This is a genomic window from Brenneria roseae subsp. roseae, from assembly GCF_003115845.1.
GTDB lineage: Bacteria > Pseudomonadota > Gammaproteobacteria > Enterobacterales > Enterobacteriaceae > Brenneria > Brenneria roseae.
Genome location: NZ_KZ819034.1, coordinates 1 through 57,671 on the forward strand (window position 1 = coordinate 1; position 57,671 = coordinate 57,671).

52 protein-coding genes and 1 pseudogene (1 of these 53 running past the window's edge) are annotated in these 57,671 nt (G+C 48.3%); 41 read left to right on the forward strand and 12 right to left on the reverse strand.

The features are described from left to right. The first annotated feature begins 562 nt into the window (after window positions 1-562). Both DDT52_RS16125 and DDT52_RS16130 read left to right on the forward strand, forming a co-directional pair. Window positions 563-4,309, forward strand: coding sequence for a hypothetical protein (locus DDT52_RS16125; RefSeq protein ID WP_048635966.1), 3,747 nt, complete (start codon window positions 563-565; stop codon window positions 4,307-4,309). Between the two features lie 42 nt (window positions 4,310-4,351). Beyond that, window positions 4,352-8,101 carry a hypothetical protein gene (locus tag DDT52_RS16130; RefSeq protein ID WP_048635967.1) on the forward strand — a complete coding sequence of 1,250 codons (3,750 nt, stop codon included), beginning with the start codon at window positions 4,352-4,354 and terminating at the stop codon, window positions 8,099-8,101. A 105-nt stretch (window positions 8,102-8,206) separates the two neighbouring features. Here DDT52_RS16130 and DDT52_RS16135 read toward each other — a convergent pair whose 3' ends face one another. Then, on the reverse strand, window positions 8,207-9,349 hold the full coding sequence (locus DDT52_RS16135; RefSeq protein WP_048635968.1) for a Fic family protein: 1,143 nt from the start codon (window positions 9,347-9,349) through the stop codon (window positions 8,207-8,209). Window positions 9,350-9,969: 620 nt separating this feature from the next. On the opposite strand from DDT52_RS16135, the gene DDT52_RS16145 reads away from it, so the two are divergent. Then, the gene (locus DDT52_RS16145) at window positions 9,970-11,229 is read left to right on the forward strand and encodes a tyrosine-type recombinase/integrase (RefSeq protein ID WP_136157262.1); all 1,260 of its coding nucleotides are present in this window, start codon (window positions 9,970-9,972) and stop codon (window positions 11,227-11,229) included. A gap of 470 nt (window positions 11,230-11,699) precedes the next feature. Here DDT52_RS16145 and DDT52_RS16150 read toward each other — a convergent pair whose 3' ends face one another. Next, window positions 11,700-12,638 (reverse strand): LysR family transcriptional regulator, encoded by a 939-nt coding sequence (locus DDT52_RS16150; protein WP_210732726.1) that lies wholly within the window; start codon window positions 12,636-12,638, stop codon window positions 11,700-11,702. Window positions 12,639-12,732: 94 nt separating this feature from the next. Here DDT52_RS16150 and DDT52_RS16155 point away from each other — a divergent pair, with 94 nt between their 5' ends. The 5 genes from DDT52_RS16155 (at window position 12,733) to DDT52_RS16175 (ending at window position 17,512) form a co-directional block, all read left to right on the forward strand. After that, window positions 12,733-13,569, forward strand: a complete 837-nt coding sequence (locus DDT52_RS16155; RefSeq protein WP_136157263.1) for an SDR family oxidoreductase — start codon at window positions 12,733-12,735, stop codon at window positions 13,567-13,569. Between the two features lie 129 nt (window positions 13,570-13,698). Continuing rightward, window positions 13,699-14,226 (forward strand): nuclear transport factor 2 family protein, encoded by a 528-nt coding sequence (locus tag DDT52_RS16160; RefSeq protein WP_168709795.1) that lies wholly within the window; start codon window positions 13,699-13,701, stop codon window positions 14,224-14,226. Between the two features lie 179 nt (window positions 14,227-14,405). Continuing rightward, window positions 14,406-15,245: an SDR family oxidoreductase gene (locus DDT52_RS16165; protein WP_136157265.1), complete on the forward strand. Its 840-nt coding sequence runs from the start codon at window positions 14,406-14,408 to the stop codon at window positions 15,243-15,245. 106 nt (window positions 15,246-15,351) lie between these two features. After that, entirely contained in the window at window positions 15,352-16,548 is a 1,197-nt protein-coding gene (locus DDT52_RS16170; RefSeq protein WP_210732727.1) for an alcohol dehydrogenase catalytic domain-containing protein, read from the forward strand. Window positions 16,549-16,681: 133 nt separating this feature from the next. Beyond that, window positions 16,682-17,512, forward strand: a complete 831-nt coding sequence (locus DDT52_RS16175; protein ID WP_136157266.1) for an SDR family oxidoreductase — start codon at window positions 16,682-16,684, stop codon at window positions 17,510-17,512. Between the two features lie 128 nt (window positions 17,513-17,640). Here the strand turns inward: DDT52_RS16175 and DDT52_RS16180 are convergent, their stop codons facing one another. Beyond that, window positions 17,641-18,546: a LysR family transcriptional regulator gene (locus DDT52_RS16180; RefSeq protein ID WP_136157267.1), complete on the reverse strand. Its 906-nt coding sequence runs from the start codon at window positions 18,544-18,546 to the stop codon at window positions 17,641-17,643. Window positions 18,547-18,688: 142 nt separating this feature from the next. On the opposite strand from DDT52_RS16180, the gene DDT52_RS16185 reads away from it, so the two are divergent. The 4 genes from DDT52_RS16185 (at window position 18,689) to DDT52_RS16200 (ending at window position 22,927) form a co-directional block, all read left to right on the forward strand. After that, complete coding sequence (locus DDT52_RS16185; protein WP_136157268.1) at window positions 18,689-19,441, forward strand: SDR family oxidoreductase; 753 nt, start codon at window positions 18,689-18,691, stop codon at window positions 19,439-19,441. A gap of 30 nt (window positions 19,442-19,471) precedes the next feature. Next, the gene (locus DDT52_RS16190) at window positions 19,472-20,155 is read left to right on the forward strand and encodes a cysteine hydrolase family protein (protein ID WP_210732728.1); all 684 of its coding nucleotides are present in this window, start codon (window positions 19,472-19,474) and stop codon (window positions 20,153-20,155) included. Window positions 20,156-20,569: 414 nt separating this feature from the next. Continuing rightward, window positions 20,570-21,451 carry an isocitrate lyase/PEP mutase family protein gene (locus tag DDT52_RS16195; protein ID WP_136157269.1) on the forward strand — a complete coding sequence of 294 codons (882 nt, stop codon included), beginning with the start codon at window positions 20,570-20,572 and terminating at the stop codon, window positions 21,449-21,451. 114 nt (window positions 21,452-21,565) lie between these two features. Continuing rightward, window positions 21,566-22,927, forward strand: a complete 1,362-nt coding sequence (locus DDT52_RS16200) for an MFS transporter (protein WP_247595561.1) — start codon at window positions 21,566-21,568, stop codon at window positions 22,925-22,927. 265 nt (window positions 22,928-23,192) lie between these two features. On the opposite strand, the gene DDT52_RS16205 is transcribed toward DDT52_RS16200, so the two are convergent. Together DDT52_RS16205 and DDT52_RS16210 are read right to left on the reverse strand one after the other, a co-directional pair. Beyond that, a complete protein-coding gene (locus tag DDT52_RS16205) occupies window positions 23,193-23,576 on the reverse strand; it encodes a YebF family protein (protein WP_168709796.1) in 384 nt (127 codons plus the stop codon). A gap of 205 nt (window positions 23,577-23,781) precedes the next feature. Next, on the reverse strand, window positions 23,782-25,692 hold the full coding sequence (locus DDT52_RS16210) for a sigma-54-dependent Fis family transcriptional regulator (protein WP_136157271.1): 1,911 nt from the start codon (window positions 25,690-25,692) through the stop codon (window positions 23,782-23,784). A gap of 248 nt (window positions 25,693-25,940) precedes the next feature. Here DDT52_RS16210 and DDT52_RS16215 point away from each other — a divergent pair, with 248 nt between their 5' ends. The 17 genes and pseudogenes from DDT52_RS16215 (at window position 25,941) to DDT52_RS16295 (ending at window position 40,955) form a co-directional block, all read left to right on the forward strand. Next, entirely contained in the window at window positions 25,941-27,155 is a 1,215-nt protein-coding gene (locus DDT52_RS16215) for a CaiB/BaiF CoA transferase family protein (RefSeq protein ID WP_136157272.1), read from the forward strand. 12 nt (window positions 27,156-27,167) lie between these two features. Then, a complete protein-coding gene (locus DDT52_RS16220; protein ID WP_136157273.1) occupies window positions 27,168-28,085 on the forward strand; it encodes a hydroxymethylglutaryl-CoA lyase in 918 nt (305 codons plus the stop codon). Window positions 28,086-28,107: 22 nt separating this feature from the next. Beyond that, a complete protein-coding gene (locus DDT52_RS16225; protein WP_247595563.1) occupies window positions 28,108-29,454 on the forward strand; it encodes an MFS transporter in 1,347 nt (448 codons plus the stop codon). 714 nt (window positions 29,455-30,168) lie between these two features. Then, window positions 30,169-31,101 (forward strand): hypothetical protein, encoded by a 933-nt coding sequence (locus tag DDT52_RS16230; RefSeq protein WP_136157274.1) that lies wholly within the window; start codon window positions 30,169-30,171, stop codon window positions 31,099-31,101. A gap of 137 nt (window positions 31,102-31,238) precedes the next feature. Further along, window positions 31,239-31,424, forward strand: a complete 186-nt coding sequence (locus tag DDT52_RS16235) for an AlpA family transcriptional regulator (protein WP_136157275.1) — start codon at window positions 31,239-31,241, stop codon at window positions 31,422-31,424. 22 nt (window positions 31,425-31,446) lie between these two features. Continuing rightward, a complete protein-coding gene (locus tag DDT52_RS16240; RefSeq protein ID WP_136157276.1) occupies window positions 31,447-31,674 on the forward strand; it encodes a hypothetical protein in 228 nt (75 codons plus the stop codon). Then, a complete protein-coding gene (locus tag DDT52_RS16245; RefSeq protein WP_136157277.1) occupies window positions 31,671-32,255 on the forward strand; it encodes a DUF2857 domain-containing protein in 585 nt (194 codons plus the stop codon). The genes DDT52_RS16240 and DDT52_RS16245 overlap by 4 nt, the downstream gene beginning before the upstream one ends. Further along, window positions 32,245-32,454: a TraR/DksA family transcriptional regulator gene (locus tag DDT52_RS16250; protein ID WP_136157278.1), complete on the forward strand. Its 210-nt coding sequence runs from the start codon at window positions 32,245-32,247 to the stop codon at window positions 32,452-32,454. Before DDT52_RS16245 ends, DDT52_RS16250 begins: the two co-directional genes overlap by 11 nt. Before the next feature lie 444 nt (window positions 32,455-32,898). Next, window positions 32,899-33,120 (forward strand): hypothetical protein, encoded by a 222-nt coding sequence (locus DDT52_RS16255; RefSeq protein ID WP_136157279.1) that lies wholly within the window; start codon window positions 32,899-32,901, stop codon window positions 33,118-33,120. A gap of 103 nt (window positions 33,121-33,223) precedes the next feature. Then, complete coding sequence (locus DDT52_RS16260) at window positions 33,224-33,889, forward strand: lytic transglycosylase domain-containing protein (RefSeq protein WP_136157280.1); 666 nt, start codon at window positions 33,224-33,226, stop codon at window positions 33,887-33,889. Beyond that, the gene (locus DDT52_RS16265; protein ID WP_136157281.1) at window positions 33,886-34,167 is read left to right on the forward strand and encodes a TrbC/VirB2 family protein; all 282 of its coding nucleotides are present in this window, start codon (window positions 33,886-33,888) and stop codon (window positions 34,165-34,167) included. Before DDT52_RS16260 ends, DDT52_RS16265 begins: the two co-directional genes overlap by 4 nt. A gap of 9 nt (window positions 34,168-34,176) precedes the next feature. After that, window positions 34,177-36,924: a VirB4 family type IV secretion/conjugal transfer ATPase gene (locus tag DDT52_RS16270; protein WP_136157282.1), complete on the forward strand. Its 2,748-nt coding sequence runs from the start codon at window positions 34,177-34,179 to the stop codon at window positions 36,922-36,924. A 23-nt stretch (window positions 36,925-36,947) separates the two neighbouring features. Then, a complete protein-coding gene (locus DDT52_RS16275; protein ID WP_136157283.1) occupies window positions 36,948-37,667 on the forward strand; it encodes a TrbJ/VirB5 family protein in 720 nt (239 codons plus the stop codon). Window positions 37,668-37,678: 11 nt separating this feature from the next. Then, entirely contained in the window at window positions 37,679-37,954 is a 276-nt protein-coding gene (locus DDT52_RS16280; protein WP_136157284.1) for an EexN family lipoprotein, read from the forward strand. Window positions 37,955-38,028: 74 nt separating this feature from the next. Beyond that, window positions 38,029-39,069, forward strand: a complete 1,041-nt coding sequence (locus DDT52_RS16285; RefSeq protein WP_136157285.1) for a TrbL/VirB6 family protein — start codon at window positions 38,029-38,031, stop codon at window positions 39,067-39,069. Window positions 39,070-39,231: 162 nt separating this feature from the next. Next, a pseudogene (locus DDT52_RS16290) lies at window positions 39,232-39,405 on the forward strand (integrase); the annotation flags it as partial. A gap of 104 nt (window positions 39,406-39,509) precedes the next feature. Then, a complete protein-coding gene (locus tag DDT52_RS16295; RefSeq protein WP_136157286.1) occupies window positions 39,510-40,955 on the forward strand; it encodes a hypothetical protein in 1,446 nt (481 codons plus the stop codon). A 209-nt stretch (window positions 40,956-41,164) separates the two neighbouring features. Here DDT52_RS16295 and DDT52_RS16300 read toward each other — a convergent pair whose 3' ends face one another. Both DDT52_RS16300 and DDT52_RS16305 read right to left on the reverse strand, forming a co-directional pair. Beyond that, the gene (locus DDT52_RS16300; protein WP_136157287.1) at window positions 41,165-41,575 is read right to left on the reverse strand and encodes a hypothetical protein; all 411 of its coding nucleotides are present in this window, start codon (window positions 41,573-41,575) and stop codon (window positions 41,165-41,167) included. Window positions 41,576-41,763: 188 nt separating this feature from the next. Further along, a complete protein-coding gene (locus DDT52_RS16305; protein ID WP_136157288.1) occupies window positions 41,764-42,063 on the reverse strand; it encodes a hypothetical protein in 300 nt (99 codons plus the stop codon). A 119-nt stretch (window positions 42,064-42,182) separates the two neighbouring features. On the opposite strand from DDT52_RS16305, the gene DDT52_RS16310 reads away from it, so the two are divergent. From DDT52_RS16310 to DDT52_RS16335, 6 genes are all read left to right on the forward strand, one after another. Next, window positions 42,183-42,866: a VirB8 family type IV secretion system protein gene (locus DDT52_RS16310; protein ID WP_136157289.1), complete on the forward strand. Its 684-nt coding sequence runs from the start codon at window positions 42,183-42,185 to the stop codon at window positions 42,864-42,866. After that, window positions 42,863-43,756 carry a P-type conjugative transfer protein VirB9 gene (gene virB9 / locus DDT52_RS16315; RefSeq protein ID WP_210732729.1) on the forward strand — a complete coding sequence of 298 codons (894 nt, stop codon included), beginning with the start codon at window positions 42,863-42,865 and terminating at the stop codon, window positions 43,754-43,756. Before DDT52_RS16310 ends, virB9 begins: the two co-directional genes overlap by 4 nt. Then, window positions 43,753-44,970 (forward strand): VirB10/TraB/TrbI family type IV secretion system protein, encoded by a 1,218-nt coding sequence (gene virB10 / locus DDT52_RS16320; protein WP_136157290.1) that lies wholly within the window; start codon window positions 43,753-43,755, stop codon window positions 44,968-44,970. Before virB9 ends, virB10 begins: the two co-directional genes overlap by 4 nt. Window positions 44,971-44,981: 11 nt before the next feature. Continuing rightward, a complete protein-coding gene (virB11, locus tag DDT52_RS16325) occupies window positions 44,982-46,010 on the forward strand; it encodes a P-type DNA transfer ATPase VirB11 (RefSeq protein ID WP_136157291.1) in 1,029 nt (342 codons plus the stop codon). Continuing rightward, window positions 45,997-46,398: a cag pathogenicity island Cag12 family protein gene (locus tag DDT52_RS16330; protein WP_136157292.1), complete on the forward strand. Its 402-nt coding sequence runs from the start codon at window positions 45,997-45,999 to the stop codon at window positions 46,396-46,398. The genes virB11 and DDT52_RS16330 overlap by 14 nt, the downstream gene beginning before the upstream one ends. A 77-nt stretch (window positions 46,399-46,475) precedes the next feature. After that, complete coding sequence (locus DDT52_RS16335; RefSeq protein WP_136157293.1) at window positions 46,476-46,778, forward strand: TrbM/KikA/MpfK family conjugal transfer protein; 303 nt, start codon at window positions 46,476-46,478, stop codon at window positions 46,776-46,778. Between the two features lie 244 nt (window positions 46,779-47,022). Here DDT52_RS16335 and DDT52_RS16340 read toward each other — a convergent pair whose 3' ends face one another. Continuing rightward, window positions 47,023-47,907, reverse strand: coding sequence for a LysR family transcriptional regulator (locus DDT52_RS16340; RefSeq protein WP_136157294.1), 885 nt, complete (start codon window positions 47,905-47,907; stop codon window positions 47,023-47,025). A gap of 148 nt (window positions 47,908-48,055) precedes the next feature. Between DDT52_RS16340 and DDT52_RS16345 the strand changes: the two genes are divergently transcribed. Beyond that, on the forward strand, window positions 48,056-48,805 hold the full coding sequence (locus DDT52_RS16345; RefSeq protein ID WP_136157295.1) for an SDR family NAD(P)-dependent oxidoreductase: 750 nt from the start codon (window positions 48,056-48,058) through the stop codon (window positions 48,803-48,805). A gap of 12 nt (window positions 48,806-48,817) precedes the next feature. Further along, the gene (locus DDT52_RS16350) at window positions 48,818-49,570 is read left to right on the forward strand and encodes an SDR family NAD(P)-dependent oxidoreductase (RefSeq protein ID WP_136157296.1); all 753 of its coding nucleotides are present in this window, start codon (window positions 48,818-48,820) and stop codon (window positions 49,568-49,570) included. 70 nt (window positions 49,571-49,640) lie between these two features. Here DDT52_RS16350 and DDT52_RS20975 read toward each other — a convergent pair whose 3' ends face one another. Both DDT52_RS20975 and DDT52_RS21515 read right to left on the reverse strand, forming a co-directional pair. Next, window positions 49,641-49,781 (reverse strand): hypothetical protein, encoded by a 141-nt coding sequence (locus DDT52_RS20975; protein ID WP_168709797.1) that lies wholly within the window; start codon window positions 49,779-49,781, stop codon window positions 49,641-49,643. Window positions 49,782-49,808: 27 nt separating this feature from the next. Further along, window positions 49,809-50,135, reverse strand: a complete 327-nt coding sequence (locus tag DDT52_RS21515) for a helix-turn-helix domain-containing protein (protein WP_136157297.1) — start codon at window positions 50,133-50,135, stop codon at window positions 49,809-49,811. 1,042 nt (window positions 50,136-51,177) lie between these two features. On the opposite strand from DDT52_RS21515, the gene DDT52_RS16365 reads away from it, so the two are divergent. The 3 genes from DDT52_RS16365 to DDT52_RS16375 all read left to right on the forward strand — a co-directional run bounded on the left by DDT52_RS16365 (window position 51,178) and on the right by DDT52_RS16375 (window position 54,051). Continuing rightward, a complete protein-coding gene (locus DDT52_RS16365; protein WP_136157299.1) occupies window positions 51,178-53,052 on the forward strand; it encodes a type IV secretory system conjugative DNA transfer family protein in 1,875 nt (624 codons plus the stop codon). Between the two features lie 8 nt (window positions 53,053-53,060). Next, window positions 53,061-53,807 (forward strand): MobC family replication-relaxation protein, encoded by a 747-nt coding sequence (gene mobC, locus DDT52_RS16370; RefSeq protein WP_136157300.1) that lies wholly within the window; start codon window positions 53,061-53,063, stop codon window positions 53,805-53,807. Between the two features lie 115 nt (window positions 53,808-53,922). After that, complete coding sequence (locus DDT52_RS16375) at window positions 53,923-54,051, forward strand: type II toxin-antitoxin system CcdA family antitoxin (protein ID WP_247595567.1); 129 nt, start codon at window positions 53,923-53,925, stop codon at window positions 54,049-54,051. Here DDT52_RS16375 and DDT52_RS16380 read toward each other — a convergent pair. Next, window positions 54,039-55,579, reverse strand: a protein-coding gene (locus tag DDT52_RS16380) for an IS3 family transposase (RefSeq protein WP_425591560.1) whose coding sequence is annotated in 2 segments (ribosomal slippage) — window positions 54,039-55,120 and window positions 55,120-55,579 — 1,542 coding nt in all. Because the reading frame shifts where the segments join, the coding sequence is not laid out codon by codon here. The two genes, DDT52_RS16375 and DDT52_RS16380, sit on opposite strands and share 13 nt — an antisense overlap. 199 nt (window positions 55,580-55,778) lie before the next feature. Further along, entirely contained in the window at window positions 55,779-56,723 is a 945-nt protein-coding gene (locus tag DDT52_RS16385) for an ArdC family protein (protein WP_136157301.1), read from the reverse strand. Between the two features lie 486 nt (window positions 56,724-57,209). On the opposite strand from DDT52_RS16385, the gene DDT52_RS16390 reads away from it, so the two are divergent. Then, window positions 57,210-57,671, forward strand: partial view of a hypothetical protein gene (locus tag DDT52_RS16390; protein ID WP_210732730.1) — the 5' portion only. 6 nt of this gene lie beyond the right edge of the window; the window shows 462 of its 468 coding nt (coding positions 1-462); it begins with the start codon at window positions 57,210-57,212; its stop codon lies beyond the right edge, outside the window.

Consider the following 57,671-nt stretch of genomic DNA (forward strand, 5'->3'; position numbering starts at 1 on the left):
GATCGTAGCTTTCCGCCTGAGTATCTGCGCACTTTTCACAATGGTCGGCCAGTACGATGAAATCCGTGGCGGCGCTGAAAGGAACGGTAAGTAACGGGTGAGTTTGATCGAGGGTTGTAGCCATAAGGCAGCCTCCAGTATGTGATGTTTAAACCACCACCGAAGAGACCAATCTTACGGGTGGTGGACTGAACGGAGTTGGTCTTACCGGCCATACTGGAACCGGCGCACCTTGCGGTGCCCCCGCCCAGCCCACCATAATTCGGCATAGCTAAGCATTACGACATAAAAAAAGACGCAAGGCGCGTCATATGTCGCCAGTATGGTATTCGGGAGACCAATCCCGGCACCTGATTTTGCAGGTGCGGGTTAAGGATACTGCGATTAGCGGTTAACAGCAAGTGAGGTTATGGAAGGCAGATCGCAGAAATAACACTCTCTTACCTGCAAAACTAATCGTTCGTCTTTCGCATCAAACAAAAGACTAAAGTTTCTTTTTTTCCATTTTATTCAATAAGTAATCGGGAATATAATCCAGAAAACACATCTTGAGGATCTCAATATGAGGATCACCGCGACCCAAATCGAACAGTGGGCGGACACAAGAGACTCTCAGGGAATATTGCCCATTTTGATCCGGCGATTAATCAGCGCGACCACAACAATAACAGCATTGAGCATGCCCGGCGGTGATTCTGTTTCTGGCAGCGGCTGGGATGGTATTGTCCAGGCTGACAAAGGCAATATCTGGGTTCCTGGTGGTTCCTCTTTCTGGGAAATGGGCTGTTCCTCCGACATCATTACTAAAGCCCGCTCAGATTTCCGGAAAAGAAATCAACAAATTTCACCACAGGAAGCGGCTCAAAGCCGCTTCGTTTTCGTATCGCCACGTCGATGGCCAAAAAAAGATAACTGGCTCAAAGAAGCCCGGGCTGAAAATATCTGGTCCGACGTTTATGCACTTGATGCTGACGATCTGGAGACGTGGCTGGAAAACGCGCCGGCTGTAGCTCTCTGGTTCGGTGAACTAACGGGCCATACTGGCGCAGGCATTGAATCCATTTCCCATTTCTGGGAACGATGGCGCAATCAGTCACAATTTCCGTTAACAAAAGAAACCTTACTGGAGGGTAGAGAAGAAGAAAAAAATACGCTGAACGGCTTTCTGTCAGAGAAAAAACAACAAATTATTATTCGGGCAGACAGTCAGGAAGAGGCTATCGCTTTTGCCTGTGCCAGCTTAATAGAAATGGGGCATGAAAATATAGCAGCCTGTATAACTACTGATGATGGATGGCGCTTTATTGATAAAAATCCCTCAATTCAGCTTTGTCTGGCGATGAACAGTGATATTTCCAGACAAAGCCGATGCCAGCCTGAACGAACTGTTTTTATTCCATTTTCCCAGGGCGATCACAATACGACAGGCAATAAACAAAGCGATACCATTACACTGGAGCGTCTTACCCGAAGCGATTTTGAAGAGAAGCTCATTGCTTTAGGAGAAGAAGAATCCGATGCAAGGCGGTTATCACGAACAACCGGGCGGTCCTGGTCAGTTTATCGACGCCTTAGGGCCAGAAACCCGACAATTTCATCTCCCGTATGGCTGACCACATCGCCAGCAAAAGCGTTAATCACGTTGACCCTGGTGGGGTGCTGGAATGGCAAAAAGGAAGGCGATAAATATTGCGTTGAAACTATTGCGCAAAAAGATTACGAAGAACTGGAACAGGAACTACGCGAAATATCTCTTCGGGATGACTCTCCGGTTTTACAGATTGGTGATGTATGGAAAGCAAAATCTCCCATTGAGCTACTGTATCAGCTTGCCCCCCGACTAACAGAAAGTCAGCTCGAACGTTTCTTCTTGGTTGTAAAACAGACGCTACTTAAACCCAATCCAGCCCTGGAGCTTAAAAACGAAGATCGCTGGATGGCATCTATCTATGGAAAAGTTCGTTCAGAATCAGATTTTATTCTGAAATCAATCGCTGACTCGCTGGTGAAGCTCAGAATCTACGCTGAAAGCAGTGAAGGGATTAATTCAGACTTCATCATTGCTGCCATCGACAATCTGGTTAGAGATCTGTTGATGGATGCCGATGGTGAGAGATGGCTGTCATTAACAGACGTATTATGTTCGTTAGCTGAAGCATCACCAGAGGTGTTCTTAAAATCCATAGAAACAAGCTTGCAGTCAACAGAGGTTGCCGTTACTCGCCCACTAACGGAAACGAGTGAAAGCACAGGCTTTGGTATGCGTTGTTGGCATGCTGACTTATTGCATGCGCTGGAAATCCTGGCATGGAATCCAAGGCGATTACTTAGAGTCAGCCTTATTCTAGCAACGCTATCATCATTAAGAATTCAGGGAAACTGGGCCAATACGCCGGAAAATACCCTGAAATCGTTGCTCAGGCCCTACTGGCCTCAAACAATGGCTACTGATGAACAAAGACTTATCGTACTTGATATGCTTATCAAAAAACACGAGAGCATTGTCTGGCGTTTTCTCTATGAACAAACCGATCCTATGGGGGGTATGTATATGGAAAATGCCAGACCAAAATGGCGGGATGATGATGCTGGCAGTGCGCAAATGAGAGGAATTTTTTTTAGTGCATATTACTCTGCACTGGGTGAGCGAATATTGGATCTGGCAGAAAAGAATGTTGAAAGAATAGCAGCGCTTATCAAGCGAATAGATCATTTTGAAGGTGCCTACCAGGAAAGGCTTATTGCATTAATTAAAAGCACAATTTCTTTTTCTGATGAAGATAAGGAAATTGTGAGAGAAGCACTGTATCACTATCTGAACTGGCATAATTCGTATAACACAGATGGAGATAAAAAAAGCAGGGCGGTTGCAGAAAACCTCATGGCATTTGTCAGTTTGTTTACTCTCCAGGATATTATTCTTGATAAACGTCGATTGTTCACTTTTCAATATCCCGTATTGGCTGAAGGGAGTGAGAGAGATTATAAGGAACATAGCAAAGAAATAATCAAAATGCGAACCAGCGCAATAGAAGAGATATATTCCAGGCAAGGATGGGATGGAATCTCATCTTTATTTTCAGTAGCACAATCACCGTCTGTAATAGGTGAATCGTTAGCTATCTGCAACTTAAATTTAATGGATTCATTCTCATGGATTATTGAAAAATTCAAAGACAATGGTTTCCCATTTCACGATCAATTGATAAGTTCATTTTATGTCTGGCTCCCTGAAGAAAAACAACTTATTCTGTTAAATTCTCAAGAGTTCAAAAATGAGATGGATAGTGATGAGAAGATTGCCGCATTCCATTCAATACTCCCGCCCAATATGGCTACATGGCACAACCTTGCAAGTTACCCCGAAAGCGCCCAAACCCTGTACTGGAAAAGGATAAACTATCCACATATCTGGAGTGATGATGCTGATGAAATTGACTACTTCATCGGAAAAATGATGTTTTCTGACAGGTATATATCGGCATTTAATCTCGTAAAACATCGCATGGAAAAAATTTCCTGGCAAAACCTATTGAAACTGTTAAACGGATTCCGAAGTACCACCGAAAAAGATGTATCAATACCAGATGGTTGGCATTTTTCCAGGGCTATAGAATACCTTGAATCATCAGGTCAGGTCTCGCGTTTAGATTTGGCCTTACTGGAATTTTTCTTTTTCTCAGCGTTCAGAAATTGTGAAAAAGGAGCGAAAAACCTTTACGCGGAGTTACTTTCCAATCCACCACTCTTTGTGCAATTAATATGCCTTGCTTATAAACCAGAATCCGAGAAAGAGTATAAACAAGATGAATCCTTAATGGCTGCGGCACAACAAGCAGACAGAGTTCTGAATCAAGGAAAAGGGATCCCCGGTCTGAAACCAGATAATAATATTGATGAAGACGTATTTAGTAACTGGATTAAAGAGGTCAGGAAGCTGGCGACAGAAAATGACAGAAGCAATACTACCGATTATATAATCGGTGAATGGCTATCCCGATCAAAAAATATAAATGATGCACCATGGCACAGCATGATAATCAAAGATTTACTGGAAGAAACAGAACGGGATGAAATCAGAGAAGGTTTCTATTTTGGCACTATTAATAGCCGTGGTACAACAGTAAGAGCTTATTATGAAGGCGGTGATAAAGAACGAAAACTAGTTGACCAGTACAAAGAAATTGCCAACCAGTTATATTTTACTCATCCCAAACTAGCAAGTGTCTTTGATGATCTTGCTTCACATTATGATTTTGATGCTGCAAATAATGATCGGCATGCAAAGTTAAGACTTGAAGGATATTAAATCCAACACATCGATACACTTAGTTCTCAAAAGGATTTAAAAATGGGAAAGAACAGCAAGGCAAGACGAGATTTAAAAAAGAAAAAAAGCAATAACAGATCCAGAGAAAAATCCCCTAGCAAGGAAAATAGAAACTATGAAGACGTTATGCCAAAAATAAAATATAATTTAACATCTGTTTATAAAGAGTACAACCTCGCAGAACTTTTTCTCACATTAAGTATTTCCGAATTATGGCTATCTAATATCTCGTCACCTGTAAAACACACTATAGCTTTCAACACCTTGCTCTCCATGGATGTTAGTACATTTAACAACCAAAGGGAACTTAAAACATATCAACAAGCAAGCGAATTTTTTAGCATTATTTATAAGATATTACCTAATATTCCTCAGATGGAAGACTTTATCCCTGAACAAGACTGGGGGAAAATAAAAATACCATGGGGAAATAATATTTATAGAATTTTTTACGGTAGCCCAGTCGAACGCTTATATGATTATATTCAAGCTTTTGGAATTAGATACGCAGAATGTCCAATTATTCTTAGGCAAATGGAAAATGTTCTTATTTTACAGGATAAGTTTTTATCAAGCATAAATCCAGTTGATACACTCTCAGAGCAAGAGTTCTCGCCCGGCCATATCGAAGTCCCCCCAGAAACGTTCTGGAAAGCTTGCCATCAGGCTTTAACGGATACCATTCATGCATTTGAGGAAATAATAAATCGGACAGAAAATATATTTATTAAAAAACCGGGGGAATTTAGAAGCATTAACTCCACCTCTGAATTATCAAGTATAATAATGGAAGGCGTAGCACTCCCTGCTATTGGCGTCATCATTGATGATCGTGTTTATCCATTGTCATTCAGGAATATGGCAAATGTAATTATTGAGCACTACGCTTCCAAAAAAATGGATATCGATTGTTCTGATGCCATTTCAAATTTCATATCACAGCGTTTTGAAAGCATAATTGAGGAACCATTTCTGCTCCTGAGCAAAAAAAAGGTCCTACCTTATAAATTCTCAGGATTATTACATGGCAATGATAAGTTTTATTTATTTTTTCTTTTTGATATTGATTCAACAAGTAAGTTAGAACATATAGAAGAAAATGTTTTCGAACTTTTTAATCAAGGCGAATGGGCTTTATCACCGATTTCATCACCACAACTATTAGGCATTCGAAATGGCCAAGGGAAACAACTATCAATTGATGATATTGAATTTATTTTCATAAATTCCAATCTTACTACTGCCATGCATTTTTTCGATCCACCGCAATTAAAATATAGTCACCACATCCTCTTTCTGACAGAATTCATTGCATTGTTTGACTCAATAGATAATCTAAATGAATTATCACTATTTTTTTCATATGTGGATAAGAACAAATCAAAAATAAATCCGTTTTTTATTTCAGTAATAGATAAATTTGCATCATTTAAAGGAACTCACTCTGTATTAGAAGATGGTGCCATAAATTTTAATATGATTACTCTTGACCCTCATTGGGGTTCTAATTGGAGATATGAAGAACTGGAAAAATACTGGTCACAGGCTCCCTCAAATTTCCCTGATGCCAATGTAAAATGGAACATCAGTAGTAGTTACCAAGGAAATATTTCATTAATATCGGGAAGTCATTTCTATGTATCCTGGTCTACAACGATTAATAATTGCACAATTCATTTTTGTGCCGATTGCAAGCCATTACGAAATGAAGATCATCTTAACGGTCAGCTTCTAACATTATTTTTAGAATGTGCCAGTGATGCTTTATCGCAACGAAAAGATATTTTAAAAAATATATCACTCCAGAACATAGACAGAATAACCGTTCATTGTGCTGTTGACAAAAAATATCTGGTAAATAGTAATTCCGATATTGCAGAACATGTTTTCCCTGAGCTGTTCACTTATGTATCGTTAATTAATAATTATAATTCTTCTGCAAACATACAAATTTGTATTAATTTACCTCTCATGCAATATCGTCTTAACAGACCTCAAAATGCTAGTTTCCAGGCTGATGTCTGCATTGCATTCTTACAATTGCTATCCAAAATACTTAATATCGAGTTCTCCGAAGATATTAGGCAACAAATAGTCAACACAGGCAACAGACCTGCCAGGATGGCAATATCCAGCGAAGAGCGCACCTTTGATACTCTAGAAATAAAACCAAATATTCCTGAAGCCAAACACTTTAAACTAGCCAGAAAAATATTAGCTAACTTAATTAAAGAGTCTGGAGTTCAGGAAGGTAATTATGAGTTACAAAAGGCCAAGGACATTATTAACCCTTTAGCCGATTTTTTCAGAGAAAAAATCCACGCAACAATACGCTCAATGAGCAGAGAGCACTTGCTACAATTTGTAATTGAAAACTATGATGCTTATGTAGCCGAAGACCATAGAAAAAAGAAAAACATTATGTTAAGCCTTCAACATGAGGTTAATTATAATAGAACAGAAAAATTAGCAAACCAGAGTACTGAATTCAACCGTATGTCAGCAAATTATAGGTACTTGCTTGAATGTACCTTAAGTCTTAACTCAAAAAATGAAACCATACCTACTACCGATGATATCTTACAATTACTTGCTAATATAGATTGGTTAATCGTACTTTATAATGCAAGTGACATCTTGCATAATGATATTGATGTAGGCGGTTTGAATATAGATAATTTTTACATCCCACAAGTATTTTTTTCCGAAGATCGTGAGATTAAAGAAGATAAGTTTAGTGAAGAACAGGCTGGCTATAAGTTAGGTTATAACTTAAACGACACTGATTCTGTAGAGTCCGATATTATAAATGAAAAATTGGATGATCTTGATCGTGCATTTCAACAAGATCTAGGCTTCAAATACTCTAGTTTACTTGCTGTTTTCTCTATTCTGTTTCAATGGGCCCGATTTAACCAAATTGAATTAAATCTTTCATACCAGACGACAAAGGCTGATATGGTAAAATTTTTGCTTAAAAGCAATACAAACTTGGTTAATAAAGAAGTAGAAAAAATAATAGACTTTCTTATTCTTAATCCGAATAAAATAAGAAAGTTACTTGGTATTGATTCTGAATGTTTTGATGTGCCTATATCCGACCACAATAAACGAGATCATCGATATAATATTCGCCCACTAATAAAAACTAGTAATAATAATATAATCTGGGGCGCTGCGGCAGCTTATCGAGCAGGGACAATATGGATTACTCATATTGCAAATGGGTATCTTCCTGCCGAGTTTGAATGGAGCCACATTTCACATGAAGTTGGTAAGATAAAAGAGAGTATTGAAAAGCAATTAGAAATAACCACTTTTAATATTGTAAAAAGATTCGCAACCCAAATTGAACTTGGCATCGACTTTAAGAAACGCTTTCCAAAGAAAAAGTTTCCTGATGTAGGTGATTTTGATACCTTAGCCTATTTTTCTGATAGCAACACCTGGTTGAATATAGAGTGTAAGTATAATCAGCCCTACTATTGCATTAAAGATATGCGTCGTTTACGAGAGAAAATATTTGGTAGAGGTGATAAAAGAGGACAGATTGGGAAAATAGAAAAAAGAATTAATTTTCTAGCAGAAAATTATAATGATATTCTTACTCTACTAAACTGGAATGAGCCCGGAGATAACCATGACGTAAAATTTATTAATTTGTACATTAGTAGACAAATTTACTGGTGGTTAAGATACCCGCCATATGAAACTAATATTAACTTTGTACAAGTAGATGCGTTAGAATCTTGGTTACAAGAAAATTCATAGAATATTAATTAACATCTATTAAATTAAGGTGGTTTGGAAAATAACCACCTTAATATTTATAGAAGCCAAAAATATGGAGCCTGTAATTTAATTTGCTCATCAATATTATAGGTTAGGAATAAACCCTTCCTCCCACAGAACCTTAATCACCCCACGGATCAGATACGAGTTAGAAAACTTCGCCGTATAGGTACGGGCCCCCTCTTCTACTGGCTGGAGCAATCCCCGCTCAATCAGCTTACCGAGCTGATAAGTCACCTGCGTCGGTTTCAGATCGGGCAAAACAGTGCGTAGATCGCCCGCTTTTATCGTCCCCAATTCAACAGCACGTTTCAGAACCTTTGATTCCAGCGGATTTATCAGCCCTCTCTCTGATGAAAAATCGATCGCCGGATACAGGATCTTTTCACTCAGGAAAGCGTGGTTTGTCAGTTGATCGACTTTCTTCAACTCAGAGGAGATCCCCGAAAGCACATATAAGCACCATTCTTCCAGCCCCTGCTCTGTTCCCTTATCGGCTAATGAAAGCATGGCATAATAGCGCTCACGATCGTTACAGAATACCGCTGTCGGATTGAGTACCCGCCCACCAGCCTGAACATTAAAACCATACTTGATAAGCAACGCATAGGTCAGCAGTCTGACCGTTCTGCCATTACCGTTGCCAAAGGGATGTATCCAGCCAAAGCGATGATGTACCAGTGCAATCTTCATCAGATCGTACTTTGGCTTATCGGCATGGTTAATGAAGGCGGTCAGTTCCGCCATATAATCAGCAACGCGAATGTGGTCCGGCGGTAAATGGTCAGACTGAGCGATGCTGACATTATGTTGTCGATATGCGCCGGGCGTTCTGTCGCCCTCCTGTTGCAGCCCGGCAACCGCCAGACTATGCAGCTCGCGGATAAAATATTCCGTTATCTCATCGCCGTCGCTCAGGAATTCGTCGATGTACTCCATCGCGGCTTCAATATTATTGATTTCTTTGAGCTGATCCGTCGAACTTTGAGTTCCCTCAACCTTGCTTTCAACATAGTCGGCAAGTGTGGTGTGGTTTCCCTCAATCCTTGCAGAACCAAGACTCTCCAGCATGTGGAAAACGGCCTTCAACTGCGCAAACAGGATTGGATGCACATCGGTTTCCAGCCGTAGGTGCCGAAGTAACTCCAGCTCCGTCAGTGCATCGACCAAAGGGGAGTCAAAGCTGGGATTCAGAAGCGAAAGTTCAAAGTGATTAAATTGGGCCATGATGTTTAGTTATCTCAACTGGTGCATGACGGTATCTCAAAAGTATAGCAAAAATACTAATAGAATCTATAAATTAGAAAGAACATCGTTTTTTATTATCTCAAAAATCTTTGTTCCAACATATCAAATGTAAGTTTGAACGATGTTCAATGCGAAGGGGGGATGGAGCTTTGCCTGCGTAATGCAGCATGGATTTTTTAGCGCCGCTATGTGTGGACCCCGAACCGTTATGTGTGGAGTTCCCCTCACTATATGTGGACCTCAGACCGTTATGTGTGAACCTAGCTCCACACATAACGAAGCCCCTCTCCTTAAACAACGATTTTTCGTGACAACCATCACAAAAATAAAGCGATTTGTTATGGGGGCCTTAGTGGGGGCGCTGATTCCGACTTTTTTCAATGAAACCAAATGGAAACAGCACCTTAATCGTGGATATGATTCCGAGTCCGGGCACCACCTTTCCTTTTTTATGCCTCCTTATAAATCCCTATGTGTATGTAATTCAATAAGTTGGCGTAAAAATCTTTCCCGATACGTTTTGATTTATCCCTTCGTATCCGGAAAATTTGGGGTCAGATTGCGGGTCGTTCAGTTCGATGAACGAAGGAGACCCTCACATGGCCCTGAATGACAGCAAAATCCGCGCTGCCAAATCCCGCGCAAAATCCTATAAACTCACCGACTCGCAAGGTCTGTACCTCACGGTATCCGCCAGCGGCGCTAAGTTATGGTATTTCCGCTATCGCTTCGGCGGTAAGGAAAACCGTCTGGCCTTTGGCCGCTATCCTCAGATTACGTTGGCGGAAGCCCGCGAAAAGCGCGACGCGGCGCGTAAGCTGCTGGCGTCCGGCCTCTGCCCTGCCCTGATCCGCAAAACGGATAATACCACCGTTGATGAATCCCGCACCTTTCAGTACATCGCCACCGCATGGCACACCAGTTGCCTTAAGCTCTGGTCGGACGCTCACGCCGATAAGCTCCTCACCTGCCTGAAACGCTACGTTTTCCCCGCGATCGGTGCGATGGATATCGCTCTGATTGAGACCCGGCATCTGGCACAGTTGGTTAAAACCATCGACGATAAAGGCGTGCATGACGTCGCCGGACGGGTACGCCAGCATCTGACCAAAATCATGCGTCATGCCGTACAGCAGGGCGTGATTAAATATAATCCCGCTTACGATCTGGATGGCGTCGTGACCCCGGTAGTGACCCAACATCACCCTGCCCTGCCGCTGAAACGCCTGCCTGAACTACTGGAGAAGATAGAGAGCTACAAAGGCCGGATGCTGACCCGTCTGGCGCTGGAGCTAAATCTGCATGTTTTCCTGCGCTCCAGTGAGCTGCGTTTTGCCCGCTGGGATGAATTCAACCTGAAAGCGCATATCTGGAGCGTACCTGCAAAACGAGAAGCGATTAAAGGCGTAAGATTTTCAGAACGTGGCGCAAAGATGAAGGACGAGCATCTGGTGCCGCTGTCCCGGCAGGCGGTCGGCCTGCTGAATCAGATTAAAGCGCTTACCGGCGAGTCGGCATTCGTTTTTCCGGGTGCCCGTACCCTGGACAAACCGATGAGTGAAAACACCATCAATAAGGCGCTACGTGTGATTGGCTATGACACCAAAACCGAAGTCTGTGGCCACGGGTTCAGAACGATGGCCTGTAGCGCCCTAAACGAATCCGGGCTGTGGTCAAAGGACGCTATTGAGCGACAGATGAGCCATAAGGAGCGCAACGGCGTACGGGCGGCCTATGTGCACAAAGCAGAACATCTGGAAGCCCGCATGGAGATGATGCAATGGTGGTCGGATTATCTGGATGCATGCCGGGATACATTTTTCCCACCCTATGTCTGGGGCAAATTGGATAAATCATAAGGTTGACTTATCATTAAGGCCCGTAATTAGCGAATACATTAAAAGCAGATCTGGCCTATTAATGATCTGCTTTTTCCCTGCCTCGCAAATCAAAGAAAATCTTTGGAGACGAAACCCTCACCTTTAAACACATCGCAATCTCATGACACACCAGCAGCCTCAGACTTTGGTCGGAAAGCCACGCGGATAAAATTCGCACCGGCCTGAAGCACTGCGCGTTTCCTGAGACAGGTTCACCCAAGCTCGTCATATGCATCCAGAATATATCTCCGATATTTGAACACCCATCTGCAAAGCCATCCGTCCGCATGGCAAGGCAAGGCAAGGCAAGGCATAGCAAATGGTTAGTTTGTTGGCGATTCCCGATATCTCTCTCCTTTCGTGCAGTATGTTCAGAGTACAGTTAATTCGTGTCCATAATCATCGCAAGGTAATTTATTCTTGAAAAAAACATTGGCTAACGCGTCCCCCTAACCGGCTCCCAGCCCTTTACGCTTTGCCATATCAATAAACGCACGTAGCTTAGGTTGAGCCTGTGTTCTAGCCGGGAAATAAAGATATGCTCCGGCGGTCGGCTGGATATAGTCTCTCAATACCGACTCAAGACGCCCCTCGGCCAGATCCTCAGCGGCCTCAAGGTCGGCCACATAGGCTAGGCCTAATCCCTGTCGGGCGAACGACAATAATGATGCACGCTCATTGACGACGATCCGTCCTGCCATATCCACCAGAAAGTCACGGCCGCGCCGGCTGAATTCCCACCGGTGTCGTTGTCCTGATGTGACAAAGCGGTAGATGATGCCTTCATGTTGCGTCAAGTCTTCAGGCTTTCGAGGCCGCCCCGCCCTCGCGAAATAACTCGGTGAACCGACCACGGACCAGCGGAGTTCAGGCGTGAGTCTCACGGCCACCATATCCTTCTCAATCGTCTCTCCCAGCCGGATACCCGCGTCATAAAGCCCGCTCGCGAGATCAACCGTTCCCTCATCGATCGACAGTTCCAGCGTGACATCCGGATAGGCGCGGCAGTACTCCGGAACAAACGGCTCGACAAACAGCATCATTGCAATGCGGGTCATGGTGAGACGTAGTGTACCCGTCGGGCGCGTCTGGTAGTTTGACAGAAACGCCAGCGCATCGCCGATGTCGGCGGCGGCCGGCTGTAGACGCTCGAATAGTGCGACGCCGGGCTCCGTCAAGACGACGCTACGCGTTGTTCGCTGGAATAGCACGACGCCGTGCCGCTGTTCAAACTGCTGGATAGACTTGCTAACAGCCGTCGACGAGATGTTCAGCACCTTCGCCGCTTTTGTAAAACTCAAGTGTTTAGCGACGGTAAGGAACGGAATGATACCGTCGAGTTGATCTTTTTCCATTAAGCGATTACAAACCTCTGGTTGATAACACATCCCACTTTAAGCAGTTTATCAGCCTAATCAGATGAAGTAACCTCGTCTTTCATCACGCGGCAATTGTCGCTCCGACAGCAAGGAGGAGAGTGTTATGACCGTCCGTACCTGGTTCATCACAGGCGTGAACAGAGGCTTCGGCCGACTGATGACGGAACAGCTTTTACAACGTGGCGAACATGTTGCAGGAACCGCCCGCAGGATGGATTCGCTGTTAGGCCTGAAAGAAAAATACGGCACGCAGTTCTTGCTTCAGCCCCTTGACCTGACCGACACCCTGGCGATTCGCGGTGTCGTCGATGCGGCATTCGCCCACTTCGGACGTATTGACGTTGTGGTTAACAATGCCGGTTACGGTCTGTTCGGCGCGGCCGAGGAAGTGCAGGAAGAACAGATCGCCCATCAGATCAACACCAACCTTGTCGGATCGATACAGGTGGTTCGTACTGCGCTACCGCACCTGCGTTCGCAGGGCGGCGGACGCATCCTGCAGATATCGAGCATGGGCGGCCAGATCGCGCTTCCCGGCCTATCGCTCTATCATGCGACAAAGTGGGGCATCGAAGGTTTCTTTGAATCCACCCGTCAGGACATCGCACCGTTCAACATCCAGGTCACGATCGTCGAACCAGGCAGCGCCCGTACGAACTTCGCATTCGCGAGCGCCGTGATGCCGGAGGCTGTGGGCGCGTATGCTCAAACACCGGCCGGAGACACCCGTCGCATCATCGAAGGCGGCGAATATCAGCCGAAGGTCGACCCTGAGAAGGTCGTGCGCGAGATTCTCGCTTCGGTTGAGCGGGAACCCGCACCCAAACGACTCGTCCTTGGGGTGGATGCCTATACGCTGATCGGTGAAGCACTGCGAGATCGTCTGGCGGCGCTGGAAGCGCAAAAGGATATAGCCTTGTCCGTAGATTTCGACCATTAACACCAACCAGGATGGCTTCGATTGCGCCAAAACGCGCCGATGGGGCTTCTTTTCAGGAACCAGATGCACGGATACGATAACGAGCGGATTCCTTCTCAGCATCTGCATCACTTAGTGAGGAATATCATCATGAACATAATTGACACCGGGCGACGCGGCGTCCTGTCCATTGGCATCGCCGCAACACTATTTGCGCTGTTCTTTGCACCGCTGGCATTAGCACAAAGCGCTACGGATTCCACGGCCTCGAACAAACAAAAAGTCGAGACGGCGCTGACCGCCTGGAGCCGTGGAACGGGTAGCGTCCTGAGCGTTCTGTCGGATGATATCAAGTGGACGATTCCCGGCCACTCACTCATTGCGGGGACGACCGTTGGAAAGGATGAACTGAATGCGAAAATCAATGTTCCCTTCGGAGCACGCTTTGCCCAGTCAAATGACAAATTCCGCCCGGTCACTATTAAAGGCATCTATGGCGATGGAAACATGGTTATCGCGTACTTCCAGGGGCGTGGCATTGCCAACGATGGCAAGCCTTATGTCAACAATTACGCGTGGTTTCTCACAATGAAAGACGGCCTGGCCGTCGAAGGCACCGCGTTTTTCGATAGCGTTGCGTTCAACGATCTCTGGACTCGCGTGCCTGTCAGTAATTAAAGGGCACGAATCATGATATCCCCTGCCATCGCTCAGGCGAGCCGTCCAGGAGGGACTACATGGCTGCACGCCGCACCGGGCCCTATCAAGACGAGGCCACTGCAACATCCGCGCCGCTGTGCATGTAGTCTGAATGCGCTGGATGACAGCGCGGCGCTTTTAACTTTAAGGAGAAATATATGACTCAACGTACCTGGTTCATCACCGGCGTGAACAGCGGCTTTGGCCGCTTGATGACGGAACAACTTTTGGAAAGTGGCGATCGTGTTGCCGGCACGGCCCGCAAGATGGATTCGCTGATCGGTCTGAAGGAAAAATATAGCGAGCAGCTTTGGCTTGAATCGCTTGATCTGACCGACACGCCGGCCATCCGCCGCGTCGTCGATGCAGCCTTCGCCCACTTCGGCCGCATTGATGTCATCGTCAACAATGCCGGATACGGCTTGGTCGGAGCGGCCGAAGAGTTGCTGGACGAGCAGATCATCCACCAGCTCAATACCAACGTCGTCGGATCGATCCAGGTGGTGCGCGCGGCATTGCCCCATCTGCGTGCGCAAGGGGGCGGCAGGATCATGCAGCTTTCCAGCATGGGCGGGCAGTGGGCGATGCCGGGGCTCTCGCTTTACCACGCGTCGAAGTGGGCGATGGAGGGCTTCTTCGAATCCACCATCCAGGACATTGCACCGTTCAATATCCAGGTAACCCTTGTCGAGCCGGGCAGTGCGCGCACTGAATTCGCCGCGAACAGCGCGGCCATTTCTCCCGCCATGGACGTCTATGCGCAAACCCCCGCCGGGGCCGTGCGCCGCGTGATCGAACCGGGCTTCCGCGGCCAGCCGGGCGATCCGGCCAAGATGGCCGCTGCCATGATCGCGTCAGTAGAGCAGAACCCGGCGCCGAAGCGACTGGCGCTCGGCTCGGATGCCTATGTGAATATACACAAAGCACTCACCGAACGACTTACCGATCTTGAGCAGCAAAAAGACGTAGCTTTCTCGACAGATTTTGCAGTTTCGTAACCTTTTAAAAGATCAACGACATCTTCTTGCGGATTCATAGAGGCGATATTCCATCGCCATCGACTTCAGGGAATAGGTGACGAAACTCAGTAACTGGAGACCTACGATGATATCGCGTCGTGAATTTAATCAACGAGTAGCAATTGCTTTGGCTGGTATCACGCTCCCGCAGACAGTCTTATCCGGCACCGAAGCACAGGCAACGAATGGAGCCAGATCGGCCGGCACACCTCGTACCATGCGTGCGGCACAGATGACGGCGTTTCGGAGTCCACTGCACGTCGCCGAGGTTCCCGTCATGGCGCCGCGGAACGGCGGGGCTGTGGTGCAGGTGGAGGCATGTGGGATCTGCCGCAGCGATTGGCACGTCTGGAACCAAGACTGGACGTGGATTGGACTTGACCTTCCGCTCCCTGCTGTGATGGGTCACGAGGTCGGTGGAGTAGTCGTCGAAGTCGGCCGCGATGTTCGGGCCGTGAAAGTCGGTGATCGAGTAACGATCCCGTTCCACGAGGCCGACGGCACCTGCCCACAGTGTCGCGCAGGATTTCCCAATCTCTGCGACCACACTGTAATCCCCGCGATTCAACGCACCGGCGGCTGGGCGCAGTATGTCACCATCACGGCTGCCGATTTTAACTGCATCCGTCTGCCCGAGGAGGTCGATACCCTGTCGGCAGCGGCACTGGGCTGTCGCTACATGACCTCGTATCGCGCGGTGGTGCATCGCGGACACGTTCAACCAGGCGAATGGGTCGCCGTGCATGGGTGTGGCGGTATCGGCCTGTCGGCCGTACAGATAGCCGCGGCGGTGGATGGAATGGTAGTCGCCGTCGACATCGATGACCGCAAGTTGGCGAAAGCCCGCGATGAGGGCGCCGTGGTCACGATCAACGCCCGGGGCCTCACGCCTGAGCAAGTGGGACAGGCTGTGAAGGAGGCGACCGGCGGTGGCGCCCATGTGTCGATCGACGGACTCGGCCGGGGCTTCACGGCTCAACAATCCATTGGATCGCTCCGAAAGCGCGGCCGCCACGTCCAGGTTGGGCTGACCTCTCAAGAAGAACGCGGTCAGGTCGCCATCCCGATCGATGTCCTCGTAAACAATGAATTCGAGGTAATCGGCTCAGTCGGCAATCCACAACCGAACTACGCTGAGCTTCTCGCGCTCGTCGCAAAGCGCAAGCTCAATCCATCGCGTCTCGTCACACGTCAAATCGGGCTTGATGACGTCACCGATACCCTGCGACGAATGACCCGGTTCGACACATTAGGTTTCGAGGTGATCACACGTTTCGCCTGATGGAGCGGCTTGCATCCCTAGAAGCGTAAGAAGAGATCGCCCTCAGCGCCGGGTTTTCCGCCGCCTGAAAGCCCCGCCATCTGGCGAACAAAAACAACCATTTTCATAACTTACTAAATCGCTTGGATATCACATGACACAGAAGATATGGTTCATCACCGGCACCTCTCGCGGCTTCGGCCGGATATGGGCCGAAGCCGCCCTCAAGCGCGGCGACAAGGTCGTTGCAACCGCCCGTCGCCTTGAAACCCTCAATCCTTTTGTCGAAACCTATGGAGAGGCGGTGCTGCCGCTCCAACTCGACGTCACCGACCGGCAAGCCGCTTTCGCAGCCATCAACCGGGCCAAGGAGCACTTTGGCCGCCTGGACGTTGTCATCAACAACGCGGGCTTTGGTCTGAGCGGTGCCATCGAGGAAGTCAGTGAGGCCGACGCGCGAGTCCAGATCGAGACGAACGTGTTTGGCGCCCTTTGGGTCACCCAAGCAGCGCTGCCGATCATGCGCGAGCAGAAAGGCGGCCACATCCTCTCCGTCTCCAGCATTGGCGGCATTGTCACCTTTCCGACCCTTGGCCTATACCACGCATCCAAGTGGGCGCTCGAAGGCATGATGGACGCGCTGTCCCAAGAGGTCGGCGACCTTGGGATCAAGGTGACCCTGATCGAACCGGGCGGCTATGCCACGGACTTCGTAGACCCTTCGTCAATGAAGTTCTCGCCTTCGCTGGAAGTCTATGACGAGGTACGCAAGCAGCTTGCCGCGTCATTTTTGCCCGAAACTGTGGGCAATCCGCAGGCGACGGCGCAGGCGATCTTGCAGGTCGTCGACGCTCCCGAACCGCCGCTGCGCATTTTCCTGGGCAGCTACCCGCTTCCCCTGGCTCGCCAGCGCTACGAGGAGCGTCTTGCCAGTTGGGAAAAGTGGGCGGAAGTCTCGAATTCGGCCCAGGGGAAACTGGCCTGACTCATACTACGCGGAACGCGCGCACGATAGTGCGCGCGTTCCGCTTGGTATCCACGTGGGCGACACATCATCCATCCTGGACGAAAAAGACACCCATCGGTGATTGGCTGGGCTTTGAGCCGCTGCAATCACGATTCAACCTTCGCAGGCGCTCCCACGTTGAGTGCCGGTATGTGGGTAAACGCTTCTGCGATGAAGTCCATGAAGGCAATCGCGCGCTTTGGCAGAAGGCGGTTGGCGACGTACAGGATTTGGATTGGCACCGGCGGTGCTTCGCAGCCGCCCAACAGAAGTTTCAGGTTGCCATTCTCCAGACCATCCTCGAACAGCCACCTCGGGCCGTGCGCGATGCCTACGCCAGCGTTTACCGCTTCATGTACCGCCTGCGGCGAATTGACCCGAAGCCGGCCCGAAACAGGTACTTCGGAATCGCGGAAATGCCAGGTACTGCCGGACGACAGCAACGTATAGACAATGCAGTCGTGCCCGAGCAGATCGTCCGGCTCGCGCGGCATACCGTGGCGGGCCAGGTAGGTGGCACTGGCGACACATACCCGCTCGAACATACCGATGCGCCGGGCTCGCAGGGCACTATCCTCAAGGTGACCGATGCGGATGGCCAACTCGGCACCTTCATCGACCAGGTTCACGTAGCGATCGCCGATCTGGAGATCCAGCGCCAGGCCGGGAAAACGCGCCAGGAAGGCTGGCACCTGCGGCAGCACAAACGCGTGAGCCAGCGCGGTCGGACACGCGACGCGCAGGAGTCCCGTGGGCTCGGTTTCGTCGCGCAGGGACGACTCCGCGACGGCATCGAGTATTCGCCGCACCTCGGCATAATAACGTTCGCCTTCGGGGGTCAGCATCAGCCGGCGCGTGGTCCGCAGCAATAATCTGGTTTGAAGATGTTCCTCCAGCGCAGCCACGTATCGACTCACATTCGGCTGCCCTAATCCGAGGTCACGCGCCGCGGCAGAAAAACTCCCGGTTTCCACCGCCCGGGCAAAGCAGGTCATCAGGAGAAAGCGATCCACGTTTTGCCTCCGTTATCTATGCGATTAAAGCATGAATGATATGCAAATTAGCTATCTTATCCATTATACGGCATGGGTTCATACTTCGTACTGTCGGCAGCGCATGCGCTGCTTGTGGCATTCATTACATAGGAGCGTCATCATGTCCCGCTTGCAAGGCAAACGTACTCTTATCACTGGCGGTACTTCCGGCATTGGTTTGGAAACCGCGAAACAATTCCTGGCCGAAGGCGCGCGTGTCGTCGTCACCGGGAACAACCCCGACAGCATCGCCAAGGCTAAAACGGAGCTAGGCTCCGAGGTACTCGCGATGCGCGCTGATTCGGCTGACATCACCGCGCAGCGCAAGCTCGCCGAAACTATCAAGGCGCACTATGGCCAGCTCGATATCGCCTTTCTCAACGCTGGCGTGTCCGTCTGGCTGCCGATCGAGGAATGGACAGAGGATATGTTCGACCGCTCTTTCGACATCAACGTCAAGGGGCCGTACTTCCTGATCCAGGCACTGCTGCCGGTGTTCACTAACCCGGCGTCGGTCGTGCTCAACACGTCGATCAACGCTCATGTCGGCGCAGAGCGTTCATCGGTCTACGCCGCCACCAAGGCCGCATTCCTGAATATGTCGAAGACGCTGTCAGGCGAACTGCTCGGACGCGGCATCCGCGTCAACGCGGTCAGCCCCGGCCCGGTCGAAACGCCGCTGTATGACAAGCTGGGCATTCCAGACGCCTACCGCGAACAGGTCAACAAGGAGATCGCCGCCACCATTCCCTTCGGCCGCTTCGGCATGCCTGAGGAAGTGGCCAAGGCCGTGTTGTACCTCGCTTCAGACGAATCCAGATGGACGGTCGGCTCCGAAATCATCGTCGATGGCGGACGCACGCTCAACGGCTGACAGAACAAGCACATTACGGAGTACATCCCTGTGAAATCCCTCATTGGCGGTCTTCTGGCCGTGCTTCTCTTCACCGCATCGCTTGCTTCGATGTCCGCTTCCGCACAGACCGTCCAGACCGTCCAGACGCGCAAAAGCGCACTGATCCTGATTGAGTTTCAGAACGACTGGATGGCGCCTACCGGCGGCATCAACAGCCAATTCAAGGATCGCCCGCAGTTCGACGAATCGGTCGCCAATGCCAGGAAGGTATTGGTCGAAGCCCGTCGCCGTCATATGGAAGTGATTTACGTCACCATGACCCTCGACCCTTCCTACAAGGTGCTTGGTCAGGCGAAGTATGGTCTGCGCGCAATGATGCCCAAGTACAAGTCCTTCCTCGGCCACCAGGCCGATATTTTTCCGGGTTTCGAGCCGAACGCCGATGAATACGTGATCCGCGAACGCTCCGGCAGTAGCGCTTTTGCCGGCACAACGCTCGACAGCTACCTGCGCAACAACCACATTGAGGACATCTACCTGATGGGCTATTCGCTACGCCAGTGCGTGGAGTCGACTCTGCGCAACGCGCATGACCTGGGCTATAACACCAACGTTATCTACGACGCCTCGGCTGGCTTCACTCGGGAACAGCAGACCTCGTTTGTGAAGGAGATCGCCCCATTCTACGGCAATGCCATCACGGCTCAGGCTTTTCTCACATCCGCAAACTAACCATCAACTGCGCCCTGTATCTGCATAGGGCGCGCCACGTTAATCCGCGCTGTAGCCGACAAACTTCCCCAACCTGCCGAAAAGCAGCGGCAGCATAGCAAAAGGGTTCCCACTGATATAATACAACTTTAACCCGTGATTTGACTGATGCGCTCAAAGGTGCCACGTATAAATAAAACAGAAAATAAAAGAAGAACCCCTTATAACAAATATGTAATAACCCACATCATAAATGATATATCCGAAGCGGTAAGCGAATTCCCATTCCCCTGTCTTTTAATAAAATGGCTTTATTACAATAAGTTAAAAAAAATCCTCATATCTTCATATGTTGGCATGAGTCATGCGTTATATGTCTGACGATTAATCATTTTATTTACCAATATCACTCTAGAGACAGGAAAGGAAAGCAATATGACTGGAATGGGTAGCAAGCTGAAAAACAGGCTCTCACAGAAAGACATCCTGATTGCCCCCGGCGCGCATGATGTCCTTACCGCAAAGATTATTGAAGACGTAGGCTTTGAAGCTGTTTATATGACCGGTTATGGTTCGGCCGCCAGTATTCTGGGACAGCCCGATGTCGGCCTGCTGACGCAGGTTGAAATGGCGACGCGCGCCAGGAATATTGTTGATCGGGTTAATATTCCTGTGATAGCCGATGCGGATACCGGTTTTGGCAATGCCATTAATGTCATCCGCACGACGCGTTTGTATGAGGATGCCGGGGTGGCCATGATGCAGCTTGAAGATCAGGTTGCGCCGAAAAAATGCGGTCATATGCTGGGCCGTGAAGTTGTCCCGCTAGAGGAAATGGTGGGGAAAATACAGGCGGCATGCGATGCCCGCCGGGGCGATATGCTGATTATGGCCCGGACCGATGCCCGGACAAACTATGGTCTGGATGAGGCCATTCGCCGCGGCAAGGCCTATGAGCAAGCCGGGGCGGATGTGCTTTTTATCGAATCTGTGGAATCGGAAGAAGAGATGCGGATTGTGACCCGGAGTTTCAACGTACCGGTGCTGGCGAATATGCTTGAACATGGCCGGACGCCTTTATTGCCGGCGCCAAAGCTGCAGGAAATCGGTTATCGGCTAGTCATCTTTTGTGTCGCTTCGGTATATGCCGAAGCTTACGCCGTAACGGAATTAATGAAAACATTAAAACAGTACGGCACCACCGAAAACTTCCTTCCCAAGATGATCCCTTTCGAAGAGTTTAACCGGTTAGTAGGATTGCCGGAAATTCGTCTCGCGGAAGAAAAATACAAAACAGGTCGTAAAGCTAATTACTGACAATTAAAGAAATAAGGATTTACAGACGGAGACCAAGCATTTCTCTGTCTGTCATTCTTGCGAAGGACATAAAAAGACCCTCTGTTTATCCTATTTATTAAGGTTGAGGTTGAAATGAGCACGTTAAGGAATTTTAAAATACCCCATTTTCATTGGTGGGTGATGACCCTCATCTTTGTCGTTTATACTGTAGAATATGCCGACCGAGCAAATATTGGTTTTGCTTTGCCCCTTATGCAAAAAGAATTCAACCTGGATAATACCCAGGGTGGCCTACTGGTCAGTTTATTCTTTGCTGGATATGCCATAATGCAAATCCCGGCCGGATTTCTGATAAAGAAATTCGGCGTCAGGCAAATTTATACCCTCGGTATTCTTACGACCGCCATCTGTACCGGTTTAATGGGCCTAGCCGATTCAATTGCACACTTGAATATCCTGCGGTTTCTGGTAGGTGTTAGTGAAGCAGCCGTGGTAATCGGGTCTACCGTAACTATCAATAATTGGTTCCCGGAGAGGGAGAAAGGAACGGCAACCGGTATTTTCCTGGCTAGTTCCAATATGGGGCCGCTAGTCGTTCCATTAATCAGCGCCTGGATATTGATGAATTTCGACTGGCGCTATATCTTTATATTTTTCAGTATTCCGGGGGTTGTTCTTGCTTTACTTTGGATTGTTATGATCAATAATAATCCGGAGAAAAGTAGATTTGTATCCCGGCAGGAACTTGATTATATCCGCAGCGGCGTTTCAGCAAAAAAAATCAAAAAGGTCAGAGAGTACAAAGCGGCTTGGTTGGATAAGGTCATTAGAGCCCGACATACCGAACTCCTTACCAGTTCACGCCAGTGCTTCAGATGTTGGGATATTTACGGCGCCGCTTTGGGTTACTTTTTCATGGTCGGGACTGTCGGCGTATTGATGTCATGGCTACCCAAGTATCTCCTCCAAGAGCAAGGGTTCTCGATGATAAACTCCGCTTACCTGGCGGCGGCACCTTTTGTCGGCACGCTTTGCGGCAATTTGTTTGGTGGGTGGGTATCGGATAACCTGTTGGGAAAACGCCGCAAACCCATGATGATGGTCAGTGCGATTACCACTATTGTATCCATGCTGCTTATCGTGAATGCACCCACCACCCAATTAATCCTGACCGTACTTTTTTTTACTACCGGCCTGTTCTTGGGTTTGGGATACTCGGCATTCTCAGTATACGCAATGGGAAGAGTAGATAAAAAAACGTACCCCATTGCCTATGGCATAATCAATATGGGCGGACAATTGGGAGGCATGTGTATGCCTTTTATCGTTGGCATGATACTGGATCATTATAACTGGAGCATGGTTTTTCTCACCCTATCGGTGGCTGCCGTATTATGTCTGCTGTTTGTCTGCTCAATAACAGAGCCATTATCTGACGGACAAAAAAGGGCAATAGACCGGCCGCTGGCAACAGGCCATGAAGTCACGCACTAACATACCGCTTTATCCATAGCGTATAGGGGCGTAGCGTCGCCCCTATAACCAGCTGTTCCCATGTCCATGATGCGGAGTCGAAAATCCCGGGATGACCTACCTAGCGCAGTTCAAAACCAGGCCCTTTCCCCGAATTTGATCCAGTCATAATCAGGAAGAATGTTATGTCTTTTACCAGTCGATATTTTTGACAAAAAGGGGTAACTATAATGGTGTTCCAAAAGGCCAGTCGTCATTAGGCCCCAGGATATTTCCTTAATGTGCATTATTTTCGACTGTGCTTGTGCGTATTATCTACCGAATATTCTTCTTGTCCTGAACGACAATCTACAATGCCGAAAAAAACCATATTGTCTTTAGGCCCAACGGCCGTAAAAGGCAAGAAATAGGCGCCATTTTCGATAGCGAACTCGTTGTCACGCATTATCAAGTTCGGTCTTACCGTGCCAAGTTGTTTAGCCGTTTTGTTCCAGCGAGGCATTCGATGATTAATAAAATCATGTTTTATTTGCTGGATGACCTCATTTTTCTTCGTCATATCACAACCGGGGTTTTGATTGGCACCATAGGCAGTGAATGTCATTACGCAGGCCAGCAAAGGCCATAAACCGGAAACATCTTTGGGTCTGTAAGGGAAAATTTTTATCATGGTACTCTCCACACTATAAAAAACCCCACTTTCGTGTGACATTAAAGCATAAAGTAAAAGGGATAAAAATCACCTTGCTCAAAGTATAGGGGGATGACAATACCATTCAGGAATTCTGTTACTGAATGGCGCATAACTGCGGGATTGGGCCAGGTCAAAGGCATTATTAAAGACAATATCATATATATTAGCCATGATGGCTCAATTATTCACTATCTTTCAACTTACGCCACATACTCATCTTGCTGATTCCCAGTTTAGTTGCCACTTTCTCTTGATCATTATTATAAAGTTTCAAATAAAATGAAATTATTTGCCGCTCTATATCCCTCACAATACCTTTCAATTGTTTTATATTAAGATTCACTGCTATAGCTTTGCTATCTTTGGGGTTGTTATTAAGATCCTTTATCTTAAAACCAGTAAGCTCTAATATTTCAAACCAAGAAGATTCAGGAAATCCCGTCGATAATAAAGACAAACGCTCTAAAATAAATTTGAGTTCGCGGACATTTCCTGGCCATGGATATGAAGAAAATACATCTAAAAAATTTTGCACTTGCTGCTCTGAATGGGATTCTTTCAAAAACCCTCTTGCCAAATATTCCACATCACCAACACGGTGGCGTAGAGGGGGGATGGTTAGCGGTAACACATTCAACCGATAGTAGAGATCGCTTCTGAAGGTGCCGGCATTCGACATATCATCAAGCGATCGATTGGTGGCGCCAATTATTCTGACGTCAACCGGGATAAGGTCCTTCCCGCCAATCCGCATGATTTCATATTCCTGCAGTACACGTAATAGACGGCTTTGAATGGAAAGTGGTAGTTCACCTATTTCATCTAAAAATAATGTTCCTTCATGTGCTAATTCTATTAAACCTTCCTTTCCCTCTCTTTTAGCTCCCGTAAAGGAACCTCCCTCGTAACCGAATAATTCACTTTCAAGTAAATTTTCGGGTATCGCGGCACAGTTTATTGCAACAAAAGGACCGTTTTTCCTCAAGCTGTAATTATGAATGCTTTGGGCAAACAGTTCTTTTCCCGTGCCGGATTCCCCGTGAATCATGACTGGAGAATGAGTTTTAGAATAAATTTGAGCCAATTGTATAATATCACGCATACCCGTACTAGTGGTTATGATATCAGAAAAAGTATATTTAGCCGTAAATCCTTTCTTTATCATCTTACCGCGGATTTTACGCTCAACACGTTGTATCTGGGGCGTATCGGTAAACGAGCAAACAACGCCAATACATTGATTACCCATAAGAATGGGAACCCGACTAGTAATAATAGAGGTATTGCCGATTTCCTGGATATCTCGAATTTCTGGTGACTTAGAAAGCAAAACCTGATTGATTCGTGTATTTTTGATAACGGTATCAACTTGCTTGCCAATGATTTGGCTTTCGTCTATATCAAATATTTTTTGCGCGGCTTTATTGAAGTATTGCACCGCATTATTTTCATTAGTGACGATGATACCTTCTGTAATAGAAGATAATATCATTTCGAGCCGCGCCATATGCATTTGCTTACGTTTCGTCGTTTCAACGATTGCCAGTGCTTCCCTTAAAGAACTGTTTACCGATTCAACGCCATTTTCGATAAGGATACATTCCATATTGTATTGCTGCGCAATTTTTGCAGCCGGACTACCCCCGATAATAGTTTGATAGTTTTCCTCATGGCATCTTTTAAGATTTTCGTTAATATCCTGTTCCGTTGAAAAAATGAATTCATCAATAACTACATTTAATGCCTGAGCCACTAAATCGACATCGGGCAAATAGTTTTTATAATTGAAAAAAGCTATTTTTTTCCGATTATTTTTGAGAGGAATAAGCGATTTTAGTAAATCCGCTGCGGAAGTGATGATACGAACAACCGGGATAGAAGTGGATTTCTCAATATAATCCGCCGTTCCGCCACGACTCATAATAACATCGTAAAGTTCAGGATCAAGATTTTTAGCAATGTTAGACGCTTTACCCAAACTGCCATGATAAACATGACAATTAAACAACCCGACACATTGTTCCGTGACGATTGTGCTGAGACTCGGATAGGGAGTAATGAGGGCTAAATTAGGAAGAGTTTTAGAAGGCATAGAGATTCCCTAGGTCACTTAATATAATTATTATATATATCATAAATGATATGATTTTCACAATTGATACAAATCAACATAATGGCATTATTCACAGAATAAAAATTAATCCCTTATATATCAATAAATTAAACTATATACGTTGCCTGATTTTTTTTGGCATGGAATTTGTAATCTTTTATCTGTGTAACAAAAACCACCTTTACCCAATATCCATATTGTCAATGTAATCGTAGAAGGAATTTAAGATGGAAAAGCAGTTCGGAGTAAAAAAGCAGTTCGGAGTAATGAGCGGCGTACGCATTCTGGATCTAACACGAGTATTAGCAGGCCCATATTGCGGCATGATGTTCGCTGATTTTGGCGCTGACGTAATAAAAATTGAATTGCCTGGCAAGGGTGATGATTCACGCGCTAACGCGCCACAAATTAATGGCGAAAGTGCTTATTTCATGAATCTCAACCGAAATAAGCGCGGTATTACTCTCAATTTAAAATCTGACGAAGGTCGACAAATCTTTCTGGACTTGGTTAAAAAAAGCGACATTGTCTTAGAAAATTATCGACCCGGCGTGATGGAAAAACTGGGACTGGGATATGAAGATCTCAAAAAAATAAATCCGGCGATTATTTACGGGGCCGTGTCGGGTTTTGGACATACAGGTCCCTACTCTAAACGGGCCGGTTATGACATTATTGGCCAGGCGATGAGCGGCCTCATGAGTACAACGGGTTGGCCCGATACGCCCCCTACCCGTACCGGTACGGCCATTGCAGACGTTGTTGGCGGTATGAGCTGCGCTATTGGCGTACTGGCCGCCTATATAAACCGATTGAAGACGGGGGTTGGCGACAAAGTCGATGTCTCCCTGGTCGATTCGATGGTGTCATCATTAGAAATCATCAACATTATTTATTTGTGTTCAGGAAGAATACCGACCCGTATCGGAAACCGTTATGAATCAATCTATCCTTATGATTCATTCCAGGCGAATGACGGCTATGTAATTATTGCCTGTGGCAATGACAAACTGTTTGGACTATTAAAGGACACAATCCAAATCCACAGTTTGGACGATGAAAAATTCAGCTCCAATATTAAGCGTGTTGAACATCATGCCGAACTCAAGTCTATTATCGAATCATGGACCCGAGATTTATCCATTGACCAGATAGTTGAGCTCTTACTAGCGGCGGGAATACCGTCAGCGCCTATCAATACCATCGATCGTGTTACTAAAGATCCACATATTGCGGTAGCCAGGGAGATGTTTGTCGATATTGAACATCCGGTGGCGGGTAAAACAACATTAACCGGCAATCAGGTAAAATTCACCAATAAAAAAGCGACGATAAGAACGCCGGCACCTACGCTCGGGCAGCATAATTATGAAATTTTAAAAGAGTTTTTTAATTACTCTGATGAAAAAATTGATGAATTAATCAATAACGGAATACTTTAAGGAATCGTTCACATGTCAAAATTTATTCACATTACTGAAGTGGGACCCCGAGATGGTTTTCAGAACATAAAAACCCCTATCCCTACGGATTTAAAAATAAAGATCATTGATCAATTAGTTGAAACCGGAATTAAAAAAATCGAAATAACTTCCATGGTGAGTCCTAAAGCCATTCCTCAGCTGGCTGACTCTAAAGAAGTCATCGCCTATGTTTTAGGCCGTTATAAAAACATTACCCCTTATGTTTTAGTTCCTAATATACGCGGAGCTCAGTTAGTTTATGACGCAGGTATCAGGAATATAAATTATGTTGTCTCCGTAAGCCCTGAGCACAACAGAGCTAATATTAACAGAACGCATCAGGAATCTTTAGATGATCTGTATAAAATTCGACATGAATTTCCTGAATTGAACATTACGCTGTCGCTGGCCACCGTTTTTGGTTGTCCATTTATCGGTGAGACCAGCTCAGTCAGCTTGCTTGATATTATTAAATTTGCAGACGACCATGAGATTAAAGCCTTGACCTTATGCGATACCATCGGTGTAGCGAACCCGTTCCAAACGACACATATTTTACAAGCCATTAGCCAAAAATTCCCGTCTATGGATATTGGACTCCATATGCACAATACGCATGGTATGGCTTTAGCAAATATGATGGCAGGCCTGCAATCGGGCATCACTCGATTTGAAACGGCCGTCGGCGGCCTTGGCGGATGTCCATTTGCTCCCGGGGCAGCGGGTAACGCAGGCACTGAAGACGCAGTCAATATGTTTAATCGGATGGGCTTACAAACCGGCATTTCACTTGAACGATTGCTTGTCGTAGTAAAAACAGTTCGTGACCATATCGAGCCCAATTTACTAAGTAGTCTATCCCGTGCAAGAACCTATAGTGAGTTCGACTTTTGTAGTGCAAAAATATAAATAACTCTCTGGGATAACTAACATGAACATTACCTCTGACAATACAAAAAGGTCTCATTACAGATGGTGGGTAATGAGCTTTATCTTCATTATCTATACCATTGCCAATGCCGACCGTGCGAATATAGGTTTTGCGATTCCATTTATTCAAGAAGAATTCCATATGTCAAATACTATGGCGGGTCTTTTGATCAGCCTTTTTTTTGCCGGATATTCTTTTTTCCAAATTCCTGCTGGATTTTTGATTAAAAAAATTGGGATGCGAAACGCCTTCACGCTTGGTATGCTGCTAACGTCCATTTTCACTGGCATGATGGGCATTGTGAATAATATATTCATATTAAAAATGCTCAGATTTTTAGTCGGCGTAAGCGAATCGCCGGTGGTAATAGGTTCCACGGTTACAATTAATCAGTGGTTTCCCGCCAAGGAAAAAGGGACTGCAACAGGCTTATTCCTTGCGGGTTCGAAGGTGGGTCCATTAATTGTACCTCCTATTTGCGCATGGATTATTATGACATTAGGATGGCGATATATTTTTGTTTTTTTCGCCATACCGGGTATTTTGCTTTCTATCTTCTGGTATTTTATGGTAAGGAACAAACCTGAAGAAAGCAGATACGTTAACAAAAAAGAAGTTGCCTATATTCGTGACAACTACCCTGAAAAGAGTGCAGATACGTCGACTGGCCATAAGACTACTGAGTTTAAATACTGTTGGCTTGATAAGCTTATCCGGACTAAACAGGTTGTTGAACTTTCAACATCGAAAGAAGTTTTTCGGTGCTGGGATATCTACGGTGTTGCTTTAGGTTATTTTTCAATGGTGGGTATTGTCAGTGTTCTTATGTCGTGGCTACCAAAATATTTAATAACAGAGAGGGGGTTTGATCTTACCAGTTCCGCACTATTAGCGGCATCTCCTTTTCTGGGGAGTGTCTTAGGAAACTTTTTCGGAGGATGGCTATCCGATAGATTGTTGAATAAGAGGCGTAAGCCGCTAATGCTACTCAGCGCCGGCGCGACTATCTTCACTATGTACTCATTGGTCTATGCACCGGAAAGCAAGTATATATTAGCATTCATGCTATTCATCCTCGGTCTGATGCTGGCCCTTGGCTATTCAGCCTATTCCGTATACGCGATGGAGCGCGCGGACAAAGAAACATACCCTGTAGCTTATAGCGTAATCAACATGGGGGGACAGCTCGGTGGAATGTGTATGCCTCTTATTGTTGGAGCGATCCTTGATGCTTATAACTGGAATACTGTTTTCATGATGATGACAGGATTTTGTGTTCTGTGTTTCCTGTTGGTATCAAGTGTGGTCGAGCCTTTAGCTAAAAATGTGAAAGTCGTTTACGGCTAATCTTCCATGGGGCCATTCAGGCCCCCTTTCGTCGATTCCCCAAAACTATAGAGTACGCCGACCAAATCCCCCAATATCATCATCACATCATTGGATCAATTAACGAAGGTTCAAACCCGGCCCGCAGGTAAAGTTCCTGTGTTTCATCAGACGGCACGTAAACAGCATTCCACAAATACCGATAGTATCCGTCACCTGAATCGCCCCCAGAGCAACATGCCGCATCGGTGCCCCTCTGCCAGATGCACGGATTTTAGTTAATAATGGCGGCATCAATTGGTGCCAGCTCCTAAATATATATTTATTGATAATCTATCAGTAAAATTAAAATTTACATATTTTAACATCCACCTCTACACCATTTTTATCAAAGTTAATTGTAAATCATAGACGAAAATCAAAATTAAATAATAATAATATTAGTGGATGATTAAAAATAGAAACAAACAACAGTCTAATTTAATATAGACATGCTTGAACATTCATCTATTCACATTGATAAATATAATTTCCTCGATTGCAGCATCTTTGCATATTATCCAACTACTCCTACTTCTTCAAATTTTTAGATCGGTTAGATTGCAATTACATAAAATCGTTCCTCACAAAAAAATTAATATCGAGATTACAAACACCTATTACCAATGACCAATTACCAATTACCAATTGCGATTTTCAGCTTAAAAAGCTTATTATTTAGAAGGAAATAATATCATGAAAAAATGCACCACACCCTCCAGATTCACTCCTTTGATACAAGACTGGATTACTATACGAGAAGCTGTCAATATAGCCAAAAAAATAACACATTACAGAATAACAGAGAGCGTTTTTTATCGCTGCGCTTTGCACAGAAAACTATGCCTTTCCATTTACTTTCAGTCCCCCATCATATTAAAGAAGCTTAAATTATTCGAAAAAAAATTAAAATTAAGAAGAGTAGAAAATTCCTATACTCATAAATTTTGCATGCTTGACAGAGACTGTTTTCTTCGTGGAAGGAATTTAATTGTCAGTACTGAGGAAGAGTCCCTCTCTCCAATGATGCGTGTTATTGACACACCATTAATAGGATATGAATATGTTCTAGTGCAGCGCTTACTGGCTCGATCATTGGGCATCCCATTACCTATAACGGGCGCAATCGATATAAATTATGGTATCTCAGTAAGACTTTCCGGTGAACTATTTCAGGTATTTGAGAAATCCACATGGAACGATAGAATTAAACAGCAACTCTTGCGTCTCCCCGAAAATATCAGGCCGTATATTCATAATAAAATCTCATCTCAAAGTATTAACAATCATTGCTGTTATAAATACTTCCCGATTCATGATTTACCTGGGGATGCCTGTTTTGTCATCCGATATACAGAGTTTGAGAAATTAATCAACATGCTAGTTAAAGGCAAGGCTAATCATCCTTCCACATCGCGAATATCCACACCATTATCCCGTCTATTCTGGCTTGCCTGTAAACATAATGAAGCTATTAGCCCATTAATCGGGCAACCTTATAAGCTCCTATCCATTTTTGAACAATGGGCATCAGATGATGGTATAACCGACCACTTGAGCGGCGACACATTAAAAACCGCACTTGAACGCGGTTTGCCTTCGTCTGTTTCGGCATCAACCTCACAATGACAATTATCTGCATTTTTGAACGTCCGTATTAAGGACTATGGTACCCGTAATACGGGCTTATCAACTTTATCTCCACCCTGCCTATATGTTGTCGTGTAATCTCCGGGCAAATCCCATTTCTGCCACAGGAGGAAACCGTGACATCCCATCAGTTATTACGTCTGAAGCAGGTTCAAGAAAAAACCGGTCTGAAACGCTCGCAGATCTACCTGTATATGAACAACGGCACCTTTCCCCGATCAATTAAGATTGGCCCGGCCAGCGTGGCCTGGCTCGAATCTGAAATTGATGAATGGATTAACTTGAAATTGACCAACCGCTGAAAGCGTTTAAAGGAGAATGATTATGAAAGATAATCACGGCACGCTTTTGCCTGTCAGGCCGAAGCAGCGGATGGTTTTTGAGTTCAGCTCTAAAATCATCCGTAATCCTAATGACGATGAAATCAAGGCATCAATTAAAAAACGTGGGTTTGGTTATTTCCCGAAAACATTTCTACGGCTTGGTGGATCTTATTTGATCCCCCTGTTGCGCCGACTTCACGGAAAACAGCGGGGGGAGGCGTCATTATGATCCCATCACTGAATTACGCCGTATTAACCGACGCCCTGCACGCCCTTAAGGAAGGCAACATTCGCCACTGCGAAGCGCTGGGTTTCACTTTCGACGAAATGAACGCCCTCAATCAGCTGTCCCTGGATGAACTGTTTATCATCAGCCGGGCATCAGCGCAATTTATGGCTGTCACTGTCCATCATGACGCTTTACACCAAATCCTGGCATTGTCGCGTCAGGAAGTTCAGCGCCAGCAACAGATTAACCGAGCCATGACGCTGGGCGGTTCGATTGCGCTGCTGAACCAGTATTTTGGCCTCACCTCCAATGAAGTCTGCATCCGTCGCCGGTTGCTGGGGATCAGTATCCCTCATGGCCGGACGCCCATACCAGATGAAGAGACCGATGCCGAGATCTGGCGGCAATGGCAGAAACGCCATCCGGGAAATATCGCATCGCTCGACGCGCTGGATGTCATGATGCAGATCGCTGAAGAGTTGTCCTCACAGGGGAATGGTCCGTCCCTCACCGCCGTCTTGAACCGTATTACGCTTTGCGAAAAAGAAGCGTTGGACAGGAGGACATCGCATGCCGGATGAAATTGACCGTGACCAGGAATTTAATGAACAGCGTCTGGAGGATATGATTGAACAAAACCGTTTCAGACCGACAGCAACGCCATCATTGCCCTACTGCCGCCTGTGTGGTAAGCCCATTCCCGATAAGCGGCGTCAGACTTTGCCGGGCGTGACAACCTGTATTGAATGCCAGACAGCACTTGAACGCGGTCAACGCTGAGAATACGACGCCTTGCGTGCGGAGCGATATTCTTATCCGCACGCTTTTTATTATCTGCCTAAATCACTATGCCTGTTTTCATTGATTTAAATACAAATAAATCCGCCAGAATATTTCAGACAATCCCTTCACTCAAGTATTTAATCAAATTCAAACACCATTAATTCCCCGCTGTTTTTCTTTTATTTTCCCGTTTGAATTTACTGTTACCCGCCTGAATCAGAAAGCGCACCCTAACCACGCCATCATTCGCTGGCAGGCCTTATGAACGTTCATTCGTCCGGGCCGGATATGCGCTCTTTAATAACATGGGTCGGGCTGTCACGTAACCACAATTCAGGGTGCCGCTGAATGTCCTCGCTGACCCGTTGAAATCGGAATGCAGGATCGGGATGTGATTCATTTATTTAATCCACTGCTGTTTATTCATTCAAGGGAAACAAGATGCGAAAACCCAATTATAACGTGTATATCACCCAGGAAAGCCAGCCTGATCCACAGGGTGAAAAAGCCACGTACTGGACAAAAGTCGGCGTGGCGTTTGCTCATAACGACAAACCCGGTCTTAACGTGATGCTGACACCCGGTATCGCCGTTTCCGGCAAGCTGGTACTCCTTGAGCCCAGAGACGATAACGATACCCCGCAGGAAGCTCCACTCGGTTAACGTCAGGGTTCACGATCAACTTCGATACGTTCCTTTCCTCGCCCAGCACCGTGCTCTGCCAGACGGCTGCGCGCGTTGCCCGGCTAACTGTCCTGAGGCCACCATGCTTTCCCCTGCTGCCTTTCTGGCGGCGGCCATGCAGTGCGCCGCCAGTGTTCATCCGTCCACATCGTTCGATGTCGCCCGCGTCGAATCAGGTTTTAACCCTTACGCCATCGCGGAGATTGTGCCGAAGAATGAGCACCTCCATGGCCGCAAAGGCGTTATTTCTCACCAGCCAGATAACAGGGCAGGCGCTCTTCGCGTCGTCAAACGGCTGGCGGCACAGGGCCGCCGCTATTCGGTCGGTTTGATGCAAATCACCAGCACCAATTTCCGCCATTATGGCGTTACCGCCGGTGACCTGCTTGACCCCTGCATCAATCTTTCCGTCTTTGAGCGCATTCTCACCGACTGTTACCAGCGGGGCGGCTCCCTGAAACGCGCGCTCAGTTGCTATTACTCCGGCAATTTTGATACCGGCCAACAGCAGGAACCCGCTTTTAACCAGTCCAGCTATGTGCAGCGTATCGGCTACGTCGTCCCGTCAACACAGGAAGATAAACAACGCCATGCCGCCGTAAAAGCGGGGCCGGAGATGCGTTATCCCGCCACCGTCCTGCGCGGTGATATGGCCGACAACTCCACGCCAGCGCAGCTATTACTGCGCTACCCCAACGCCATTATTCGCGGCGATTTACCCGTCCCTGTTACCCAAGAGGAGAAATGACCATGCAAAAACGTCAATACTGGCCTGCGGTAGCTTACCTGTTACCCGCTTCCCGCGTGCTGGCGGCGGACAGCGGATTTGATAAAGCCAGCGATACGCTGAGCAACACCTCCACCGGCCTGCTGGGGCTGGCCGCCGTCACCATCACGCTGGCCACCATGTGGATTGGCTACAAGGTGCTTTTTGACGGCAAAAGTCTTTCTGACATGCGCAACGTCATTATCGGCGCCATCCTGATTGTCGGCGCCTCGGGCTTCGGGGCCTACTGGGCGGCGTAGGAGGAACGAATGACCACGTTGAATAAAGCGCTGACGCGCCCCGCCGCCATCATGGGCATTCCCCTCGTGCCGTTCGTTATCGTCAGCGGAACTATCGTCCTGCTGTCGGTCTATCTCAGCTATTACCTGGCATTGCTGCTCATACCGGCCTGGATGGAAATGAAAGCCAAAGCGCGAACGGATATCCATTATTTCGGTCTGCTCTGGCTGGCGTTTAAAACCCGTGGCCGGTTTGCCACCAACCGGCATTACGGCGCGAACGCCATGCTGGCCAATCGCTATGATGCCGTCGATGTATCGGAGTTTACCCATAAGATGAAGTTAACCGAGCGCATCACGCTGGATAAATACATTCCGTATTCCTCTCATATTCACCCCCAGGTGATAAGGAACCGCCATGGCGACCTGGTTGCCACTTGGGAGCTGGCTGGAGCCGTATTTGAATGTGAAGATGAACACCACCTGACCTTTCTGGCAACCCATCTCAACAACGTTATTCGTTCGTATGAAGGACTGCCGGTCACCTTCTATATTCACCGCATAAGAGAGCAATACCGGGATGTTTTTGAGGCCCATTCGGGTATTCCCTTTTCCGATGAGGTCTCCGCGCGTTATTACCGGCCGATAAAGGATAAGCCGTTCTGGCGGCACCGGCTGTTTTTCACCGTCTGTTATGCGCCGTTCTCGCGGCTTGAGAAAAAGGCCATGAAGACGCAGTCTGTCGGGAAAAGGCACGCCGCGCTGGATGACGCCCTGAAAGCGATGCTGGAGCATCGGGAGGCGCTGACTTCCGCCCTGTCCCGCTATATGGCAACGCCATTAGGCGTTTATGAAGAAAATGGACGGGTGTATTCCTCGCAACTGGCTTTTTATCACCGGCTGATGACCGGCAAATGGCAGAAGGTGGCGGTGACCCGCTCACCGTTTTACGACACGCTCAGCACACCGGATGTCTTCTTTAGCACCGATACCGCCGAGTGCCAGACGGTGGGCGGCTCCCGTTTTTTCCGCAGTCTGGAAATCAAAGACTACTCACCTGAAACCCATACCGGTTTACTGGATGCGCTGCTGTATGCTGAAAGCGAGTATGTCCTCACGCAATCCTTCACCTGCATGGCGCGGGATGAAGCGCAGAATCACATCCGGCTGGCGGAAAAGCGACTGAATTCGGCGGATGATGACGCCATTTCGCAGCGCGAAGAACTGATTGTCTTGCGTGACCTGCTCCAGTCCGGGCATATCTCGTGCGGGAAATACCACTTTTCCCTGCTGGTATCCTCAGACAGCGCCGACCAGGTGATAAAAGGCACCAACGCGCTGGCCCAGCCCTTTGCCGACCTCGGCATCATGACGTCCCTGTCCACCCTGTCGTTACCCGCCGCATACCTCGCGCAACTGCCGGGGGTGTACCAGCTGCGCCCCCGGCTGGTTGCCCTCAGCAGCCAGAACTATGCCGATATGGCCAGCCTGCATAACTTCCATCCCCATAAACGGGACGGCAACCCCTGGGGCGAGGCCATCGCCATCCTGACATCGCCGGGTGGCGGCGGTTATTACCTGAATCTGCATGACAGTCAGGCCGGGCGGGATGACTTCAATGAAAAAACGCCGGGCAATACGGCGATTATCGGCAAAACGGGGTCAGGCAAGACGCTGCTGATGACGATGATGCAACAACTGATGCAGAAGTACCGCAACCCGGCGACATTCTCCGCGTCGGCCACGCTTAAACGGCTGACCACCGTTTATTTTGACAAGGACCGGGCGGCAGAGATGTCGATACGCCAGATGGGCGGACGTTACTTCCGCATCCGGACCGGCGTCCCCAGCGGGTTTAATCCGTTTTCACTGGCGCCGAGCCGGCGAAACATCAGTTTTATTAAACGGCTGGTCCGGATGCTGTGTCGCCGTAACGGCAAGCCACTCGACCCGCGCGACGAAGAGCGTATCAGCACCGCCGTGGATACCATCATGCTGGACTACCCGCCGGAATACCGCCGTTATGGTATTACCCGACTACTGGAGGTGCTGCCGGAGCCGCCGACCAAAGACGCCCGCACCAATGGGCTGCGCATCCGGCTGAAACAGTGGGCGCTGGGCGGCGAATTCGGCTGGGTATTTGACAATGAAGAAGATACCTTCACTATCAGCGATATCGATAATTTTGGTATCGACGGCACAGAATTCCTGGATGACGACGACATCCGCGGCCCTATTACTTTTTACCTGTTGTACCGCGTCACCAGCCTGCTGGATGGACGCCGACTGGTGATGTTTATGGACGAGTTTTGGAAGTGGCTGGCCGACGTCGAATTTTCCCGATTCTCGCTCAATATGCTGAAAGTCATCCGCAAGCTTAACGGCATCTTTGTCCCCGCCACCCAGTCGCCCGATGAAATCGTTAAGCATCCCATCGCCCCGGCAATCATTGAGCAGTGCGGCACACAAATTTTCCTCGCCAACCCCAAGGCCAGCTATGCGGATTATGTGGAAAAAATGAAAGTACCGGAAAGCGTGTATGACATCGTGCGCAATCTTGATCCGGGCGAACATTACATGGTGGTACTGAAAACACCCCTACGGGCCGGTGAAACCCGACCGTTTGTGTCGATGGCAAAAATGGACCTGTCGGGCCTCGGCAAAATCACCAAATTGCTGAGCGGGAGCGAAGACAACCTGAAAATATTCGACGCCATTTATCAGGACGGCATGACGCCCGAGGAATGGAAAGAGTCATTTCTTGAACAGGCAATATAACATTCAAACCGGAGATAAAATCAATGCGTACCCGATATAGCATCCTGGTGTTATCGTTGTTTATTTCCGCCCCATCGATAAGCGCCGGAATACCGGTTTTCGATGCCGTGCAGAATGCGGAATCCATTACCCAGTGGACTGAAAAACTCAAGCAATGGGAAGAAACCGTGACTCATTATAAAAGCGAGCTTGACGCCTATAAGCAGCAGTTAGCCACGGCGACCGGCGTACGGGATATTCAGGGTTTTCTCAGCGACGCCAGAAATCTAAAAACCGATATTGATGCGCTGCGAAAGAATGGTATTTCACTGAATGACCTGCTCATGAATCAGAGCGATTCATATTCCTCTGAACTTCAGAGCCTTTACAGTAAATACAACTCTTTCGATATCTGCAATCAGTCAAGCACGTCACAGAGTTACCTGGCAAGCTGCAAACAAATCGTTCTCAATCAGGCTGTGTCCATTGAGAACACCAGCGATGTGGAAAACAGGATCAACAGCACACTCAGCGATATATCAGACTTATCTGACCGCATAACAAACTCCCAGGACTCGAAAGAGTCACAGGACTTGGCTAACGCCGTGGCGGCCAAAAGCGTACAATTAAATGCGCTGACCAGCCAGTGGGAGATGTCTGTCAAGCAGTCAGAGCAGCGAACAAAACTGCTGGAGCAGCAAAGACAGAAAGCCTTTGAGCAGCAGCAATTAACAGCACCGGTTGCTGATCTGAACACTATATAGGGAGCTTAAACATGTCTAAATCCTTATTAACCTTATTCGTCGCCTCAGGCGTCATCGCATTATTCGGTTGTAAAGAGACAAAATCCGAAGCCTGGTATAAGCAACATCCGGATGAGACGTATACAGTTTATACGCAATGCCTCAAAGATGGCGAGGCGAGTGATAATTGCGAATTTGCCCACAGGGCAGCCATTATGTACGCGCAAATAGGCAAGCCAGGGATAAAGGAAAAATTCGAAGTACTGTTCCAGCAGGAAGCTAAAAAAATAAAATCCGTTACCGAATAATATCCCCGCTAGCAAAAACAGGGACGCTTCCCTGTTTTTTATTCCCTGTATATTACTATATCAAGCGAGGCATTATGTCCGGTGGTATTTTTGTTGGCATGGACAAAAACATCATGGAAGGACTCAACGCCGTTTTAGAAGGTCAGTCTTCCACCTACGGCTCGATGATAAGCATTATAGTTGTCAGCTCATTCACCTTATTCATCGTTTATCGGGGGTATCAAACACTGGGAGGAAAATTACAGACCCCGGTTGAAGATGTCGTCTGGGATGTGGGCCGGATGTTGCTCATTACCACCTTTGTGTTAAATCGCGATAGCTGGCTGGACGCCGTGATTGCGGCCATCGAAGGACTTAAGGATGGGGTAAGCGGCGATGACAATGTCTGGGCCCTGCTCGATACTGTGTGGGAAAAAGCGCAGGCGCTGGGGCAGACACTGTTTAATCTGGATACCTCCACCTATGTCCAATTGAGCGGGGGGTTCGCCGAAGTGCTGGTATGGGGTGGCGCAATCGTGCTTTTACTCGCCGCAACGTTTGTCAACCTGCTCGCCGAAATCACCCTACTGTTAATGACCACAACTGCACCCCTGTTTATTTTCTGTCTGCTGTACGGTTTCCTGAAGCCCATGTTTGATAACTGGCTAAAAACCCTTTTTACGGCGATATTGACGATAATGTTCTCTGCCTTATCCATCCGGATCGCCATCAATTATCTGAATAAAATACTGGATGCCGCTATAGGCACATCCAGCGACAGCAATATGGTGACGCTGGCGGCGCAATGTTTGCTGGCCGGGATCGCATCGGGAGTGGTCGTTTATTTCTCCGCGAAGATTGCCAGTGCGCTGAGTGGCGCAGCCGTTCAGGCCACATTACAGGGCGCGGTGATGAGTGGACTGGGCGGACTGGTCAGTAAGTCTGCTGATGCTGCCAGGCCCGGCATGAAGGCCGGATCAGCAGGTGCCCGGCTGGTGGCTAAAGGGAGTGTCAGTGCCGCCAGTGCCACGGGTAAACTCATCGCCGCCGGCAACAGCAAAGCCCACTCTGCATGGCAAAAACGCGCCGCCGCCATCGAGAATATGAAACGTTTTAATCAGCAGCGTAACCGCTAACCCCTATCTGGATTAAGCACCACTCAACCCGAAACTTTCCAATAACAAAGCATGACTAGACCGGACAGGCTGCTAAGAGCGAAGGGCGGACGTTGTCTGCGGTCTTCAATGGTCATAAGGCCATTAGCCAACTTAAATGATGATCACCAAAACAGTGGCGATTCAATGAATGAAATGGGGTTTAATGCCGATGTCATAGAAGCTGTGCTAGCACATAGTGATAAAAATGAGGTTAGAAAAGCTTACAACCGTTCAACATATCTTTCTCAAAGAGATGAATTTATGTCATGGTGGGGTGATCACATTTATCTTACTAAAAAAAACCATAGAACTTAACCACATAAGGGTAGTTTCGTTTAAGATTGCACTTATGGTTAACAAGTGATATGAGTTAATATGTTGAAACTTTGTTTTTGAATATAAAAATTTAAGGATAAAGAATGGCTAAGATAACTTCATTGATAAGCCTCTCCACCCTTGAAGGGGTTGATACAGAAATTTTAGATGAATTAGGGATAACTGATGTGATTTTAAATGCTGACACAGCCCTTTTTATAGATCCGCTTTTACTCAGCAATAGTATTCACCCAGAAATTAGGATAAAGGCAACGCAAAAATATGAGGATAAATTTAAGCGTATAAGAAAATTTCTTCATGCTTCAAAGAAGGAGAATGATACCCCTTGGAGGGCTGTAGTAAAAGAATTTAATTTCCCTGAGGTGAGTTATACGTGTTTAGGGTACAGCAGTACAATTCATGGTTCAGCTTGGGGAAAACAACTTATAGCTTCTACACTCCAGACAGCAAAGGAAATAGTTGATTTAGGAGTCGAGGACAATGATTTCTTTATGGGGCTTTCCTTATTTGAAGAGGGAATTGGACCAGACAGAATCAGTGACATGACTACGAATATTATATTCGATGAACTATTAGAGTTCACTGCTAGAGTTAATGAGACATTAAAATTACCGACAAATGACTTTAAAATCAAAAAAACTGGCCGAGAGTTTAATACATTAATCAACCCAACTGATAAGGGCCCGTTAATCCTAGTTCCTAATGATATAGTAAGAGCATTACCTATTGTTACAGACTGGAGTGACATAGGTCTCGCAGCCCGCCAAAATGAAGATCTTAGAAAAAAACTTAACGCTAAAATTGGTGGGATATGGACCAGCATGTCTCGCAAAGAAAAAGATTACGCAAAATCATTAGCTTTAAGAAGCAAAGATGCATTTGAAGATATTTTAGAGCTTATAAGAACTGTTGACAGAGTTCCATATGATGCTAAAAATGATAAAAATGGTGAGTTCTTTTGGCGTGACATTATTAATGTTATCACATCAGATTACCCTTTAGATTTAAGCTCGTATCGTAACAAAGATTTGACCGAGGATGAATTTATTGAGGTTGTAAAAACTATCATTAACGAATTTAAAAATCTTATAGAAGACAAGGGTATTTGGAAAGAGTTATGGAGTGAAGATGGGAAGCCCAGAAAGGAAAAGGCTGTTCAGCGCCTGTTATTCACTGTGGCATATACGTATTGTAAAGCAAACAATCTAGATCTATCACCTGAAAGTGACTCGGGAAATGGTCCTGTAGATTTTAAGATTTCAAAGGGTTTTACAAAAAAAATAGTAGTTGAAGTCAAGTTGTCCACAAATAACTCTTTAGTTCATGGTTATGAGAAGCAATTAGAAATCTATAAGAATGCTGATGACACGAACCTAGGGATATTTCTCATCATTGACATAGGTAAGCTTGGTAAGAAATTTGAAAAAGTTATACAAGCTCGAAACAAATTTCTTGAAACGAACATTATAGCTTCGGAAATAATCATCATTGATGGCAATCCAAAATCCTCAGCAAGTGTGAGAGAATAACCGGATGTGCATAAAGTTAATAAACTCACTTTATGCACATTTTAACTGACTTGCTCCCCAATGATTAATGCAGTGATGAGTTAGCAATGTCCGCTGGCACTCTGCTGCCCCTCGAAACACCTCCGGCAACTTTGAGCGAAAAACGGACGTTAACGCCGAACTCACTCAGCAACTTGTTCGCTTGAGCGCCTTGTTAGCATTCATTACTATCACTCAACTCGACGCTGCTTTAATATTTTGCTTATTTCGTTCACTGCCGCCTGTTCTTCTTTTTGAAATATATTTGGCTCAATGGTCGCGATCAAAGATTGATAACCTAAAAATGCGGAAACAGCTCCCATCAATATCGTAATAAGATCAGTCTTTCCGTTGTACATAGCCCAAATAGCCGCAGCGAAAGCTAACAAAACGGTAAGAGCATATAATGGCTTCAAGCGCTTAATTTTCTTTCGCTGTTCAATTTTGATATTTTCAGCTCTAAAGGGACGGTCAGCCAGTAATTCTTCGTTTGTGCAATGAATATAGAGTTTAAACTCACTTTTAGAATTATCATTTACGTTAAAATCCCCGTTAACGTTTATGTCACCGCCATTGTTAAAGTCTCTCAATTTTAACTCCATACTCTAACATTCCACGATTGAATGCTAACAATTTAATAGAAGGCGCCGCACCCGTAAGTGGTGCATTTCCCACCTTCTTTTCTGATCATTACTCATACCAAATTAACGTCGATATACATCTTTTTCAACATATTTTTCTGAAATAGCCAAAACGTCTTCAGATAAAATTTATACAGATAGTACTCAAGTTATTTCTGGACTTGCTCGGGATGAACAACTGAAAATTTATCCAGTGGTTCGGTGTGCATTTTAGGTAACAGGAAGAGATGTTGATAAAAGTTTAAGGCGTTACTTAAGTCCGCTTCCGGCATGGCGGCGGCTGTCAAGGATGGTGCCAACTTCCAGATTAGATTTAAGCTCCCAACTAGAAACTGTGTTAACACCAAATCTCTTCCCCGCTCATCACATCCTAATTCGTATCGCGTCGTGGCGATAACACTGACACCACCGCATCCATTAAATAAAGGGCCTGAAATGAAACTCAGCATCTTCCTTCTGATGCTGTGCGTGCTCACGGGCTGCGCACAGCATAAAGACACTCTCCCGCCGGTATCCGGTGAACCACAACCGGTGAACACTCCGGCCATCATCCAGGAGCTGACAAGCCATGTCTGAAGCAGAAAAAGTCCTTGCGTCGTCCCGAAATTTTGAAACCGTCATTCTGGAAAAGGATGAGCGCGCCAGGAAAGTCGCCTGGCTGATGGCAGCGGTCGGATTCACCCTAGCCGCAATGACCATTGCGGCCATTATTATCCTGCTGCCGCTGAAAACCACTGAGATTGAGCTGTGGTCGGTAGATAAACAGACCGGACGTTATGACTATATGACCCGCATAAAAGAGCGGGATATTTCTTCTGAAGAATCGCTGGCGCATGCCTTAGCGGCAAACTACGTCAAGCTCCGCGAAGGGTATAACTATTTTTCGCTCCAGCGCGATTATGACGATGTGCAGTTATTTAACAGCGACAGCGTGAATAAAGAGTATCTGGACGGGTTTAACGGCGACCAGGCACCGGATGTCATTTTTAATAAAGCGGAGTATGTCGTTTATATTGACATTATTTCTAACGTCCACGCCCCCGCCACAGCGCCCGACCATCTGGCGACATTGCGCATCCGGCGAACCATTCGCCGCATTGCGGATAATTCCGTCAAAACGGATGTCTGGAATATCCGCCTGACGTACCGCTACCTCCCCCGCAAACAACTCACAGACAGCCAGCGCGAAGTGAACCCTCTGGGCTTCATCGTCACCAGCTACCAGCGCGATAAAGAACTGAGGACTGAATGATGCTGAAAAATAGTCTCGGCCTTACCCTTATCCTGGCGTCATACGTGGCCTGGGGGGCCGCCACACCGCGTGGAAGTACCTGGGACAGCCGGATGCAAACCGTCTTTTACAACAGCCAGAACGCCACGGTCGTCAATACCCGACCCGGCTACGTCACCACGCTGCTGTTCGACGATGATGAGGAGGTTATTGATGCGCAGGCGGGCTTTCCCAAAGGCTGGACGGTGACCCGCAGCGATAACCGGGTGGGCGTCAGCCCGAACCCCATTACCCAACCGGTGACGGATGCCAGCGGCAATAACGTCAGTCAGGTCTTTCTGCCGACCGCGAAAGACTGGAAAACCAATCTCTTTGTCGTGACGTCAAAACGTGATTACAGCCTGGAGCTGAACGTACTGGATAACGACTCGCCCTCGCAGGCTTTTGTCATCCGCTATCGCTATCCGGATGAGGTACGCCGGCAATCAGACGCTGCCAACGCGACCCGTCTGAAAATGCTGCGCGAAACGCTGGAAAAACAGCGGAGAGCAACGGCATTTAAACAGGCCGCTACACCGCGTAACTGGCGTTATACCAAACGGGTGGCGGCAGGCTCGGCGTCCATAGCGCCGGACTTCACATACGATGATGGCCGCTTTACCTATATCGGCTTTTCACCTGTCAAAATCCTGCCCTCCCCCTTCCTGATGGTTAACGGTCAGGAGCAAGCGGTCACGCCCCGAATTGTCAGCCAGGGCAATTACACCGTGATGGTGGTACGAGCGTTGTCGCCGCGCCTGGTACTGCGCTACGGCAATGCCGTGGTCGGGATTGAAAACGCGGCATACGGGCAATCCACGGTCGCCAGTGGCGACACCGTATCACCCGCCGTCACGCTGGAGGCCAAATGACAGCCCCATCCTTCCCGGAAGCAACGGAAAAAACCACGGCAGAACTGGAGTCGGAGGCCCGCGAACGCGCCCGGCTGGCGATGGCGAGCCCGGAGTCGGAACAAAAAACGCCCCCCGGTCAGCCCGAAGTGACCCGCTTTCGAAAAGCGTCCGGTCGCCGGACGCTGCTGGTCAGTCTGGTTAGCCTGGCCGTACTGATTGCCCTGGCGCTCGGCGGAGATCGCTTGCTCGGGGCGCTGAAAAACAAAGACGAAAAGGAAGCCGACGCCGTACCTGCGCCTCCGACCGGCGCGGGACAACATGCACGAACCAACCTCGGCATGGACAGCAATCCGTTCAGTCTATTCGGTCAGAACAAACCGGAAACGACGACGGACAAGGGCCAGGCTCAAACCGCCGCGCCATCTTCACCACCGGCATTACCCACGTTGAACAAAGCAACAGCGCTGGCTGACGGGCTGAGCAACGCCACCGGGACAGCGCAGCGAGGCAATACGCGAGCCACCCGAATCGAACCGCGCGACAGCGCGAGAACGACCGACGGTCCGGCAACCGCCTCCGTTACCAGCGGCAACAATGACAATCCGGGGGTGGCTAAGGTCACCGGCGTCAGGCGGCTGAACCTCGATCCTGATCTCTACATCCCGGTTGACCGCTATATCCCCTGCTCAATGATGCGGCGGTTTGTCTCCGATGTAGGCGGCACGATTTCGTGCCTTATCAGCGAGGATGTCTACAGCGCCAGCAACCATGTGAAGCTGATCCCGGCAGGCACCGTCGCCAGGGGAATATACCGCTCAGGGGCGTTGCAACACGGACGCAGCCGGATGTTTGTCATCTGGACGGAGTTACGCACGCCAGAGCCCGGCAGCCTGCAAGTTCCGCTCACGGATACCGGGGCTACCGGCCCGCTGGGTGAGGTGGGTATTTCGGGCTGGATTGATACCCATTTCTGGGCGCGTTTCGGTAATGCCCTGATGTTGAGCACCGTGCAGGATGTGGCTGCGGCAGCAGCGGATTCAGCTCCGGGAAAAGACCGCAACACCGACTATACCGAAAACACCCGCGCAGCGGCATCGGAAATGGCGAAAACGACGCTGGAGAACAGCATCAATATTCCGCCCACGATGTATCTGAACCAGGGTGACGTTATCAGCATCATGACCGGCACCGATATTGATTTTTCCTCCGTCTATCGGTTGCGCATGAAATAGAGGGGGGATATATGACGACTGAAAACCTGTCTCTTGATTTTATGAAAAACCAGCTGTTCGGTGATTTCCTGCTGCTGGACGGTCTGACCGACATCGCCATTAATCGCCCCGGCGAGATCCACATCAAAATTCGCGGAAAATGGCAACGGCACGACGCTCTGGTCACCCTGCGTCAGTGCTACGCTTTTGCCAAAGCATTGGCTTCATGGAATGAGGACAACGTGGATGATACGTCGCCCATTCTTTCCGCCACATTGGGTTCCGGTGAGCGTATCCAGGCCGTTATTCCCCCGGCCTGTGAGCGTGATACGGTTTCCATCACGCTGCGCAAGCCGTCATTAGAACAGAAAACGCATCAGTCCTGGATTGATGCCGGTTTTTATAACCGGGTGACGGGTAAGGAGCGAACTGAAAGTAAGGACGATGAACTGGCCCGATATTATACCAGCGGGGATGTCCCCCGCTTTATTGAAAAGGCCGTTGAGTACGGTAAGACGCTGTTTATTGTCGGTGAGACCGGCTCCGGCAAAACCACCTATATGAAAACGCTGCTGCATTATATACCGCAACACTTGAGACTCATCACCATTGAGGACACCCCCGAAATCCGGTTTTATCGCCACGCCAATTACGTTCATCTGTTTTATCCGGCGGATGCCGGGGAGGACGCCATCGTCACACCCAGCAGGCTTATCCGGGCTAATTACCGGATGAACCCGGACCGCATTTTGCTGGCGGAAATTCGTGGTAGGGAAGCCTGGGACGCGCTGAAAATCGTCGGTTCCGGTCATGAAGGACTTATCACCTCGATGCACGCGGGCAGTCCGCAAGATTGTATTGAAGGCATTATTGACCGTTGCTTTGAGAATCCCGATTGCCAGAATATCCCGTTTGCGGTGCTGCTGCGCAAGGTGCTTAAAAGCGTCGATATTATCGTCAGTATTGATATTCACGGCGATATCCGCCGGATGGGTGATATCTATTACAAATATCTTCACCTGGATAAAATGAAGGAGACCTTCAACGATGCGAACGATTGACCTGTTTTTAACCAGCGCGGTAGTGGTTATGTTTTCTGGCTGTTCATCCCCACCGGAGCCCGTTCAGCCCGAATGGGATAAACCCGGCGTGGACATGAATACGACACGTCCACAGTGGTCAGAGAACCGGGTTATGTTGTTGTCTCCCATAATCGATGACCACTGGTCAATAAAAATGAGATTCAATCCTGATGCGGTTTACCCACCTAATATCTGGTATGCCGTTGTCCATTCCAGTCAGGTTATCGTTAACGCACCGGAGGGTGAACGTTATTTCAGGGCGAAAGACTGGCTACGAAATAACGGTTACTCCGGTGTCATTGTCTTCCAGCCAAAACTGAATAATTGCCTGGCCTGTAATACAACAGAAATTGAGTTTTATCGGTAACACCATTTACACCTCAGTTTATCCTGATCACCCTTCCCGTCTATTCAATAGGTCATTTCCAACCAGAGGTCTTTAACATGAAATCGATCATGCTGCCTGCATTTTTTCTCTGTATTGCTCCGTTATTGCCATCCACTGCGATGGCTGCCGACGCCTGTGAAGTCGTCTTATGCATGTACGGTAAAACGACGGGAAATGGCGGAGGAAAAGAATGCAGCTCTGCTGAACGTTCTTTCTTTAACATCGCGAAAAAGAACAAACATGGTTTTCTACCCAGTCATACAGCCGATGCCCGTGAAGCCTTTTTGCTCGAATGTGCATCAGCGGACCCGGCGATTATCAACCAGATCATTGGCAAATATGGCCGTCTGCGCGGTTAATTTTAAAGGATTGGTTAAATAGCAACGCCCGACTTTATAAAGCATCCTTGATCAAATCAACGCGGCGATGCCATATGCTTTATCAGCGATATTGTGTATTGAAAAACGGTCAGGCGCGGGTTTGATCTGGATAAGACAAGATGCGCGTATTCTGACGAAGGGAATGGTCGTTTCGGAAGAACGTGACCGTGTTATTTTCTGTCGCGGCCGGACTATCCTTTATTACCCGCTCTGTTTATTTATCTCAGATAATGTCGGGCCGTCCTGCCATCCTTTCGGAGTAGTCCTGCATCGCAGTGCGGATATGTTCGCAGAGAAGCCGCACGCGCTTCGTCTGTCGTGTTTCACTGTGGGTCAGCAGCCAGACGTCGCCAATGCGCGTGACCGGTCCTCCGGGTACACGGGCGAGCACCGGATCGGCATCGCCGAGAAAGCATGGCAGAAGCGTGATGCCCATGGCCGCCCGCGCCGCCTCAAACTGAGAGCGCATTTCCGCGAAGCGGATTGGCGTGGCTGTCATCCTGATCCCCCCTTCAGGCCGCCATTCGGACGGAACGGCCTCGCCGGGTCCCAGCAACCAGGGTATAGACCCTGAAGGGGCTGCTAAAAGAGTTAAATGGCCGTAATATCCCGTATAAAACTCACACAGTTTCATGCCGTAAAGATTGCCTGGAGGCGTGGTATCACCAGTGACCACGCGAAGGGCGACATCCGCCTCACGGTTGCCCAGATTGGCGATGGTGCCCGACGCGATAATCTCCAGCGCAATATCAGGGTAAGCATGCATAAAACCCGCCAGCGTAGGCATCAGCAGGTCGGTTGCAAGAGAGATGGGAAGCGTAAACCTCAAAGGCCCGGAAACACGCTGATCCCTGCCGAAAACTCTTGCTTCAATCTCAGATGACGCTGTCGCCATCTGCCCGGCAAGTTCGACGATGTCGGTGCCCGCGTCCGTCAGCCGGTAGCCGGTTGCCAGCTTTTCAAACAGCTTGCTATTCAGCTTGTTTTCCAGCCGACCAATGCCGCGAATGATGGTGGCGTGGTTAACGCCCAATGCGTCAGCGGCCGCGCGTACCGTCCCGCCTTCCGCCACGGCCAGAAACATGCGAAGTTCATCCCAGTGGTCCATTGGTGCGTTTTCTCACAAGTGTTGTGCAATTTTCGCCAGTTTAATTCTGGTTCAGCCTCAATCATACTGAAAATTCGATAGCCATGGTGCATTTTTTCACCTGGCAGGCAATCAGCCTCTCGATGACATCAACCTAAGTGAGGAAACTATGGGCAAACTGGACTCTAAAATTGCTGTCGTCACCGGCGGCTCCAGCGGGATCGGTTATGCCATCGCCAGGCGCTTCATCCAGGAAGGGGCGACGGTTTATATCGCGGGCCGCAGACTGGCTGAGCTTGAAGCGGCGGCGGCGAAGCTGGGTAAACAGGCGAAAGCGATCCAGACCGACATCGCCTCCCCCGACAATCTGGACCGGCTATTTACCACGGTGCAAGAACAGGAAGGCGGGCTTGACATCCTCGTTGCCAATGCCGGTGTCATTGCATCGGCGGCAATCGGTGAAGTGACGGAGCAGCATTTTGACCAGATGTTCGACATCAACGTTAGAGGCACGTTCTTTACCCTGCAGAGAGCGCTTCCGGCGATGCGCGAAGGGGGTTCGATTATTCTCGTTTCATCCTGTCTGGCGACAAAAGGACTGCCGGGCCACAGCGTCTACAATGCCACCAAGGCCGCGGTGCGCTCCCTGGTACGGACCGCCGCGGCGGAACTGAAAGCACGGCATATCCGGGTGAACACCCTAAGCCCCGGCCCTGTGGATACGCCTATTATCGACGCGCAGGTCGGTACGCCGCAGGAGGCCGAAGCCTTTCGTCAACAGGCCGCAGCCCTGGTACCTCTCGGGCGTATAGGACAGCCGGATGAACTGGCCGCCGCCGCTCTTTTTCTCGCCTCAGACGAAAGTAGTTTTTCCACCGGAACCGATCTTGTCGTCGACGGCGGCATGACACAGTTGTAAGGAGAATTATCAATGAAAAGACTGGCAGGAAAAACGGCTATTGTTACCGGTGCTTCAAAAGGGATCGGCGCGGGTATCGCCCGGGAACTGGCGCGCCAGGGGGCGCGGGTGGTGGTGAACTATGCGTCCGATCGTAGCGGAGCCGATAAGGTTGTCGCAGCCATTGAGGCAGAAGGCGGGCAGGCGGTTGCCGCCCAGGCCAGCGTAGCAATCGCGGCGGATGTAAAGCGGCTGTTTGCCGAAACCACGCGCGCATACGGGAAACTCGATATTCTTGTGAACAACGCCGCAGTCTACGTCCCGACGCCCCTTGAGGCCATCACGATTGATGAGTTTCACCGCCAGTTCAACACCAACGTTCTGGGCGTCATCCAGACCATTCAGGCAGCGGCGAATCACTTCAGCGAATCCGGAGGCGCCATCGTCAATATCGGCTCCATCGACAGCTGTCGCGCCGTACCGGGAATGGCAGTCTACTCCGCTACCAAAGGTGCCTTGGATGCTCTGACCAGGGTGCTTGCAGCTGAACTTGGTTCACGAGGCATCAGAGTCAATACCCTGGCTCCCGGAGGGACCCATACCGAAGGCATTATCAGCGCCGGATTTATTGGCAGCCCGTTCGAAACTGACATGATCGAACGCACGCCACTTGGTAGGCTGGGCCAGCCGCAGGATATTGCGAAGGTGGCGGCATTTCTGGCTTCGGACGACGCGGCCTGGATCACAGGTGATCGCCTTGTGGCCTCCGGTGGGTTCTACGGTTGAGCGCGTAATCAGTAGCGATAAAAAAGGGTGGCATTTTTCAGATGCTTGCCCTGTAGCTATGAAGACAGCGTTAAAAAAGAAAACAATCAAAGCCAGCGGCGTGAATATCGCTGTTGGCATCATCGTTCATCACAAACAGACAGGATTTGTTATTACCAAACCAATGCTGCGTACTGCCGTCCATTTGCAGCATCAACCTTGACGTTTCCATTCGCTCCCTGCATTTGTGAAACCGACTTTACCTCCGTTTGCGAATTTTACATGATGAATATCGTGTGCTAATTGGCTTCCAGCATTTCAGCAAATTCAGGTCATAGCATTTTTCATGGATAAGCGCCTGAAACTGTAGATTTACTGTATCCTGCGTTTTATTCGCCGGTTCACTCCCGGCGTTGCCATGAACAACAAACTGAAGTCCCTTATCTCTATAACGCTGGAGATAGCATTCAATGGTCCGTCTGGATTTATTGAGGAGCTTAGCGGCATTGGCAATAGTGATTTTATGCTCAGCCACTTTTGCAATGACATCCATGGTCAATTGGGCTTTGGAGTTCAACGTGATCATCCTTAGCGTCCCTCAAATGTACAAAAAACATTCAAAGAACACGGTTACTAATTAACCGTCAATTTCCCTTGGTAATTCGCGAATACGATAAAATCGCTTGGTGTTAACAAAACATTTTGTATTAGTCGCGACGAAATCTGACACAACAGCTTTAAAAATAAAGTGACTGATTTTGATATGGATAAATTAAATAAGGCCATCAGAGCTATCAGAATACGCTGGATGAAATTCGCAATTACAGATATTAAGGGGATGACGAGTATATATTTACAGTAAATAAATCCCGCCCCTCAATGTAGATAAAAACATCCGGAATGGTTTTAGCAACGGATGGCGACAGCCACCCGAAGGGCGGGGAAAATTACGCAGTAATTTGGGCGAGTCCGGCGCAGGGCGTGGCGTGGTTAAGGCTTTTTAATTCCTGCAACCAGCAGGAATTAAAAAGTGGCGTGAGGCGAGTAAATTCAATTTCGAAGAAAGTGCTAATTTGCGTCGCCGAACCCATCGGCGAGCGTTCACCCCCCAGGTGAACCGAGCTGGCCGGGGGGAGCCGAATAAATTTCGCCGCCCCAGCGAGCGAAAAGCTATCGCCCACGATAGCGGTTTATTTGGGGGGCGTCAGCCCCGCACACCGTCGCGGCTAAGTCTCCGGCCAAAAGCCGGTAGCGTGGCGCGACCACCCTCTTTGAAGGCGTTTTCCCATTTTTTCGCTTGGCCGGAACGGACAAAAGAAAAAATAGGCGAAAAACGGCGTCTCAAAGGGGGTGGTCGCGCGTAGCGGGCGACGGTGTGCCGCTGTTGACGTTGGGGGTTTTGGCGCGGCGTCCAGCCACGACATTACCCCCATGCACAAGTTCATAAGGGCGTCCAGCCCGCTTGAACTGGCGCATGCCGTTCGGGCCGGGAAGTATAACCTCCCGGCGCATGGTCGCAACGCGACCACTTCATGAGCCCCATGCTTTCGCCCCGCCTTTTCGCCCAACACCGTGGGGCGAATTGATGGGGCGATGCCGTGGGGCGAGTTGCAGACGAAGGAGGCATCATGATTTTGAATAAGCTTGCCGTTTCACCGTCGCCGATAGTGAATGGCATGCTGGCATTGATTGCTTTTACGCAGCAGCATCAGCTGATGCTGGCATTATTATCGGGGCTGACGATACCGTTTTTCGCGTCGATGAAAAGCGATGAGCGGCAAAAAGCCCCGTTCTGGCAAAAGCTGATTATTGCTTTTGCCATGCTGTGTTTTCTTTTCGGTACGATGGCCCCGGTTGTTATCGGGATTTTTCAGTGGCTTTATCAAGGCCGGATAGTCGCCAGCATTCGCGTTATGGCATGGTCGGTGCTGATTGCTTTTACCGTAGCGGGTTTTATTTTCCATATTCTGCTGCGTAGGGTATTAACGCCAGAATTGGACAAAATAAAGAAACGGCTCGTCAAAAAGTCAACGCTTGAGCGGGAATTACGCACCGATGTGCGCACGGTGAAATCGTTACTGCCGGAAACGTTGCATTATGATCCACTGGATTACATCGACTTGAGCAAAGGTATTTTTATCGGGATGGACCGGGATAAACTGCCGATGTACCTCCCGTTAAAAGACTGGCAAAAACAACATGCGGATATTATCGGCACTACCGGTGCCGGTAAGGGGGTGGCTACCGGGATATTACTTTATCAAAGTATCCTGGCCGGTGAAGGAGTTTTTGTCATGGACCCCAAAGATGATGAATGGGCGCCGCATCTTTACCGGAAAGCCTGTGAGGATGCAGGCAAACCCTTTGCCTTAATTGACTTGCGAAAACCTGCATACCAGTTAAACCTGATTGAAAATATTACGTCTGATGAACTGGAAGAACTTTTTGTCGCCGGGTTCAGCCTTGCCGAGAAAGGCCAGGAATCTGACTTTTACCGCATTGACGATAGAAAAGCGGCTCGCATGGCGGCGCAATTCATCAGTCACCATCCAGACTCAACCATCCGTGATATTTATAACGGTAATTATGTTCAGGGTATTGCGGAAAATATCAAAGCCTTTTTTGGCAAAATTGAAGAACTGGCATTATTAAATGCCATCAATGCGCCGAAAGGATTCTCACTTAACCAAATATTTGGTGAAGGCGGCTGCTGTTATGTCATCGGCTCCATGCGAAACAGCAAGATTATTACCGCACAACGAATGCTGCTGGTTCGCCTGTATCAGTTAGCGGAAAGACGGGACCGGGTAAAAGAAGCGCCCCGGCCCATTGCGATTTTCCTTGATGAACTGAAATACCATTTATCCAAACCGGCGCTGGAAGGACTGGGGGCTGCGCGGGATAAAGGCGTGCATATCATCATGGCGCATCAGTCTGTCGCCGATTTGAAAGACTGCCCGGCGGATTTAAAAGGTGACGCCGTTGTCGGCGCAGTCGTTGAGAATGCCAAATTCAAACTGGTTTATCGTGTCATGGACCCCGATACCGCCGAATGGGTGGCGAGGATGTCAGGCACCATATTAGTGGATGATGAAGTCCGTAAAGCGAAAACCGATACGGTGCTGACAGAGACCATCGACAATGAACGCACAATCAGACAGGCGGAGCGTTTCTTTATTGACAGCAATATGATCCTAAACCTGCCCGATTTTGTCAGTTTCATCTTTACGACCAAACGACTCCCATCAGCATCATTAATTTCACCGATCAAGGTGAAAAAACGCGAGCTTAAAATATTTACTGTTTCTCCTGAAATTTCCGCTTCGGCGGCATCGGTAAAAGTCTCGCTGGATTTCAGTGAGGAAGAAAAAACACCCGTACCCACAACATCAACGCCGAATATCATGGCAACCCGGCCCGATCTTTTCTTCACGGATGAAGACAATAAAGCCACAAAGCCTACGCCTGACGAAGAAGAAAAACTGTCCCTTCTCGATTTTTAGGAGCCTAAATGCTTATCGCCACGCATAGCGAGCGCACCGCACGCAATAGCGAGAAAATAAAGAGACTGCTGAATTTCCTGAAAGAAGAAACCTACAGCGATTTTAAAACGCTGATGCTGCTTTTCGGCTTCAGGGATCACAAGTCGTTATACACACTGCTGTCAAAAGTCGAGGGAATGGGGCTAATACAAAAGCATGTGTTGGGATCACGGACGATGAAAGTTTCATTGTGGGGAATAACCAGTGATGGGCTGGCCGTCGTTTTAACTCCCGATGATGCCATTTTCCCGGCGCGGTTTGAGCCATCAAAAGTTACCGGCTGGACGCTGGAGCATCACTTTGATAATCAGGTGGCCCGGATCATCCTTGAGAAAAAAGGCGCTACCGGATGGATAAACGGTGATCATACGACCTTCCTCAACCGCTATCAGGTCAGTCACCGTCCGGACGGGCTGATCACCCTCCCCGGCGGAACCGTCATCGCCATTGAGACTGAGCGCCGTCTAAAAACCAAAGCCCGTTACCAATCGATCATTGCCAGCCACCTGCTGGCGCGCACCAATAAATACTGGATTTACGTTTTTTATCTCGTGCCCGACCAGCAGAAAAAACGCGCCATTGAACTGCTGTTCGACAGCATAAAACACGTTATCGTTAACCATCAGCATATCCCGCTGGAAGCCCGTCACCGTCATGTTTTTCGTGTCTATACCCTCGACGAACTGCACCAACTGGAGCTGCATCACTACGCTTAAGCCAGTGCTTTTTGTGCTGGCAGGTTTACCCATACGGTAAGCCTGCCGCGTGGTTGATTGATGAGTAATTACTTAAGGTATATACTCACAGTATGCACAAAAGAGGAGCACGACCATGAAACACAGAGTCAGCGTTACCGTGGACAAAGACAATTATCAGGTTCTGAATGCTGCCGGCGTCAATATTTCTGGTCTGGTGAACGGCAATTTTCAAGGTAGTTGTCGTTTTTTTTACGCCACCTGACGCTCTTTTTCCGGGTTCAGTGACACTGATACCACAGGGTCCCAGTTCCTTGTTTCCCTGGACCAGCGTGTCGGATTTTGTCTCCGGGCTTCCTCATACAGTACTTTGCGCCGTGCCAGGATCTCGACATCTCGCTGCTGATGCTTTTCATCCGGCGTCACGTATCGAAGCCCACTGTGACGATGTTGTTTGTTGTACCAAGCCACGAACTCATGAACCCATTTGCGCGCACTGTCCAGGCTACTGAAGCCGCCTTGTGGCCATTGTGGGCAATATTTTAGCGTACGGAACAGCGATTCTGAGTAAGGATTATCATTGCTGACGCGTGGTCTACTGTGCGACGGCATCACACCCAGGTCATATAGCTTTGCCTGCATCGTAAAGCTTTTCATCGGGCCACCGTTATCCGCATGCAACACGAGTTGATCGCCACGGCATTTTTCAACCCACACCGCTCGTTGCAACAACATCGCGGCGTATTGGCCTGATTCTTTTTCATACACCTCTGCGCCCACCACTTTACGACTGAACACATCCATTATCATGTACAGGTAAAAGCGGTGTCCCACCACTGCTGACGGCAAGTGGCTTATATCCCATGACCAAAGCCGGTTGGGTGCCGTTGCCGTGTAGCTCTTCGGTTTTACGTATGTGCCGTGGGCTTTCGCCCGGCCACGATGATGGCCTAATCCTTCAGCTTTCAGTACCCGATAAAAACTAGATTCTGACGCTATATAGATCCCCCTATCTGCGAGAGCTGGCACTATCTGGCACGGCGGCTTATCGGCATAGTCCGGGTCTGAACACACCTGTAGGATGCGTTGTCGTTCTGACTGCGAGAGCTGATTAGCCGGGGCTGAACGTATTGCCCCGGGTCGCTTGTCTTCGTGAATAACGCCATTGTGCTGCCATCGCTGCAACGTGCGGACCGATATTCCTGCGGTTTCACAGGCCCGGTGTTGGCGGGCACCGTTGCTGATAGCTTCATCTATCAGTGCAATATATTGCAGCCGCTCTGGGTATGAGGTCATTCGTCCTCGCCGTCGTCCCAGAGGGCTGTCAACTTTCCCCGCAGCACCAGAAGCGCAGCGGCCTCGGCCAACGCTTTATCTTTGCGTCTGAGCTCTTTTTCAAGCTGCCGGATGCGGTTTTTTTCGGATCGAGCCGCTTTCTGAACATCGGCCAGTTGTCGGTGTTGCGGCTGGTTGGCAGCGAGACAGTTTTGTTTCCACATACTGATTTGTTCTGTGTAAAGCCCATTTTCGCGACAGTATATGCCAAGTTCATATTCTGACAGGGCGGCGGTTTCCAGCAAGATGGTGAAGATATGCTCCGGAGATCGGGTTTCAGTCGAGTCCTCTTTCGGTGTAATAAGTCCTTCCATTTCAAGCTGCTTTCGCCATTGTTGAACGGTGGCAACACCGGCACCAATATCATCAGCTACCTGACGAAGCGTCCAATTATAAGGCGGTAGTAAATGCATGATGGCTCGTTCTCTGAGTTCATCGGCAATACGTGGTCTGGCCATATTAAATATCTCATGCCCCCTGATGAAAAATTGAGGCGACAACTACCCTGACACTAGGGGGAAATCAGTGATCGCAATCAGCGAAATACGCAAAAGAGCGGTATATCTCCCGTCACCAGAAAATACAGTAAGCACCGATAATCCGAAATGTGAATGTATGATTAAAGCCGCATTCCTTTGCGGCTTCCTCTATTTCCGTTCAAACCTTCTCCATCAGATAACGATGTGCTTTTGATGCCACGCTGGCGGCTTTGAAAATATAGCGTTTATCGTTTTTCAATGCTTTTAGCCAGGAAGCGATATAGCTCTGGTGCTGAACCTCCCCGACGATCCCCAGATCCGCCATCAGGAACGCGTTTCCCAGTTCGGCGATCAACTCCTCAAAAGCATATTCCTCACTGCCAAACTTCCCTTTCATTTCACGGTTCAGACGATTTTTTGCACCGCTCCAATGAACCAGTTCATGCAAGCCAGTGGCATAAAAATTAGCAGCATCAGAAAAAAGGCGGCGCTCTGGCAGCCAGATTTCATCGGTTGAGGGCATGAAAAAGGCGTTTTGCCCTTTCTCGATGATGTTTGCGCCACTGCTCCGAAACAGGTTTTCAGCCTGTGGCAGCGCATCGAACATCTCTGCTGAATTACCCAACTCAGTCGCCAGGGGCAAGCCGTCAATCTGTTCAACATTAAACACCGTGAACATTTTCAGCATCGGGATATGTTCGATCCCGCCTTCGTCGTTTTCCTTCTCCAATGTGGTGTAGAAAATGGCGGTCGTGCCGTGCTCGCCCTTACGAACCTGTGCACCTTCTGCCCTGGCCTGTTTGTATGTCATCCAGCGGGGATCACTGAATCCCTGTTCTGATGCACTGCACCACAGCAACATGATATTCATCCCGCTGTAAGCTGTGCCAGTAGCGTAGTTGGAAGGCAACCCGGACATGCCCGGCACGCGCTGCCACGGACACACCCAGGGCTTAACTCCGGCTTCCAGTGCGGTAATGATGTGGTCGGTGACGGTCTGATAAATATCGGTTGTGGTTTTGGAAAATTTCGTTTTTGAGGAGCCTGACAGGTCCAGCGGGGATACGCTGGTCGCCGCTGCGGTGTTAGGGGCGCTAGTCTGAGTATGCAGGGAAATAGTCATGATTTTTCTCCGTCAGTGGTGTGATTTTCGTCTTCGTATCGCCTGACGGTTCGCTTTCCCGGCATCGTTCTGGCCCGCAAGGGCGCAGCATGCGTGCACTTCACCCTTGCGGGACGGGTTGTGTTGGGAAACGATTAACCGGAAGCGAATACGGGAACGGAAAGCACGCGGGAGATAAAATCTGTCGCTGCATACCAGAACGTAGCACCCCTTGCTCCGCAGCGGTGAAACAGGGTTGGGCTGGAAGTGGCAGTTGGTTACAAAAGATAAATTTTCACCTGCTTCACTAATCTGATCCGAACGCTTTCGCCCCCCCCTCCGGGCCAACACTGTGGGGTGTAGCCCCTCCGGTTTTTAGTACCACTGCCAATGAGGCTCTCCGGTCAGTCTTTGCCCCCTATACGCTCAGACAGCGCAAACGATATTATCTTACCGCCTGGTGAGCTGGTAATATGCGTTGGTCCCATTGCCGATAAGGATCGTTCAGTGCCTGCTCATAACAATTATGGTGTGGTCGGCTCACCTAATAGCTCAGTCTCTCACCCTGATGGACATGCTTGTTATGGCCGGGTTCCCGAGATTAAGTCAAAAGGTGATTATATTCCTGCTGGCAACATTTTCTTGCGTGTGGGCAGGCATACAGGTCCTAACAAAGGTTTCGGTGTTCGACATATCTGGGCGGAGCATGAAAGCGAGCTAGTCAAATTAGGGTATATGACTGTAGATGATGTCGCGCTGTTTGTGCGTGATATTGTTAGACCTGGGGTGCCTATATACTGTGAATTCAGTAGCATAAGTGGACGACACAGGCCAACAGTCTTAAAGTCATCTATAGGAATAGTGATTCTTGAACCGAAAGAAGCACCTGAAACTGATTCAGGCTGGATATACGTCGTTGTAACAGCATATACACGCCGAACGGCACATGGTGTTTTAGTTGGCAAGATA

Excerpts from the sequence above, each read along its gene's own strand:
- DDT52_RS16125 (WP_048635966.1), top strand. The coding sequence starts at position 563 with ATGAGGATCACCGCGACCCAAATCGAACAGTGGGCGGACACAAGAGAC.
- DDT52_RS16130 (WP_048635967.1), top strand. The coding sequence starts at position 4,352 with ATGGGAAAGAACAGCAAGGCAAGACGAGATTTAAAAAAGAAAAAAAGC.
- DDT52_RS16135 (WP_048635968.1), bottom strand. The coding sequence starts at position 9,349 with ATGGCCCAATTTAATCACTTTGAACTTTCGCTTCTGAATCCCAGCTTT.
- DDT52_RS16145 (WP_136157262.1), top strand. The coding sequence starts at position 9,970 with ATGGCCCTGAATGACAGCAAAATCCGCGCTGCCAAATCCCGCGCAAAA.
- DDT52_RS16150 (WP_210732726.1), bottom strand. The coding sequence starts at position 12,638 with ATGTGTTATCAACCAGAGGTTTGTAATCGCTTAATGGAAAAAGATCAA.
- DDT52_RS16155 (WP_136157263.1), top strand. The coding sequence starts at position 12,733 with ATGACCGTCCGTACCTGGTTCATCACAGGCGTGAACAGAGGCTTCGGC.
- DDT52_RS16160 (WP_168709795.1), top strand. The coding sequence starts at position 13,699 with ATGAACATAATTGACACCGGGCGACGCGGCGTCCTGTCCATTGGCATC.
- DDT52_RS16165 (WP_136157265.1), top strand. The coding sequence starts at position 14,406 with ATGACTCAACGTACCTGGTTCATCACCGGCGTGAACAGCGGCTTTGGC.
- DDT52_RS16170 (WP_210732727.1), top strand. The coding sequence starts at position 15,352 with ATGATATCGCGTCGTGAATTTAATCAACGAGTAGCAATTGCTTTGGCT.
- DDT52_RS16175 (WP_136157266.1), top strand. The coding sequence starts at position 16,682 with ATGACACAGAAGATATGGTTCATCACCGGCACCTCTCGCGGCTTCGGC.
- DDT52_RS16185 (WP_136157268.1), top strand. The coding sequence starts at position 18,689 with ATGTCCCGCTTGCAAGGCAAACGTACTCTTATCACTGGCGGTACTTCC.
- DDT52_RS16195 (WP_136157269.1), top strand. The coding sequence starts at position 20,570 with ATGACTGGAATGGGTAGCAAGCTGAAAAACAGGCTCTCACAGAAAGAC.
- DDT52_RS16200 (WP_247595561.1), top strand. The coding sequence starts at position 21,566 with ATGAGCACGTTAAGGAATTTTAAAATACCCCATTTTCATTGGTGGGTG.
- DDT52_RS16205 (WP_168709796.1), bottom strand. The coding sequence starts at position 23,576 with ATGATAAAAATTTTCCCTTACAGACCCAAAGATGTTTCCGGTTTATGG.
- DDT52_RS16210 (WP_136157271.1), bottom strand. The coding sequence starts at position 25,692 with ATGCCTTCTAAAACTCTTCCTAATTTAGCCCTCATTACTCCCTATCCG.
- DDT52_RS16215 (WP_136157272.1), top strand. The coding sequence starts at position 25,941 with ATGGAAAAGCAGTTCGGAGTAAAAAAGCAGTTCGGAGTAATGAGCGGC.
- DDT52_RS16220 (WP_136157273.1), top strand. The coding sequence starts at position 27,168 with ATGTCAAAATTTATTCACATTACTGAAGTGGGACCCCGAGATGGTTTT.
- DDT52_RS16225 (WP_247595563.1), top strand. The coding sequence starts at position 28,108 with ATGAACATTACCTCTGACAATACAAAAAGGTCTCATTACAGATGGTGG.
- DDT52_RS16230 (WP_136157274.1), top strand. The coding sequence starts at position 30,169 with ATGAAAAAATGCACCACACCCTCCAGATTCACTCCTTTGATACAAGAC.
- DDT52_RS16240 (WP_136157276.1), top strand. The coding sequence starts at position 31,447 with ATGAAAGATAATCACGGCACGCTTTTGCCTGTCAGGCCGAAGCAGCGG.
- DDT52_RS16245 (WP_136157277.1), top strand. The coding sequence starts at position 31,671 with ATGATCCCATCACTGAATTACGCCGTATTAACCGACGCCCTGCACGCC.
- DDT52_RS16250 (WP_136157278.1), top strand. The coding sequence starts at position 32,245 with ATGCCGGATGAAATTGACCGTGACCAGGAATTTAATGAACAGCGTCTG.
- DDT52_RS16255 (WP_136157279.1), top strand. The coding sequence starts at position 32,899 with ATGCGAAAACCCAATTATAACGTGTATATCACCCAGGAAAGCCAGCCT.
- DDT52_RS16260 (WP_136157280.1), top strand. The coding sequence starts at position 33,224 with ATGCTTTCCCCTGCTGCCTTTCTGGCGGCGGCCATGCAGTGCGCCGCC.
- DDT52_RS16265 (WP_136157281.1), top strand. The coding sequence starts at position 33,886 with ATGACCATGCAAAAACGTCAATACTGGCCTGCGGTAGCTTACCTGTTA.
- DDT52_RS16270 (WP_136157282.1), top strand. The coding sequence starts at position 34,177 with ATGACCACGTTGAATAAAGCGCTGACGCGCCCCGCCGCCATCATGGGC.
- DDT52_RS16275 (WP_136157283.1), top strand. The coding sequence starts at position 36,948 with ATGCGTACCCGATATAGCATCCTGGTGTTATCGTTGTTTATTTCCGCC.
- DDT52_RS16280 (WP_136157284.1), top strand. The coding sequence starts at position 37,679 with ATGTCTAAATCCTTATTAACCTTATTCGTCGCCTCAGGCGTCATCGCA.
- DDT52_RS16285 (WP_136157285.1), top strand. The coding sequence starts at position 38,029 with ATGTCCGGTGGTATTTTTGTTGGCATGGACAAAAACATCATGGAAGGA.
- DDT52_RS16295 (WP_136157286.1), top strand. The coding sequence starts at position 39,510 with ATGGCTAAGATAACTTCATTGATAAGCCTCTCCACCCTTGAAGGGGTT.
- DDT52_RS16300 (WP_136157287.1), bottom strand. The coding sequence starts at position 41,575 with ATGGAGTTAAAATTGAGAGACTTTAACAATGGCGGTGACATAAACGTT.
- DDT52_RS16305 (WP_136157288.1), bottom strand. The coding sequence starts at position 42,063 with ATGCTGAGTTTCATTTCAGGCCCTTTATTTAATGGATGCGGTGGTGTC.
- DDT52_RS16310 (WP_136157289.1), top strand. The coding sequence starts at position 42,183 with ATGTCTGAAGCAGAAAAAGTCCTTGCGTCGTCCCGAAATTTTGAAACC.
- virB9 (WP_210732729.1), top strand. The coding sequence starts at position 42,863 with ATGATGCTGAAAAATAGTCTCGGCCTTACCCTTATCCTGGCGTCATAC.
- virB10 (WP_136157290.1), top strand. The coding sequence starts at position 43,753 with ATGACAGCCCCATCCTTCCCGGAAGCAACGGAAAAAACCACGGCAGAA.
- virB11 (WP_136157291.1), top strand. The coding sequence starts at position 44,982 with ATGACGACTGAAAACCTGTCTCTTGATTTTATGAAAAACCAGCTGTTC.
- DDT52_RS16330 (WP_136157292.1), top strand. The coding sequence starts at position 45,997 with ATGCGAACGATTGACCTGTTTTTAACCAGCGCGGTAGTGGTTATGTTT.
- DDT52_RS16335 (WP_136157293.1), top strand. The coding sequence starts at position 46,476 with ATGAAATCGATCATGCTGCCTGCATTTTTTCTCTGTATTGCTCCGTTA.
- DDT52_RS16340 (WP_136157294.1), bottom strand. The coding sequence starts at position 47,907 with ATGGACCACTGGGATGAACTTCGCATGTTTCTGGCCGTGGCGGAAGGC.
- DDT52_RS16345 (WP_136157295.1), top strand. The coding sequence starts at position 48,056 with ATGGGCAAACTGGACTCTAAAATTGCTGTCGTCACCGGCGGCTCCAGC.
- DDT52_RS16350 (WP_136157296.1), top strand. The coding sequence starts at position 48,818 with ATGAAAAGACTGGCAGGAAAAACGGCTATTGTTACCGGTGCTTCAAAA.
- DDT52_RS20975 (WP_168709797.1), bottom strand. The coding sequence starts at position 49,781 with ATGGAAACGTCAAGGTTGATGCTGCAAATGGACGGCAGTACGCAGCAT.
- DDT52_RS21515 (WP_136157297.1), bottom strand. The coding sequence starts at position 50,135 with ATGATCACGTTGAACTCCAAAGCCCAATTGACCATGGATGTCATTGCA.
- DDT52_RS16365 (WP_136157299.1), top strand. The coding sequence starts at position 51,178 with ATGATTTTGAATAAGCTTGCCGTTTCACCGTCGCCGATAGTGAATGGC.
- mobC (WP_136157300.1), top strand. The coding sequence starts at position 53,061 with ATGCTTATCGCCACGCATAGCGAGCGCACCGCACGCAATAGCGAGAAA.
- DDT52_RS16375 (WP_247595567.1), top strand. The coding sequence starts at position 53,923 with ATGAAACACAGAGTCAGCGTTACCGTGGACAAAGACAATTATCAGGTT.
- DDT52_RS16385 (WP_136157301.1), bottom strand. The coding sequence starts at position 56,723 with ATGACTATTTCCCTGCATACTCAGACTAGCGCCCCTAACACCGCAGCG.